Source organism: Rhodobacteraceae bacterium S2214, assembly GCA_025141675.1.
In the GTDB taxonomy this organism is placed as follows: domain Bacteria; phylum Pseudomonadota; class Alphaproteobacteria; order Rhodobacterales; family Rhodobacteraceae; genus Yoonia.
Genome location: CP081161.1, coordinates 2,845,001 through 2,902,671 on the forward strand (window position 1 = coordinate 2,845,001; position 57,671 = coordinate 2,902,671).

The window sequence follows — 57,671 nt, forward strand, 5'->3', positions numbered from 1 at the left end:
CAGACAAGACAGTCAGCGGATCTTCTTTGGCATATGCGTTCAGGTCACCCAAGATAAGGGAGTTTGATGCCCCCTGCCCTGTCGGATCACTTGCCAACCAGTCAGCCAGAATATCTGCGGCCTCTGCGCGTGTCGCATTGTTGTTGCCCTGACCGTCGCCTTGATCCTCGTCCGCAGCCAAACCCGACAACGACCCTTTTGATTTCAGGTGATTCACAGACACCGTGATCGTTTCACCTGTGTCCAGATCTTCAAACGTTTGCGCGATGGCCGCACGGTTCAAATCACGCCCTGCGTTCAGGGGATCAAGGAAATTGCGTCCGTCGAAGGTTTCCAAAATCGCCATGTCACCATTCAGGCCAACACTATCGACTTTATAGATCAGTCCGTTGGCAATCGCATCGCCCCCAACAAATTCCTGCCCCGGATCAACGAATGCATAGACCTCGTCGCCCAGTTCAGCATTCACACGATTAACAAGATCCTGAATTGCGAAGGTATCGCCTGCGAAATCATTTTCGATCTCGATCAGACCCAGTACATCGGCGTCCATTGCAACGATCGCATTGACCAACTTTTCGGCCTGACGTTCGAATTCTTCGGGCGTGTCAGCACCGCGCGGATCAAGACCGATATCTGTCGTCACGCCAGATTCGTCGATCGTCGTGAAGTAGTTCAGCACGTTCAAGCTCGCGACCTTAAAGTTTCCGCCCAGTTCTGCTGGGGTGTCGGGCCGTGTGTTGACCTCTGTGTAGTCGCCTTCGGCAGCATTGATGCGGAATTCGCTGAACGAATAGTTCACAACGCCGGTAATCGACGACACCGTATCACCCATGCGGAAGTTGTCGGACGAATCCAGAATGCCGTCGTTGCCATCAATGACCTTGATCTGATCAGGGTTCTGGCCCGATTGGCCATCATCCAACACCAATGTCCGAGCGGCGACGTCTTTCAGATGCTGCGCGTAGCCTGCTGCATCCGGATCGTTCGCTTGGGAATACTGAACAAGCCGACCATCTGAGGTGACGTTGTACTGACCAAAGCGATCAAGATTGAACATTTCCGAAATCGTCATGTCCTGCTGGATATTCACCAGCATGCCTTCGTAAGCCTCTAGGTTGGCGACAAGGTTGCCGTTTCCGTCATCCATGACGCTCGCGGTTGGGAATGTGACCTCTACGGCGTCTGGGACCACTTGATCGACAGCAACGACAGAAATGTCAGTCGCTGAAATCTGGGTTTGACCGAAGAATTCGCTGACCGTACCGGTGATTTCGACAAGATCACCAATGTTCACATCAACATCCGGGTTCGATCCGTCGAAGATAAAGATACCTTCGGATGTCAGATCATTGAAGTCGTAGTCAACTTCTTCCTCTTGGATATAGAACCCGTTCATATCGCCCTGAGTGCCCAGCAACCCGTCTTGGAAATCGGCGGTCACAATGGCGGATACAGTGACAGTTTGACCGACCAGCGCACTTTGATCATCCACACCAGCAACGGCCATGTCTTGCGTGCCGCCGCTGCCTTGAATCTCAGAAATCAAGGTAATGACTGCAGGTGGTGCAATGAAGTTAGACGCACCCGGCGTTGCAGCCTGTGCTGTGAAAACGCCACTGCCATCTGGATCACGCGCTAGAACTTCGGTATCTTTTGCGCCGTTCGCGTTTTCATCATATTGCACAGTCTGGCCAAGCGCCGTCAAAAGGCCCGTGTCATCAGCATCAGACGTGCCATAGACAATCGCATCAACCAGATTTTCAGTCGTCGCGGTTGCAGGTGGTGTGCCTGTGTAAAGCGCTGCCGCATCGGCCCCGTTCTGAATGCCGTTCGATGTGAAGGCGACCAAATCAACGTTCGGCACATCTTCAGAACCAATGACAAAGTATCCCTCAGCGTTCGTCGCCAAACCATCGAGTGAAATCGTATTGTAAGCAGCGTCGCCGTTCCCGTTAAACAGCACCAGCGACAGACCATCCAATGACGCGTTTCCAACGCCACCATCATAAATTTCGACAAACTCCGCGCTGTCGGTGCTTGTCTGATCGGAATCAATTTCATTGATGACAAATGTCGCAGTTGGTGTTGGCGGCGTCACCGTATCGTACGACCCCGTGGCAAACCCAGTGGCGGCACTCGCGTTCGTCGTTTCTCCATCCCACGCATTGGGCCCTGAGAATGACCAGTTATTGATATCAAACGTTGGATTGGCAGCAGTGCCTGGATTGCGCGCGGCCCAGCCGTCAAGGTATTCCCAAGGGGTGCCATTTCCGTCGACATCCAATTCACCAAAGGTGTCGATGACCGTTCCGTTTTCAAACAACTCAATCGCATCATCGCCGTTGATTGCGGCAAAAAACGTTGTGTAGTCGGGCGCGAACCCCATGAAGCTTTCGAAACCTGGCACTTCGCTTGCGATATACAGATACGTGCCCGCAGCGGCCGCAACGGCGGGGAATGTGAATTCTTCGCCATCTGTTCCGCCACCATTGTTGGCAAAACCGATGCTATAGGCAGACAGATCAGCAATGTCGGCCGTTACATAAACCTCGACACCCTTCGGGAGTCCCCCACTGAGCGGGCCATCAAAAACACCTGTTAATACCATAGACATGTCGTTTCTCCCCAAAGATGTAGCGGTTAGAATTCAAACCGCTTTTCAATATGCAAAGTGGGAGATGTTCGTGACAACTGAATGACAAAAACCATTCGAAGCAGCAAAAGCAGAACTGTCGCGTAGGTTTTTGATTTCGCGTTGCGCCCTCCCACAACACAGACATGCAACTGGAAGTGGTTAACAAAAGCAACGTATTTTCATGGAAACGCCTAGAACCTAACGTCAACCTAGACCCAACTGCCCTACTTCGGTCAGTTCGTGCAAATTTTTGCCTCGGGATCAAGTCGCACGTATTCCTCGGCGGTAATCCGATGGATTTCGGTAAAGGGAATGTGCTGCCATTCGTCGACAAATTTGCGCTGCACACCGTTGCGCAAGTATTTGGTAATTTGCGGGTTTCCGACAAATCCAACGTTCACGTTCGCCCCGTGAAAGCCCAGCTTCAACCCCGGGGCAAGGCACGCATTCGATAGCGTCGTAAACATGAGGCAGGCCGAATTGCAGTACCCTTCTATCCGCACCGGACCACCCCAAAGTTTGAGGACAGCACGATCGGTTTCGGCACTGATCAATTGGCCGCCGCCATCATTGCGAATGGTATAGGTTCCCGTTGTCGGCAAAGGACGGCGATCATTGCACGCCGACAGCAACACAACGCTGAGCAATATCATTTTCTTGAGCATCAAAAACCTATCGTAGCCGTTTGAACACCAACATGATCGGCCGCAGACAATTTGTCAGGGGGAAGTTTCGCGCACGCGCGGCGTCTCGCCAAACGCAAAACGCGGCCCTCGTTTGGGGCCGCGTTCCTTTTTCCTTAGTCGACGTTTATTCAGCCCAGGCCCAAGGGTTCGTAAATGATCCCAGCGCCTTAAGAACATCTTCGTCTGTGACCGTACCAGTCTTCGCAAGCTGTGCTACCAAACCACGCTTCTTGTCTTCAACGACGCTATCAACTTTCGCTGCGACATCCGCTTTGGCCAACGCTTGGTTCAAGATACGTGTGATCGCCCGCTTCCGTAGGTCCGGTTTGAAGATTTTGCCAACGGCCGTTTTCGGCAGCTCATCCATGATTTCCAAATGTTTTGGGTGCGCCGCACGTTCGTGGATGTGTTCGTTCGCGTAAGCCATCAGTTCTTCGGTTGTGATGGTTGCGCCATCGACCAGCTCAACAAAGGCACATGGCACTTCACCGGCGTGGGCATCTGGTTGACCAATTGCGCCAGCAAATGCGACCGCTTCGTGACCTGCCAATGCTTCTTCGATTTCGGCCGGATCAATGTTGTGACCGCCACGAATGATCAGATCCTTTGCGCGACCCGTGATCCACAGATAACCATCTTCATCAATACGCCCCAAATCGCCTGTGCGCAGGTATTGCACATTCTCATGGGCCGGATTTTCAGAACCCGGATAGAACAAGTCTTTGTTCTTGTCCGCCTCTGTGTAGGTTTTGCCATCGTAAACCCCCGGCGACGCAACACAGATTTCGCCAATCTCATCAACACCACAGTCAAGCTGGGTCGCAACAGATACGATACGCACATCGGTGTACGGGAACGGCAGACCAATAGACCCGACACGTTTTTCACCGTCAGGCGGGTTGATCGAAACCAGACATGTCGCTTCGGTCAGACCGTAACCTTCGCAAATCGATAATTCGCCGGGTTTGTCTTTGGTCGCGTCATTCACGACTTTTTCGAACCGCTTGTAAAGTTCGAGCGGCAACGGTGACGACCCGCAGAATGCAATCCGCAATGTCGAGATATCAGCGTCGCCAACAGGGCGTTGCATCAACGCGGACAATGCCGTTGGCACGGTGATCATAAACGTCACTTTGTGGCGCTCGATCAGCTTCCAGAAGTTATCAAATACCCCGTCACCGCGGTAGCCTTGCGGAGTTGGGAAGACGACATGCGCCCCTGATCCCAACGACGCACCGAGCGACACGATAGCCGCAAACACGTGGAACATAGGAAGCGGGCAAATCTGCACGTCTTTTTCAGTGAACAACAAACGCGCGCCCAGCCATGCGTTGTAGACAATGCCGGAATAGCGGTGTTGGGCAACTTTTGGCATGCCCGTAGTACCGCCCGTATGAAAATAGGCCGCGACACGATCTTCGGTGCTATCGGCAAATGCCAATTCGCGCCCGTGCTTTGCCATTTCCTTACGGAAATCAACAACTTTGGCGGAATGTTTGACTTCGAACTTTGGACGGATCCAAGGCACGATGAACTTTTTCAATCCGGTCAGGTAGCGCAGCAGGTCGACTTCAACGACCGCTTTCACATTCGGCGCCATTGCGACAGCTTCTGCCGCTTTTTGGGCCACATCCGTTTTCGGGAATGCCTTGAGCGTCACAAGCACCTTCGCACCGGTTTCGCGCAAGATCGCCGCAATCTGTTCAGCCTCAAGCAGCGGGTTGATCGGGTTCACGATGCCCGCAACCTGCCCGCCAAGATATGTCAGAATTGTTTCGGATGTGTTTGGCAAAAGATATGCGACAACATCGGTTTCACCAACACCGAGATCACGGAACATGTTGGCGGATTGCGCGACTTGCGCCTGCAATTCGGACCAAGACAGCGTCTCAGCCGGCGCACCGGGGTCCGAAAACATCTGGAATGTGACAGCAGGTCTATTGGGAAAAGCCGCTGCGGTCTTCGACAATTGACCGAACGTTGTGACAGGTAAATCCCTGTCTTCCCACGGCATTTCATCCACAATTGCATTGCGGTCTGCCATGTTTGCATAAGGCATTCCAGGTTTCCTCCCGTTATTTTTTACCCATAGCTTATGACGCTGCGGGCCTCCCTGCCGTACAGGATGTGGTCTTTGTGGTTTTCGTGCAAGTCTAACGCGGCGTTGCGGGCAATTATTCCGCAACGGCACCCGCAGTAAATTGCAACCTTGCCAAGCGGGCATATAGCCCGTCTTGCGCAACCAATGCGTCATGTGTGCCTTCCGCGACGATCTTGCCTGCGTCGAACACAACAATACGATCCGCCTTTTTCACGGTGGCCAACCGATGCGCTACGATCAATGTCGTCCGTGTTCTGGCAAGATCATCAACAGCCGCCTGCACCGCCCGTTCGCTTTCCGCGTCCAAAGCCGACGTTGCTTCGTCCAACAACAAAATCGGCGCATCCCGCAGAATGGCGCGCGCAATTGCGATGCGTTGTTTTTGCCCACCTGACAACATGACACCACGTTCACCAACATAGCTGTCATAGCCATCCGGCAAATCAGTCAGGAAGTCATGCGCAGCGGCAGCTTTTGCTGCCATTTCGACTTCGTCGTCCGTCGCGGTCGGGCGGCCGAACCTGATATTCTCGCGGGCCGTATCCGCGAAGATCACCGGATCTTGCGGCACCAACGCCATATGTTGGCGGAACGCAGCACGATCCATATTACGCAAGTCGACACCATTAATAGAAATGGCCCCTTCGGACGGATCATAAAACCGCTGGATCAGTTGGATGATCGTTGTCTTCCCCGCACCTGATGGCCCAACCAAGGCAACAGTTTCACCCGGTTTCACTGTCAGATTGATTCCATCAAGCGCGGACACTGTCGGACGTCCTGGATAGCGGAAAATCACGTCGTCAAAGGTGATCGCGCCATTTTGTACATCAGGCACGGCAACCGCATTTTTGGGGTCCGCGACCGCGTCTTCAGCGCCAAGCAATTCAACCAAGCGTTCAGTCGCACCTGCTGCGCGCTGCAATTCGCTCCAGACTTCGGTCAGGGCGCCAACGGCCCCCGCGACCATGACGGCGTAGATCACAAACTGCACCAATTCGCCGACGGTCATCAGCCCTTCACGCACGTCGCGAGCCCCAATCCACAGGACACCAACAACGCCCGCAAAAATCAGGAAGATCACGATCATCGTCATCCACGCCCGCGTGCCGATGCGCTGCTTTGCAGACACAAAGCTTTTCTCGGTCATGTCATCGAAACGATTCCGACTGATCTTTTCGTGCGTGAACGCTTGGACAGCCTGCACCGACAAAAGCGCCTCTGACGCGTTACCGGAACTGGCGGCGATCCAATCTTGGTTTTCGCGGCTCAACTTGCGCAAGCGGCGGCCCAAAACAACAATCGGAATCACGATGGCAGGCACGATCAACAACACGAGGCCAGTCAATTTTGCTGACGTGATCATCAACAGCACCAAACCGCCAAGCAAGATCAGCACGTTACGCAGTGCAACGGACACGGACGAACCGATCACGGAAAGAATCAATGTCGTGTCGGTGGTAATGCGGCTGAGCACCTCGCCAGTCATGACTTTTTCGAAGAACGCAGGCGACATCCCGATCATACGGTCAAAGACGGCTTTGCGAATGTCAGCAACAACGCGTTCCCCTAAGCGGGTCACAAGATAGTACCGCATCGCAGTCCCGACAGCCAAAAGCGCTGCGATCAAAAGGGCCGCGCCGAAGTATTGGTCAAGAATGGAGGTCGCGGCACCTTCGAAATTATCGACCACGCGACGGACGGCCAAAGGTAGAATCAACGAAACCAAGGCCGTTGAGCTTAACGCGCCCAATGCGGCAAACATCATGGCCCGATACGGTCTCATGAAAGGCCACAATTGACGCAATGCGCCGATTTCCTTGGATGACTTTCGTTCTTCGTCGCTTGGTGGTGGTGCGTCAGCCATCAATCTGTCCCGGCGTTGTTTCACCCGACATAATAGGAGGCTGTCCAGATCACAAGATGATCCAAATGAACTGTTAAATAAGGGAATTTGGAGCGGGCGACGGGAATCGAACCCGTATCATCAGCTTGGAAGGCTGAGGTCTTACCATTACACAACGCCCGCGCGCTGTACCGCTCAGATAGGCCAAGGCAACGACAGCGTCAAGCCGTCTCAATGTTGCCTCATTCTTGCCTGATTTCACCGTCATATCTGGCCCGGATCGGGGGATTGTAATGCTTAAAGGGATTCGCGCCATGACACGTCTGTCAACATTGTTAAAAACCGCGGCACTTGCCAGCGTGACCGCGTTTGCGGGCACCGCAGCGCTTGCGCAGGACTTCACTGTCTATGTTTACGAAAAAGGGTATTTCCCGAACACCGTATACTCAGATGAAGCCACACGTATCAAATTCGTCAACAAAACAGGCTACACAGTAGGTGTCGACACCACTGGTGGTTCCATTCTGATCAACGACATTGCTGTTGGCAACCATGCGTACCTCGACGTTTCCACAATTAATGGTCGGACGATCAAAACACCGTACCTGTTCGGTTCAGGGTACAAATCCGGCAACTACTTCAACATCGCGTCAGGCTCTGCACCTGATTCCTAAGCGATCGGATCCAGCAACGTCGCACCTGCTGCGCGGTTGCTGTTGACCTCAGTTCCAACACGATGAAACAAAAGCGCGTCCTCGGGCGCGCTTTTCATGATTTGGGACGCCCCTTTTCCCGCCTCACCCAACCAAAGCGGCCAGTCCTTTGCTGTAAGAATCACCGGGATTCGGTGGTGAATACGGGCCATCGCTTCGTTGGCGCGCGTCGTGACAATCGCGCAGGTCGAAATCACGGCCCCGTCCTGTTCCCAATCCTGCCAGATACCAGCCATTACAAGCGGCTCTCCATCCTGACGCTGGATAAACCACGGCAATGGTTTGGCATCGCCGTCGCGATACCATTCATAGAAACCGGTTACAGGAAGCAGACACCGCCTTTCGCGACATGCAGCCCGAAATGCAGGTTTTTCCGCAATCGTTTCTGCCCGTGCGTTGATCAATAGCGGGCCACCGTTCGGCTTTTTGTACCAATGTGGGATGAAGCCCCACCGCATCGGGCGCAGGCGGCGCACCCCATCGTCCGACGTAACGACAGGCACGTTGACGGTTGGACAAACGTTGTAATTGGGTGTGTCCGGCAGGTCGTTTGCAGGCACCGCCCCAAACATTTCGACGACCGCCTCATGCGGCAAAGTAATCGCCATTCGCCCGCACATGTAGCACCGCCCCCTTGTTTCGTTGGTCTTACTGTAACGTTCCCACAAGGGCCCGCCAAAAGAAAAGCGCGCCACAGTTGCCCGCGACGCGCTAAGATTACCAGAAAACTGGATTTATTTTACTGTGATACGACCGTCTGTGTACGGCGTGTATGCGCCACCCTCAGCCATGAAGGACGCCATGACTTCTGCCAAGTCCGGACCAAAGTCATATGCGTTTGCCGCATCTTTGAACATCGCGTAACCGTCACCACCGTTACGAACATAGTTGTTCGAAACGACACCATAAGTCGCGGTAAGATCGATTGCTTCGCCACCGATCATCACGTCAGAAACGCGTGCACCTGCTTCTGCGCTTGCGTCAAACGCAAAGGACATGCCCGCAACCTGTGGGAACCGGCCTGCGCCCTCTTCAACTTGGCTCACGCCGTTTTCGAGGGCCGCAACCAGCACGTCACCAGTTACTTCGAATGTGGACAGCGTGTTCTGGAAAGGCAGCACTGTGTAAACTTCGCCCATTGTGACAGGACCCGCGTCGATCGATGCACGTACGCCGCCACCGTTCTGAATTGCGACCTGAATGCCTTGGTCCTTCACACGGGCCAACATAGCGTCAGCCACAAGGTTACCCATAGGGCATTCACGCGCACGGCAATCTTCACGAACGCCGACGATTTCTTCAGCAGTCTCTGCCACAACTTGTGTGCGAATCTCTTCGAGAGGCTCTGCCAACTCTGCGATACGCGCAACAACGCTTTCGTCTTCCACAACTTGACCGTCGATCAGGATCGGCTCACCGGCAGCTTCTGTGATCACACCGTCATCGTCGAATGTGACGTTCAGCTCGCCCAAGTATTTGCCATATGCATATGCCTGAACAACGGCAGTATCACCAACCATTGTCGGGTAAGGACCTTCGGCACGGTCGTTTGTATTGGACAGCAGTGTGTTAGAGTGACCACCAACGATCACATCAACGCCCGTTGTATTCGCAGCAACCTCCAAATCAACGGCATAGCTAGAGTGGGACAGAACGATGATCTTGTTCACGCCTTCAGCAGTCAGCTTGTCGACTTCGCCTTGAACCGCTGCTATCGGATCAGAAAACGTAATGTTATCGCCAGGTGACGCCAGCTCATCTGTATCTTCTGGTGTCAGACCGATCAGCCCGATCATTTCGCCACCACGTTCGATCACAGTGGACTTCGCCAGCTTTTCCGCAAGCAGCGGCTCAGCTGAGACATCAGCATTCGACATCAACACTGGGAATTCCACGGCATCCATGAAGCCCGCCAGAACTTCTGGGCCATCGTCAAATTCGTGGTTGCCCACAGTCATGCCGTCATAGCCCAAAAGGTTCATGAACTCGGCCGTCATTGTGCCTTTGTAGTACGTGTAGAACAGCGTGCCATTAAACTGGTCGCCGCCATCTACGAGAATCGAGTTGTTTGACCGTGAACGCGCGTCAGTCACAGCATTTACCAAACGTGCGGTACCACCGAAGCATTCGCCAGCTGCGTTATCTTCGGATGAACATGGACCGTCATATTTGCTGATCGGCTCGTGGCGGTCATGATAGTCGTTCGTGTGAAGAATTGTCAGGCTGTAGTCAGCCGCAGCTGCGCCGGCGGTCAAAGCCAAGGCACAAGTTGATGTCAGGATACGTGAAAGCATTTTGGGTCCCCCAAGTTGAATTAACAGCATCGTGACCCCGCCTTTAACCAGAGTCAAACACCGCCTCACCCTCCCCTAGGGTCAAGTTATGACGGATGCGTAACATTTGATCACCTTGACCATTTGTGTGCAAAGCGCCAAACGACCTTTATGCTGATTTACAAAATATTTCGGGGCCCCGAGTGGGCGGACCTTGTGAAGAATGGCGAAACGTCCGGCGCACCAATTGATGTTGCTGATGGATTTGTCCACTTTTCGGGAGCGGACACGGTCGCTAAAACCGCCGCGCTTTATTTTGCGGACGCGACTGATCTGGTCCTTGTCGCGGTGGAAGCCGACGGTATGCGCGATCTCAAGTGGGAAGCATCACGTGGCGGCGCATTGTTCCCACATCTTTTCCGCAAACTGACGTTGGATGACGTGGTGTGGCACAGGCCCCTTCCCATCATCGAAGGCGTCCATCAATTTCCGGCAGAGCTATGAAATTACTCGAAGAATACGGCCTCAAGGCGCTCCATAAACTTGATCCTGAAGTGGCACATGGCGCTGCCATTGCCGCATTGAACATAGGACTTGGGCCACGGTCAGGTCCGTTTTCATCAGACCGTTTAAAGACCTCTTTGGCTGGCTTGGAATTACCCAATCCGGTCGGGCTTGCAGCGGGATTCGACAAAAATGCGACCGCCTTGCACGCGCTATCCCGCACCGGTTTTGGTTTTCTGGAAGTAGGTGCCGCCACGCCGCGCGCCCAACCGGGCAATCCCAAGCCGCGTCTGTTCCGGCTGACCGAAGATCAGGCTGCGATCAACCGCTTTGGATTCAATAACGAAGGCATGTACGCGATTGAGCCGCGTTTGGCCGCTCGCCCTGATGGTATTATCGGTCTCAACCTTGGCGCGAATAAAGACAGCGACGACCGCGCCGCGGATTTCGCGCGTGTTCTGACGCATTGCGGTCCACATCTGGATTTTGCGACTGTGAACGTATCGTCCCCGAACACCGAAAAGCTACGCGACCTGCAAGGTAAAGCAGCCCTTTCCGCGCTGCTGAATGGTGTCATGGAAGCGAACGATAAACTCGAACGACGTGTACCGATTTTCCTAAAGATCGCGCCCGATTTGACGCCCGATGATATCGCGGACGTAGCCGATGTCGCGACTGATGCGCAGCTTTCCGCAATCATCGCTACGAACACCACTTTGGATCGTGAAGGTCTGAAAAGTGCAAGCAAAGACGAAAAAGGCGGGCTTTCCGGTCAGCCCTTGTTCGAAAAGTCCACGCGCGTTCTTGCTCAGTTAAGCGGTCTGACCCCTCTGCCCATCATCGGTGTCGGCGGTATTGGTTCGGCTGAACAAGCCTATCAGAAGATCAGGGCCGGTGCTTGTGCCGTGCAGCTATACACTGCTTTAGTCTATGGCGGGATTTCCCTAGTCGACGACATTACTCGTGGTCTTGACGCGCTTTTGGAACGTGACGGATTTGCGCATGTGATCGATGCCGTGGGTGCCGGGCGCGCAGACTGGACCTAATTAGGATTTAGGCAGCTTATCCAACCAATTCGGTAGGTCCGCGATAGAATCGAGCACGATATCCGCAAACGGCGACAGCTCCGCGTGCAGCGCAGGCCCCGTCAAAACACCAACGGTTCGCATGCCTGCAGCGCGACCAGCGTGCAGATCGTGCAAACTGTCACCGACCATCACACATTCGGCGGGCTTTAGATTTTCATGTTCGCAAAACGCCAATAGCTGCCCAGGTGCGGGTTTTTCCCCAAAGCCGCTATCATACCCCGCAATGAACCCGAAAAAGTCAGTTACATTTGCCTGAGCAAGATTTGCCCGCGCCGGTGCTGCACCGTCGTTAGTCGCGATTCCCAGCTTCAAGTCGCGGCGACGCAGATCAGAGAATAGATATTGCAGATCAGTCACTTGCACCTGTGGCGTGTCCGACGTTGCCTGTGTCATCCGGTCGATCAAAGCGTCTTTGTCCTGATCCAACGTGAACGGAAGGATTGCTTCGGCTACGGTTTCTGCCGTCGATGCAATTACGATGCTTCCGGGGCGGAAAACAGCATTTGCGTGATCGAACCCTAGTACACCAGCCAATACAGGCGTCTGCGAAAGATCATGGGCACATTCATTTTCGATTATTGTCTTCGTGATTGCGCCCCACGTTTTATTGAAGTCAAAAAGGGTGCCGTCCTTGTCAAAAATGATGCCAGCTACATTCAGGTCCAATGGACGGCCTCCGCGCCTGGTAAAGCATATCGTGCCATAAGGGGTTGATCATAAGGCAAATTGATCGTGTCACAGAACGCCATGACCCAAGAATCATCCATTGTTATGAATTCAAGAACCGAAGCTTGAAAGGCAGGATCCGTTGCCCGCGCCTTTAGGTCTTCGACAGAGCTTCCTGTCGCACCCAGAAACGTGGGGCACAGGTCTTCGTTCCCGACAAGCCACCCAAGCGCCTGTAAAGCAATCGTTTCTGCGGTGTCTGGGCTCATTTTCGGTGCTCACTTTTGTTGGCAACAATATTTTAACTATTCCGCATCAAATTGACCGCAGGGGCCGGGTGGAACAAGCCCTTGATAAAGGAAATACGATGTCAGGTAGAATACTGATTATCGATACGGTCGCGACTAATCGTATCGTGATGAAAGTGAAACTTCTTTCGGCGCAATACGATGTTGTCGCTTGCGCAACCCAAGATGAAGCCAAAGCATCATTTATCGAACAACGCCCAGATCTGATTGTCATCAATCTTGCTGATCATGTTGAAGATCACCACGCTTTTTGCCGGGCGCTGAAAAATTGCCCTGATACTTCTGATATTTCCATCGTCGGGACGGGCATTGCCGACACCGCACGTGCCAGATTTGCGGCACTGGACGCAGGCGCAGATGATATTCTGCCCAGCCCAATCAACGACACATTGCTGCACGCACGTATTCGCAGCTTACTACGAAAGCGGCACACGCCTGCGGAACTTTGGATGCGCGAAGGGACACAACGCGCATTGGGCTTTGAAGAAGTTGTTGCAGGTTTCGAACGCCCACCACGTATCACATTGCTTACCGCAAACCCCGTGCTCAGCACAGGTTTGACAGCGCGCCTTAACCGCATCAATTCGTTGGGCGTGACGGTCCTTGGCATTGATGAAGTTCTCAGAACGACCGCAATCTCTCAGAACCCAGACTTGTTCGTTATTGACAGTACGACCATGCGCAACCCGCGCGAGGATCTGTTCCGTCTTGTCGCGGATCTGCGATCACGTGATCAAACACGCCATATTTCCCAACTTGTTAGCTTATCATCCGATGCCGTCGAAACAGCCGCGATGGCGCTCGATCTTGGCGCTGATGATGTCATCACAACAACTGTTGCGTCGGATGAATTGGGCATTCGGTGTGTCGCGCTGGCTCGGCGCAAGCGGCAACAGGAACAATTGCGCACGACCGTACGGGATGGGCTTAAAGCGGCGGTCACTGATCCGCTGACTGGGCTGTACAATCGCAGGTATGCGACCCCCTACCTAACTGAAATTGCCAAGCAGTCGAAAAAGACAGGACAGGAATTTGCGGTGATGATGATCGATATCGATCATTTCAAAGCCATCAATGACACACACGGGCACGCGGCGGGTGACGCCGTACTAGTCGAACTTGCCGATCGATTGCGCAACAATCTGCGCGCAATTGATCTAATTGCACGCGTCGGCGGTGAAGAATTTCTGGTCGCACTTCCCCATAGCACACCAGAACAAGCGCAGACTGCAGCAAACCGCCTGTGTCGCTTGGTCAATCAGAAACACTTCAGCGTCGGGGCGAATAGGCAGCCATTGCGCGTTACCATCTCAGTCGGCGTCGCCGTTGGATGCGTCGAGAGCACAGACATCATCGGAGCGGACGACATGTGCCACCAAGCGGACGGTGCATTGTATATCGCTAAATCATCCGGCCGGGACCGCGTTTCCCTTGCACACTCAGCCGCCTGAGTTGGGTCGCGGCGGTCGTTGATCGTCGCGATTTCCACGACGTTCACTGTTTTCTCGTAGGCGACCAGCAAAGGCAGTGCGTTCTTCCAAAGTCATTTCAGTTACCCGCACGACGAACGCGGCCAAGGCCCTTCCCTGAAGCTCAAATTGACGTTCCTGCTGAATTTGAAAAATGCGCGACAACGCCTCTGGATCAAATGGTTGACTTTCAAGCACCAAGATCAAGTCCTCAAACGCTTGGCGGCGTTCCAGACGAGAAAGCCCAGGCTTGCCTGGACCACGCCGCAATTGATCACCAATCTCGCGTCGATCCTTCGGAGGCAGCGCTGCAGTCAACGGCCCTAGTCGCACGTCAAACGCACCCGGAGGCGTCCCACCGCTCCGCAAGTACGCGCCGCCGACCAGACCTAGTATCAGTAGGTTTATCGCCAGCGACGTCACAAGAACAATACGCCAAACGCGACGTGGTTTCGTCTGTTTCTGCATATTACCCATCCACTCCATCACTGAAGTTGCCAAGCATATCACCGCCGAACAAATCGACAGTTTGCGTTGAACCAAGCACAGTCGTCGCCATATTTTCCAGCCCAACAGGTGGCGCAACACCGATCCACAGCCCAGCTACACCCGCCATGGCGATCCCACCGATTGCTGGCCAGCCGCCGATCATATCAAGGACCGCGCCCCAAAGCGTTTGCTGCGAGGGGGCAATGTTGCGCGGTTGTACTTGCACAGCATCGATCAGAACCCTTGCCATCAAATCTGAGGGAACGGTCGGTTTGATCTGCGCCGTTTGTCCCAGCAAATCATCAAGTTCGGTCTGATTCTGATCAGTCATCGTCGTACCCCAGTGTTGCGCGGCGTCCTGCCAAAAGACTAGCAAGAGCCCGCTTTCCACGTGCTGTTAGACTTTCCACGGACCGCACGCTAATGTCCATGATCTGCGCGATTTCAGGGTTCGCGAGCCCTTCGAGATGCCGCAATGACACGGCTTGCGCTTGTCGTTCCGGCAATTGTGCCATCGCGTCGGATAAGGCAGCCATCCGCGCGCGGGTTTGTAGTTGATCGGCCACCCCCGGTGTTGGATCAGCCGGTTCTGCGATCTGATCCATCCCAACGGACGCGCCTCTGTTCCTTTTACGCAGGCGATCCGTACAAAGATTGGCCACCACACGGTACAACCAAGTCGAAATTTGCGCTTCGCCATCACGCCAGTCAGGCGCGATTTTCCAAAGTCGCATCATCGCCTCTTGAGCAACGTCTTCGGCTTCCATCCGATCAGACAACATGCGCGTGGCCTGCCCTAAAACCCCCGGCAACAGCCGGGACGCTAGGGCCTGCGCCGCACAGGAATCACCTGCCGCATAAGCCGCAAGCAATGCCGCATCTGGCATCGAGGGATCGATCGTGTCTGTCATCAGGTGTGAGGCCACATCATTTTATCGGCACAAACAACCCCTCTTTGCGATCAGATCAGCCGCGACCACCGCCGTGACCGTGACGCCCGCCATTCTTGCCACCGCGTTCGCCACGACCACCACGACCACCACGTTCAGAGGCGGCTTCGAATTCATCTTCGCTGATCACGCCGTCATCATCAGAATCGGCACGTTCAAATGCCCGCTCGGCACGATTACCGTCACGTTCTGGCAATTCGGATTGCTGGATTTCGCCGTCGCCGTTTTCGTCAAGGCGTTCCAACATACGTTCGACCATCTGTGCTGCGCGCCCTTCTGAACGTTCCGACGCACGCGCCAGAAGCTCTGCTTCGGACAGGGCACCATTGCCATTAGTGTCGGCTGTCGCAAAGCGTTGCTCGCCCTGTGCGGCAAGTTCTTCCACTGTGATTGAGCCATCACCGTTCGTGTCCAATGTCGCAAAATCGGGGCGTTCCTGTGCCTGCGCACCCGTTGCAACCAAACCAAAGCCTGCAACGATTGCTGCCATCAATACTGGAGTTTTCATAACTTTTCCTTTTCAGTCATTGCCGGATTACCGCCGGATCTGTCTTTCAAACGACTGCACAAAAAACTTCCGTCGCAACTTTTTCACTTTTTTTCACTGACCCGAGGCATCCTGCCGCATAAGGGCTTCCCTCCCTTTTCAAACGTCGAACAAAGGCGCATGTAGTGTGTGAAAAGGAAATCAGATGACTGACATTGCTCAAACGACCGACATGGCCGATCGCCCGATGAAGCCTGCGATGTGGCGCGGACTGCAGCGCAAATGCCCGAATTGCGGCGAAGGACATATGTTTGACGGCTATCTTAAGGTTGCAGATCAATGTCCGGTCTGCTCTGAAACACTGTCGCACCACCGTGCTGACGACGGCCCTGCATATCTGACCATTCTGATCGTCGCGCATATTTTGGGTTTTGGCATTCACTTTGTTTGGTCGTGGTTTCGTCCCGAACCATTGGTGATGGCCACGATTTTTACGGTCGGTAGCGTTGCACTGTCGCTCTATCTGCTGCCGCGCCTGAAAGGCATGATTGTCGGCATTCAATGGGCCAAACGGATGCATGGATTCGGTCAGGCGGAGTAAATGATGGATAAATCGGCGCTCCGTGATGCGGCTACGGTCATCGTTTTGCGGGATCGGACGTCCGTTCTAATGGGACAGCGCGGCAGTTCAGCGGCGTTTATGCCCGGTAAGTTTGTCTTTCCGGGAGGCGCTGTTGATCCAGGTGACGCGCACCTCAATTTGCCGCCACTAAATCCAACGTGTGAAAACCGCCTTGAATCCGAATCTGACTTACCCGCGACGGCCTTAACGGCGGCGGCCATTCGTGAGCTTTGGGAAGAAACCGGTCAGATTTTGGGGACATCGGAACCTTGGGATGATGCGCCAGCGGACTGGGCAGACTTTGCCAAGACAGGCTTTCGACCTGATCCATCTCCGCTGTCATTCTTTTTCCGTGCGGTCACGCCGCATGGTCGGCCGCGTCGTTTTGACGCCCGCTTTTTCCTTGCCGATGCGGCCGCACTCGCATCTGATCCGGATGATTTTTCGACCGCTGAAGATGAATTGTCCCATCTGCAATGGGTCCCACTAAAAGATGCGCGCCGGTTTGACCTACCCTTCATCACGAAAGTTGTTCTGGCTGAATTGATTGATCACATTGACCGTGACGGCCCCATCGCATCAGTTCCTTTCTTTCGCAACGATGACGAAGCACACCTGATTTCCAGATTAGGCAACGCTGACCCGCTTTAGGCCACCAAGACCAACATCACGATACTGCCCGTCAGCAAGATCAGACCTTGCCACTCACGACGCGAAATTCTTTCGCCAAAGACGAGCGCCCCGATCGCGATTGAAAACAGCAATTCGATTTGCCCGACCGCGTTCACGTATCCGGCGGATTGCAACGTAAAAGCTGAAAACCAACACATCGTGCCGATCATGCTGGTGAGGCCAACAAGACTGACGACACGCCACGCACGTAGCACCGCCCTGATTTGTCCCGTTTCGCGCAACTTGAGCCACAAAGTCATGGCAAGAAATTGAAAAACAACGACGAAGGCCATCGCGACAATCGCGCGGTAAAAGGTGTCACCTTCCGCAATGGACAATGACGCCCCTCTGTAGCTGACGCCGGACAGTCCAAAAAACAGACCCGACGTCAGCCCCAATAGGACTGCTCTATTCAGGATGCGTTTGCGCCATGGACCGGTTGCCTCTGGCGGGTCAGCCAATAGCAATACGCCGCCAAGCCCGATGAGAACCGCGATCAGCGCAGGCAATGTAACCACGTCGCCAAGAATGATGAACCCGATGAGAACGCTTAGCAGGACTTCGGTCTTCTTAAACGTAATCCCGACTGCGAAATTCCGATGCGAAAATAATGCGACGACACACATCGTTGCAAGAATTTGCGACGCCCCGCCGACCATGACGTGCAACCAGAAAACGCCCGGCACCTCCGGCAAACCTTGTCCGGTCGCCGACGCATATGCAACGGCAATGGCGACCACAAAGGGTGCTGCAAAGAAGAACCTCGCAAAGGTAGCACCCGCCGTCGAAAGCCCCGCGACCTTCAATTTCTTTTGGAACATGAACCGCAGCGCCTGCGAAAACGCGGCGAGGCACGTGATCCATACCCAAGTTGCGATCACGCTATCACACCAAAGCGGGCAAGGTCAGTGCTTGTCATCAGCGCACACCAACTGCTGCCCCTGCACCTTTAGGCAAAGGCAGATCAGCATGCGCTGCCGCAAGTTTTGCCAATGGGATTGAAACCCGCGCGTCAGGCAAGCTCGCTTTGCGTGTCTCAAGACTGACGTGAATGAGCATATGTTCACCTGTGGCGATCAGTCGATCACCTTCCATCATACGGTGGAACAAATGAAGCTTTTTCCCTTCTCCAGAAAGGACTTGCGTCTCGACCTTAATCTTCGTGCCTGCATGCACTTCATCAATATGACGAATGTGCGTTTCCGCAGTAAAATAGCTACCACCGGATGCGATATAATCAGCGTCGCAACCAATGATGTGCATCAACTGATCTGTGGCGTCCCCGAAGGCTTGCAGGTATCGCGCTTCGTTCATGTGACCGTTGTAGTCTGTCCAATCAAGCGGAACAGCGCGTTGCACCGTGATGACAAGTTCAGCCAATTTAACAATATCATCAATACCTTTCGCCAAAGTACTCATGTTGGCATCTTGCGCTTTCAACAGCGTTCCAGCGCCATAGTCCTGCGCCTTGAGGCCCCGCAAGATCGTCACCAGATTGTTGTCACGAATGCGTTCAAGATCGCGGATGGTGTGATGGCCTGACTGATCGTCAGATTGCGATGCGATCTGATCAATCAGGTCGTCTGTAAGGTCAGGCACATCCATCAGCTTCGTCCAAGGCCATGACAAACACGGACCGAACTGTTCAATGAAATGACGCATGCCTGCTTCGCCACCGGCAATGCGATAGGTTTCGAACAGGCCCATTTGCGCCCAACGCAGACCAAAACCGTAACGGATCGCGTTATCGATTTCTTCCGTCGTTGCCACGCCGTCCTTGATCAGCCAAAGCGCCTCGCGCCAGACAGCCTCTAGAAAGCGGTCCGCGATATGCGCGTCGATTTCCGCGCGTACATGTAACGGGTACATTCCAATGTCCGTCAGAATTTCTTTCGCCTGATCAATCAGTTCAGGCGAGTTCTGATCCGATGGAACCAATTCAATCAACGGCAGCAAATAGACCGGATTAAAAGGGTGCGTGACCACGATCTGGGCTGGCCGCGTTGCCCCTTCTTGCAATTCAGAAGGTTTGAATCCGCTCGTCGAGGACCCGATGATTGCGTCGCCTTCACAGTGTTCTTGAAGGGACTGGTAGACCTTATGTTTTAACGGCAACCGCTCTGGCACGCTTTCCTGAATCCAGCATGCGCCCCGTACCGCGTCTTGGACATTATCATGGTAGCTAAGCTGCCCTTCGTCGGGCAGTGCCACATCAGACAAGCCCGGCAATGAACGCCGCGCGTTCGCGAGAACTTCGTCGATTTTGCGCTTGGCTTCGGGATCGGGATCAAAGACCTGTACGTCCCATCCCATCAGCAGGAATCGCGCAGCCCACCCGCCGCCAATAACCCCGCCACCAATGATTGCTGCTATGCGTGTCATTCCACGTTTCCTTGCGGTACCATGACAAGTCGCGACAAGTCATATCCATTAAAATCAAGCACTTCTCGCGCGGCATTCAAGCGGTCCGCGGGGATGTCCGGATCCCTATTCAGGATCCACCCGGACCTGCCGTCGGGCGCGCCTACGACAGCAGTGCGGTATCCATCGTCGGTCCACAAAACCCAATAATCGGACGCGCCGAATGGCAATGTCGGGAACGTCACAGCAAGCCGCCCCGGCCCGACAATGTCCGCAAAACCTGAAATCGTTGACTGGACAGTGCCGTCAAGATTGCGGCAGGTGTTCAATACCGTGATCTGACCATTATCGCCCTGTCCGTATTCCGCTGTCACGCCCGCGCAACCGCGTTCGAATGGCACGGGGAACCGTGCAACTTCGTACCAAGTACCGAGGTACTTTTCAGGTTCGAACAGCGCCTTTGATGCGATTTGCACGTCTGTATCGCGATAGACTTCGAACAGTCCACCAACGGGTTCGTCGGGTAGCGGGGCGGAGCATCCGGCCAAAGCGATTGCGAATAGAAGCCGCTTCATGATCGTGGGGACTGTTTTGTCAGCCCCAACTTTTTGCGTACCTCATCAGGGCCGATGATCCGTGCGCCAAGGTTCTCGACGATGCCCACAGCCTTTTCAACCAATTGCGCATTGGTCGCGAGAACGCCGCGGTCGAGCATCAGGTTATCTTCCAAACCGACACGGACGTTCCCACCTGCAAGAACAGAGGCCGCGACATACGGCATCTGTGATCGTCCCAACCCAAAGGCTGAAAATGTCCACGTATCAGGTACGTTATTGACCATCGCCATGAACGTATTCAGATCATCGGGCGCGCCCCAAGGCACCCCCATGCAAAGCTGTACCAAGGCGTCAGGTGCCAGCACACCGTCTTTGACCAGTTGTTTGGCGTACCAAAGGTGTCCGGTGTCGAAAGCTTCGATTTCGGGTTTGACGCCCAGTTCCGTCATCATCCGCCCCATGGCAGTCAACATGCCGGGCGTATTGGTCATGACATAGTCGGCTTCTGCGAAGTTCATTGTGCCGCAATCAAGCGTGCAGATTTCTGGCAAGCACTCGGCCACGTGCGCGACACGCTCGGCGGCACCCACCATGTCGGTGCCAGCAACGGGCGGCAATGGCGCGTCCGTTCCACCAAATACGATGTCGCCGCCCATACCCGCAGTCAGGTTCAGGACAACGTCGACCTCTGCATCGCGAATGCGATCAGTCACCTCGCGATACAGCGCCAAATCGCGGGACGGCACACCGGTTTCCGGATCACGCACGTGACAATGAACCACTGCGGCACCCGCCTTGGCGGCATCAATGGCGCTTACCGCAATTTGTTCAGGCGACCGCGGCACATGAGGGCTGCGATCCTGCGTGCCGCCCGACCCTGTCACGGCACAGGTGATAAACACCTCACGGTTCATCTCTAACGGCATGCAATGTCTCCCACTTTTATTGGGATGACCGTCCGCGATTTCAACGCGCGTGACAAGCGGGAAACGTGCCCTGATCTGCGGTTATCGCTTGGAGAAAAACATACGCCGTTGACGTGTGATTAGTAGGGCATCGGATGCGCGCGATGCGTCGCATCAATTTCTTGGCAAATCTCATCCGACAAGTTCAATGAAAGCCCTTTTAGCAGATGGCTCAATTGTGCCGTCGTCGTTGCACCAAAAATCGCAGAAACGGGGAACGGTCGTGTGCGTTGCCACGCCATTGCCATGTGCATTGGATCCAAGTCATGTTTCGCGGCAAGATCAAGATAGACCTGTGTGACAGGCAAAGTGCGATCCGTCATGCGCCCGCCCAGATCGCCATTCAAGGACAAGCGGCTGGCATCAGGCACAGCGCCGCCTTGATATTTGCCAGACAAGAGCCCGCAAGCCAGCGGTGAAAACGACAACAATGTCACATCTTCGTTCACGGCCATTTCCGCCATGTCGGTATCGTAAAGGCGGCACATCAAGGAATATTCGTTTTGCACAGACGCCATGCGCGGCAAGTTGTTTTCTTCCGCAAGACGGGTCCATTGCGTCATGCCCCACGCGGATTCATTGGACATGCCAATGCTGCGAATTTTGCCTGCCTTCACCATGTCATCAAGTGCAGTTAGCACGTCCATCATATGATCCATGGTCTGCGCGCGATCCTGACCCGACGGATCATACGTCCAGTTTTGGCGGAACATATAAGACCCGCGGACCGGCCAATGCATCTGATACAAGTCGATGACGTCCGTTTGGAGACGCTTCAGCGACGCATCAACCGCCTCTCTGATCACCTCACCATCGTAGCCACGGCCGTCGCGCACCCATCCCGGATTTGGTCCAGACACCTTCGTGGCGATTACAACGTCGTCGCGCCGCCTGCTTGATTTGATCCAATTGCCAACGATGCTTTCTGACATCCCCGCAGTTTCCGCAGAAATGGGGTTCACCGGATACGCCTCGGCAGTGTCAAAGAAATTGATACCAGCGTCCAAAGCCATATCCATTTGCTGATGCGCGTCGGTTTCAGGCGTTTGGTTGCCGTAGGTCATCGTGCCGAGACACCAATCGCTAACTTCAATGTCGGTGCGGCCAAGCTTAAGCATTTTCATAAGAGGGGAGCGTCCTTTTCCGAGGTCCAATTAGAACTTGTACAACATCGACAACCGCGTTGTTGTCACATCGGTTCCAAAATCACCGCCGACAAAATCGCGGATCATCTCAAAACGTCCGTCAAAACGATCCGTCACGGGCATCTGCGCGCCCAAGCCGTAAGTTTCACCGTCCGTGACGCTGTTACCGATCTTGTATTGGACGGCGCCCGCACTTGCGATCCCCGTAAACCGTCCAAAGTCATAGGTCACAAGGCCACGGACCCGCGAAGTTTCGCGCCCGTCGCCGTCGCCAAACTGGTGGCCCGTGTCCCCTTCGATGCCGATCCCCACTGGACCCACATCAAATACAACCCCCGCCATCAAAGACCCGAAGAATTCTTTATCGCCTGAATGTGGGTAGCCGTAATCAAGCCCTGCCCCAACATAGAGGTCTTGGGCAGCGACCGGTGCTGCCATGGAAATTGCGACTGCGGCCAAAACTGCTTGAATTTTCATTGATGATCTCCTGCAATGGATTTGGGGCCATATAATCCCGCGAAGATCAAAATGAAAAGCGACACCGCCGACATTCGCGAAACTGCACGACAGTTTGGCATCCGACTGGCATCTGCGCGCCGACGCGGTTAGAAGTCCTTCAAGACCTTAAAGGACACGAATTATGGCCCGTCATCTGATCACTTCAGCTATTCCTTACATCAACGGGATCAAGCATCTTGGTAACCTTGTGGGCAGTCAATTGCCTGCAGATTTGTTCGCCCGCTACTTGCGCGGACGCGGCCATGAGGTGTTGTTTTTGTGTGCAACCGACGAACATGGCACGCCGGCAGAACTAGCCGCCGCAAAAGCCGGCAAGCCCGTCGCGGAATATTGTGCTGAAATGCATGATGTACAGGCCAAGATTGCAGACGGTTTTGGTCTGTCGTTCGATCATTTTGGCCGGTCTTCATCACCGCAAAACCACGCGCTCACACAAGCTTTTGCCGGTCGCTTGGCTGAACAAGGGTTGATCCGCGAAGTCACCGAAGAACAGGTCTATTCCATCGCTGACGGTCGTTTCCTGCCGGATCGCTATATCGAAGGCACCTGCCCAAATTGTGGTTTTGACAGTGCGCGTGGCGATCAATGTGACAATTGCACGAAGCAATTGGACCCAACCGATCTGATTGATGCACATTCTACAATTTCCGGATCGACTGATCTGGAAGTCCGAACGACCAAACACCTGTACCTGCGCCAGTCAGAACTGAAAGGCGCATTGGCCGATTGGATCGAAAGCAAGAAAGACTGGCCTGTCCTGACAACGTCTATTGCGAAGAAGTGGCTCAATGACGGCGACGGGTTGCAGGACCGCGGGATCACACGCGATCTTGATTGGGGCGTTCCCGTCAAAAACGGGACAGAGGATTGGCCGGGCATGGAAGGCAAAGTCTTCTACGTGTGGTTCGATGCGCCGATCGAATACATCGCCTGCGCCCAAGAATGGGTTGATGCGGGCAAAGGGACCGATTGGGAAAGCTGGTGGCGCACTGACAAAGGTGCAGACGACGTGACCTACACCCAGTTCATGGGCAAAGATAACGTGCCATTCCACACGCTGTCGTTTCCGGCCACGATCATGGGCATGGATCAGGACTGGAAGCTGGTCGACTACATCAAATCTTTCAACTACTTGAACTATGATGGCGGCCAATTCTCAACCTCGCGCGGGCGTGGTGTGTTTATGGATCAGGCGCTCGAATTGCTGCCGTCCGACTACTGGCGCTGGTGGCTTTTGTCGCACGCACCGGAATCGTCTGACGCAGAATTCACGTGGGACCAGTTCCAAACCGATACCAACAAAGACCTCGCAGATGTGCTTGGAAACTTTGTCAGCCGGATCACCAAATTCTGCCGCTCGAAATTCTCTGAAGCCGTGCCAGATGGCGTCGCTTTTGGGCCAGCAGAGGAACAATTGATCGCTGATCTGACTGCACGCGTGCAAGCCTATGAAGGGTTCATGGACACCGTTGAAGTCCGCAAAGCCGCGGCTGAATTGCGTGCGATCTGGGTGTTGGGCAATGAATACCTACAAGCCAACGCGCCTTGGACCACGTTCAAAACCGAACCAGAAACGGCTGCGATGCAGGTCCGTGTGGGCCTGAACCTGATCCGCATCTATGCGATCCTGTCGAAACCGTTCATTCCGGACGCAAGTGCTGCGATGTTGACGGCCATGAAGACGGAAAATGGCGCTTGGCCAACGGACATGACAGTCGCGCTTAATGCCCTGCCTATCGGGCACGCGTTTGAAGTGCCTGAAAACCTGTTCCGCAAAATCACGGACGATGAACGCGCAGAATGGGCTGAACGCTTTGCTGGCACACGCGATTAACGGGGAATGATAGGGAAAGCCTGACCTTGGCACCCTGCCCCTACGTGATAGAGTTCGCCCAACTTTACTGAGTTGGGGAACGATATTCATGTTTAAGACACTTTCGACTGCCGTTGGCATTGCGCTCATGGCAAGCACAGCTATGGCAGCAACTTGCGGGAACGACGCTAGCGGTTTTGCGGCTTGGAAACAGGCCTTTGCCGCCGAAGCCGCTGCCAACGGCGTTGGTCAGGCTGGTCTGCAAGCCCTTGCAAACGCGTCCTATTCTACGTCTACAATTGCCGCAGACCGGAACCAGCGCGGTGTGAAATATGCGCTCGATGATTTCATTCGCATCCGTCTAGGATCGCTTGATAGCTTTGCAGGGCAAGCCCGCCGCGTGAAATCGCAAAATCCGGCGTTCTATACGTCCCTCGAACAAGTTTACGGCGTTCCTGCGGGCATTTTACTTGCGATTCACGGCATGGAAACTGGTTTTGGTCGCAACCTTGGCAACACCCCTGTTGTCGATTCTATCACAACGGTCGCCTACGACTGCCGCCGCTCGGCGTTCTTTGTGCCGCATGCGATTGCAGCGCTCAAGCTCGTTGATCGCGGAGGCCTTGCGCCTAATCAGCGCGGTGCTGCTCACGGCGAAATGGGACATACACAGTTCCTGCCCGGCAACGCATTGACCTACGGTGTCGACGCAGACCGCAACGGCCGCGTTGATCTTTATTCTGTTTCGGATTCGCTTGCATCGACCGCCAATTTCTTGCGCCAAAAGGGATGGCAGCCAGGTCAGCCGTATCAGGAAGGTACGCAAAACTTCCGCGTTCTGAATGAATGGAATGCTGCGACGGTTTACCAGAAAGCGATTGCATTGTCGGCTGTGCGCATCGACGGATAGATTGAAGAAATTCAATGCAAAACGGCGGCGCATCATCTGCGCCGCCGTTTTCGCTTTCACTTTTCGAACCTTAGCCGAAGACTTGCTTCGAGTTCTTCATGTATTGCGTCACAACGTTGTTCATACGTCCTTCCATGCCAAGGAAAGCAAGGAAGACCTCTGCACGCATCTCGTCAGTCAATTCTGCACCGCCGAGAGTTGCCTCGAGAACAGGACGGATCGTCGCCCATTCGTCAGCAACAACCTGAAGACCAGCAGCAATGGCATCGTTTGGCGGTGGACGAACGCCCACGCTTTCCATGCCGTTTTGCAATGCACCAAGCGAGATTTCAAACAATGTGATCGTCTCGCTCAATTCAGCCATGGCTTCTTCGTCGTGCACGTCTGATGCGATCAGACATACGTTCTTCGACATCCGGTTGGACAGCATACGCTGGCGGCCTGCGATTTCCAAAAGCAAGGCATCAGCATGTAGCAAGGCGACCGGATCAGCGTATTGGCCCGTAATCTCTGACACGAGAATTTGGGCTTCGCGCTGCAATGGATCACTTTGCTCAGCAAGGCTTTCCACGGCACCGATATCATTCGATGCGGCTTCTAGGCCATTGGCAAGCTCTTGCAATGGTTCCCATTTCGCGTTGAGATCTTCGATCGCACGCAAGGTCCGCGGACGCGTTTCTTCGCCCAAGATACCAAAGCCACGGTTGCCCGCCAAAAGCGCTTGATTGATGCGGCTGAAGTGATGCGTCGAGATATGCAGTACTGCAGCAGCTTCGGTTGTGGCAACGCCAGCGCTCAGATTGCAAGCCGCGGCCGTGATGCGTTCAGACAACGTGCCCAGTTGACCGGAAAGGTTGACCCTTTCACTTGAACCGACGTCTTTTGTGATGTCCGCAGACATGGCCGGAGATGCGGCCCATAGGCTAATCGCTGCTACGGCACCTTTAAAGACATGAGCCAACTTGACGTGTGACGTCGCACCTTCTGATGTGGTTTTTTCAAACATATTGTTTCCTTTGTCTAAGACTGTTCACAGCCAAATTGCGGCTCTGGAACAGTCTGGAATTGGGGGAATAGCGTGGCTTAGCCAGCTGTTTTCACCCAAACTTCCACACGACGGTTGATGCGACGGCCTTCGCTGGACACGTTACAACCCGATGGCGCAATTTCGCCGTAGCCAGCTGAATCGAGCGTATATCCGGCAATGTCATCACCAAGGAATTGTTCAAATTGTGCCAACGCTTGGTTTGCACGATCCTCAGACAATTTGCGGTTGCTATCAAATGCACCAACATCGTCTGTAAAGCCAACGAACAGAACTTCTGCGTCAGGTTCGGCTTTCAAGTAATCAGCCAAGCGCTGCATATCGACCAAACCACGTTCATCCAATGCGGATGATCCAGTCCGGAAACGGAAAGTTGTGGATAGACGGTCATATTCGACCATTTTCGCCAACATATCCCGCATGAATGCGCCTTCGTAAGCATCGACATTCGTGTTCAGCAGGGCCCGTCCACGATCACTGTCCAAAGATTGGATCCGGCGATCAATGCTCAGGCCGATGAAACCCGACTTCGAGATGACAGCATCGGCCGCAGGCGAAGTCGCGTATGTCAGGAAGTCAGACATCTGCTCTGAATCCGCATCTGCGCGGTTATATAGGTATAGGCGACGCTGCAGCGCATATTCTTCTGTCCGTGCAGAGAACGCGTCGGCGCGGATCGAGAGGCCACATTCGTTGATCAACGTCAGCGGCTTGGCACCACGTTGGAAGGCGTATCCAACAAAACCAATCGCATTTTCGTACTCATTGACCACCTCAGACACTTTGCTGTTGTCGTTGGCGATACGTACTTCGAGCGGGGCCAATTCAAGCTCTGGCTTGTCACCGAAAATGGCGTTGGAGAACACAGCCCGTGTACCAGACCCTTCTGGACGATCAACAACCAGGATTTTGCCTGGATTACCGCCGACTTCGGACCAATCTTTGATCTCACCGGAATAGATTTTACCGAGCTCTTCGGTTGTCAGTGTATCAATTGGGTTGCTCGGGTGTGTAATCACAACAAGGCTATCGACCGCAACGATATGCTCTTGCGATGGGCTCACCATGTTGCCTGCACCAGCGTCGCGCAATGCACGGGCTTCATCTGGGCGAATACGGCGGGATGACATCCCGATGTGTGCCTCGTTTTCAAGCAGTGTGCTAAAAGCGTCGTTGGAACCAGCCGATTTGACCAGGTAAGATCCCAGATTATCGCCGTAGCCGTCATCGCCGATCAATTCAGCGACGATGTTGTTGTCCGCGCCAGCACTAATCGTGGCTGCGGCTTGGATATTACCAGCGTAGCCTTCCAAAAGCAGTGGGACAAGGCCGCTACCCAGCGTATCGGAACCTGCGATTTGGACATCCGCGCTATCGATTTCGAAAACGGGGCAAGATTCGCCTTCACACGTCACCCGGGTCGCTGCGATCCGCAGGTCACCCAGTGGTGTGCGTACCATGTAGCTGTTGTCTTCAAATGCCAGAAATTCGCCGGTCAAGTTCACAGTACCATCGGCGGACTTCAGTGTAACGTCGCCAGCCATGACGTTGGTCGGTAGAACCGCTGCGCCTACGATAGATAGAATGCAGAATGCACCTGCCTTGATAGAAAAACCTGAGTTCTTCATTGTTTGTCTCCTCACAAGATTTACCCACCAGACAACGTTGTGATGAATTCACATATTGTGTCGTCTTGGTTTCGACCGGTAGCCCGGCAATGAGACATAGTGTTGGGTACCAATTGCGTACAAAATGAGACCAGTTCTCGTCGATTTCACAGATTGTTCACCAGTTTGCGTCTGACCGGGCGTCAGAGGCTTACAACCCTTGAGTTTATTGAGTTAATTTATGCATTAAATTTTTGGTGGCATTCCAAAATACCCCAATTATGGCAAATTTGTATTATACTTGCCGCAATTGGACGTAGTTTTGTACCATCCCACTCGGGAATTCGCACGATCTAGGGGCATTGTCAGCCCCAAGTGTAAGCTATGCGACATACCGTTAGGTCAACTTCGCACATGCTTTGGTTGAATACAGAGTTGCTGTTTTCCAAATCAATCAACGTTGGAAGCACTTAGATGAAACACATACCGTCAGCACGGTCATCCCACATCAGCCGCAGGCGTTTCTTACAAACATCGGCAGGTATCGTTGTCGCGTCTTTCTTGCCCCCGCCCAGTTCAGCCGGACAGGCAAGTCAGGCCCAAGTTGGGAATACTGCATCACCTTCACCCGGTGTTGCGACACAACGGATTGATGGTGTCGCGAAGGTGACGGGCCAAAAAGTCTACGCGCGTGATTTCAGCGCCGCCGATATGGGCACGCCCTGGCCGACGAAACAATGCTATGCGATGTTCTTGCGTGCGCTTACGACTGAACAGGTCTTTCTGGGGATCAAGTCCTACGCACTGCCGCCCGCTGCCAAAAAGGGCAAGCTGATCCTAGGTGACCAACTCAGCGACGCCCAGCGATCTCCGCAAATCAGTTCTGCGCGTGATTTACATATCGACGAACAGATCGAAGCGCTGGCCAGCATCGCACCCGACCCCGAAGGTTTTGATCGTCCCAGCGCAGTTGTTTACGATCTGATCGTTCAGCCCGGCAATGTGCCGGACTTCCTTGGGCAAGCCGTGGCTTTGCTGATCTTCGATGACTTTCCAAGTTATCATGCCGCCCGCACAGCGATGCAATTCCAAGACAACCAATTCCAGTCCTACGGCGATCCCGAGGGGCCTTTGCCCCCAAAAGGTGTCGCATTCGACCCCAAGACGACCTACGTCAAATACGCCTTGGACGGCGAGACGTTCGATTCCGCAACGGCCAACGCCTACACATATCCTTACGAAGTCGAGGGATACCGCCAAAAGATTGACGATCGCCTTTCTCAAATTGATGGCCTGATCCAACAAGACTTAGCCTGCGACATGCGGGCCATGGATCCGATGTTCATGGAACCTGAGGCAGGACTTGCTTGGCTGGACGAAACCACGCCTGAAAAAACGTTGCGATTGGTTCTCGGCACGCAATCTCCTGACGGCGACGTCAAAGACATTTTGTCGATTTATAATGATGAAGATGACGCCCCGCATAAATTAAGCGCAGTCGAACTGACCAGTTGCTATCCGGGCGGAGGATTTGGCGGTCGCGATAAATCTCCGTTTTCGTTGATGCTGGCATTAACTGCCGCCTTCACGGACGGACGCCCCGTAAAACTGATGTATGATCGGTTCGAACAGTTCCGCGTTGGCCTGAAACGACACGCCGCAACGCTGCAGGGACAGGTGTCGGTCGGACCGGACATGATGCTGCAGAATATCGCAATGACGATGCAGTTTGATGGGGGTGGACGCAAAAACCTAAGCCCTTATGTCGCCAGCCTTGCCGCCCTTTGCGCTGGTGGCGCCTACAAGACGCCGATGGCGAATATCTATGCGGATGCGATCCATTCCGAAAATATCTCGGGTGGGTCGCAGCGCGGGTTCGGTGGCCCACAGGCGTTCTTTGCGATTGAAACGGCGCTCGACGATATCGCACGTAATCAAGAATGGGATCCGATTGCGTTGCGTCGCAAGAACATCATCAAAAAAGGTGAAACAACGGTCGTTGGTGGACCGATTGATCAGGAACTGCAGCTCAGTCAGATGCTGGATGTCGCGGAGCAACATCCTCTTTGGCGTGATCGCGCGGACTTAAAACTCAAGAACGAAACGGTTGGCAAATCCTATGGGACGGGAATGGCAATGTCGTTGCAGGCCTACGGCACGTCGGGCGATGGCACAGTAGCTGCTGTAATACTGCAAGACGACGGTACGTTCTGCGTGCAATCCGATGCAGTTGACATGGGCAACGGGTCGGCAACGACCCTTGGCGTCGTCATTGGCGATATCCTAGGGTCAAATGCCACGCAGGTTGATATGGGGGGGTATACATTGTTTGGGCAAACCGGCCTTACGACCGATGACCCTGACGGCCTGCGTTGGGACAATCCAAGTTGGACGGCAAAGGGCGTGGGATCGTCATCCGCCTGCCTAACCGCACTGCATCAAGTGCACGTGGTCCAGCAAACGGCGAAAGCCTTCTTTATTGCGACTGTGTTGCCAGTTGCCCGACAGGTCTGGGGCCTGCCTGACCTAACAGCGGCAGACGTCACTTGGATCGACGGCGCGCTTACGCTCGTAAATGGCGCAACCGACCCGATCACGTTGACAGATATCGCGGCAATCGCGGGGGAGATGAACCTGCCGCGCGGTACGCTCGGCCACGCCTATTTCCAGAATACATGGGCCGAAGGTGACTATGAAATTGGCGGTGGTACCGAACATCTGATCTTGGACGGTCTTGCGATCTATCTGGATGGTGACACCCAAGCCCAACCTGTCAAACGGCAAAACGGGTTCGGGCCACAAGACCATACCAAAGCGTTCTCCCGTTTTGTTTGGGCTCCTTGCGTCAACATTGTCGCCGTGACCGTGGATACCGACACAGGTCGGGTCCAAGTCAAAAACGTAGTCAGCGTTTTGAATGCAGGCCGCGTGCATGTGCGCGAATTGGTATCAGGCCAAAGCCAAGGCGGCGTGGCAATGGCGATAAGCTACACACTACACGAAGACCTACCGCCCGGCATGGCGGGTCCCGCAAATGGCACATGGAACCTGAACCGATATCATGTCGCCCGTTTTCAGGATGTGCCAATCAAAACATCTTACGTTGAAGGCGAACGATCCCAAGAACTGCACATTATGCCTGAAACGCCCGGCGATAATGGACAGGGTCGCGGCATCGCCGAGGCTGTCATGTGTTCGATCCCGCCTGCGATTTCAAACGCGATCAAGGACGCAATAGGCGTGCGCCTTACGTCTTTGCCCATCACATCCGAAAAAGTCTTGGAAGGATTACAGTCATGACCATTTCCTTCACGATCAATGGACAGCCGCAGTCTGTTCAGGATGACGCAGGTGACATCAAGCTGCTCGACTACATGCACGAGATGATGACGCCCAGCTTGACCGGCACCAAATTTTGCTGCGGTATGGGAATTTGTCGCGCCTGCACGGTGTCGATGACCAAGGCCCCGAACCCAAACGCGGAACCCATCGTCAGTTGCTCCACCGCCCTTGCCACGGTGAACGGTGCCGATATCACAACAATCGAAGGCGTGTCGGACGGCGGTGCCTTGCTGCCCATTCAAACAGCGTTTCTCAAACATTTCTCTTTTCAATGTGGATACTGCACACCCGGGTTCGTGATGGCGTCTCAAATTTTCCTCGACTGGCTTACGACCGCACCAGTGACCGAGGCCGAATTAGACGCAGCAATCGAAGACGCGATCGGCGATCATATCTGCCGCTGCACCGGTTATGTCCGCTACCAAGAAGCCTTGCGTGAAACAGCTTTGGCCGTGATCAACAGCGAGGCCGCGCAATGAAGTCTGTGATCCTTGCTGCGCTTGCGGCTCTTTTACTGACGGTCACCGCCATTTGGGCCTTCGAAAGTGAAGAGCACGAAGTCTATGTTTTGCAATGCGTTGAACAGATCGCGGATATTCCGGATTTTTCTTGTGGCGATGGCGAAGTGGTGCCCGTGACGGTTAACGGTCAACCTGTCACCTACGATACATTTCAGGCGGGCATGGACTGCGACCGGCCAGCCCTGCTCAGCAACGGACATGAGTCGGACGGGCAGTGTGTGCCGGGGTCACGCATTCTGAACCTTTCCACTGATGCCGCACAAATTTCGGCTATGTGCAGACAGAAACACAACCGCCCTGCCAATGAATTCGCCTTCGATGAAATCGACATTATCGCCCATAATCCCGGCACAGGGGCGACCTGCTGGTTCCAAGCAAAAGCAGATGATCCTGACGCGCCGATTGACGGGACGCAGGTTGTGTCGCCAACCAATCCCGCAGCACCTGCGATCTGGGCTGATCCCGACGCATTGGTCACCGACGGCTGCGGAAATTGCCATGACAACGATCCGTTCATGTATTCACCGTTCGTCGGTCAGGTCTGGGACGAAATCCCAGCCAATCCGCTAGGGCCCTATTACCATGTCGGTGCTGAATTCGGTTTTGATCAATGGCCGACCAAGACGTTTGATTTGCGGGACAATACCTGTCTTGGCTGCCACCGGATCGGGCGGCAGACAACCTGCGACACACTGACCGACTGGATGACAGGAGCCACCGTGCCCGAAGGGGCTGATCCGTTGGCGCAACAATACCCGCTGTCACATGCGATGCCTCCCGAACACGGCCTCACGCGCGCCGCGTGGAGCACATTTCACAGCACCTCTGTTGCTGACATCAAGTCGTGCTGCGAAAATCCGGATCAACAGATGTGTGCACTGACCGAACTGCCAAAATACTGAGATTGGTAAGGTGGTACCCGCGGCCGGACTCGAACCGGCACGGCCTTTCGGCCAAGAGATTTTAAGTCTCCGATGTCTACCATTCCACCACGCGGGCACGTGCTTGAATGGCTTTTGTCTATGCGGTCATTTGCGCAGGGGCAAGGGTCGTGCGCTAGATTTCCTCGCCATCTGGTTCAACAATAAGACTGCGTTCGGCAAGCCACGGATTCAGCGCCAGTGCCTCTCGCAAAATCACCTGTGCTTCTTCTGCGCGGCCCATGCCCATCAGCGTCAGCGCTTTGCCCGACAAAGCCGCTATGTGGGTCGGCATGATCGCTAAAGCTGCGTCCAGATCGTACAAAGCCGCGTCAAAATCTTGCCGTAAGAAGCTTGAAAATGCACGTTGGTTATAGCCTTCGGCGTAATCCGGGCAGTATTCAATCAACTGGTCCAAAGTGTCGCGCGATCCTAGGAAATCGTATCCTTCGCGTTGACGCATCCCACGATCCAGCAGCTCTTGGGCCCGCGCATCAGGTGCGTCGGTCCACAGTTTCCAAAGCTCCTGTGTTAATGGTCGCGCGCCGGTTCCATCCGAAAGCCCCTGTAACGAAGCAATAATCTCAGCTTGCCGCACTGAATGATCTGCCGCGGCAGGGCAGGTTTCAGCAAACGCGGGCGTGGCCAAGAGGCTGCAAAAGATGATCCATTTCATGCTGTATGATCTGTTACGCGGACCAAATCCGTCAAGTCACAATGCCGCGCTTGACCTCGCTGCCCCATTCGCCGAACGTCGGCACATGTTTCCAATCCGCGATCACAACCCGTCTGAATCCACGCCTTACGTGACCTACGCGCTTATCGCGATCAACGTGATCGTCTATTTGTATGGCCTTGTGGCGTTGACGGACGATGCGACCTTGAATCGTTTCTACTATGACTACGCGATGATCCCTGCACGGATTAACGCAGGCGAAAACTATCCATCTTTAGTGACATCGATCTTTATGCATGCGGGCTTAATGCACCTGGCTGGGAACATGCTGTTTCTCTGGATATTTGGGGACAACATGGAAGAAGAAATGGGACCGATCCCATTCCTTGCCTTCTATCTATTGTCTGGCGTCGGTGCTGATCTGGCGCAATACGCATCGGGGCCAACGTCACAGGTCGCCACTGTTGGCGCATCTGGCGCGATTGCAGGCGTGATGGGCGGCTATCTGTTGATGTTCCCGAAAGCCAAAGTCGATATTTTGCTGATCCTGATTGTGTTCTTCAAGATATTCCCGGTGCCGTCATGGATCATGCTTGGGCTTTGGTTCCTGCTACAACTGGTCGGCGGCGTTGGGGCCGATCCAAATGGCGGCGGCGTCGCCTACTGGGCACATGCAGGCGGGTTTATCATCGGTTTCGTGCTGACCCTACCGATGTGGCTGAAACGCGGCGCTGCGGGATATTGGGATGCCACAGACGGCCATCCGCCACATCCCGACGCACAGTATCGTTTTCAGAAATCGTCAATTCCGGTCGTCAAACGACGCTGATTAACCGTTGCGAACGACTTTTGCGAAAGTCGAGAAAACAGCTTCGTTTGCTGCGATCAACGCGCCGTCGTTCAGTTCGTCGCCTTCAGGGTCCATTGGTTCCAGCAAACCGCCAGCTTCTTTGACGATGATAATACCAGCGGCAATATCCCAAACCTTTAGGCGCCGTTCCCAGAACCCATCGTAACGACCAGCCGCAACATAAGCGAGATCAAGGGACGCCGCGCCAAACCGGCGCACACCAGCCGTTGCCGGCAAAATACGCGCGAGGTCTTGCAACGTTTCTGGCAAATCGGCGCGTCCGGCGAATGGCAGACCCGTAGAGAAAAGGCATTCGTTCATCCGGTGACGTGCGGATACCCGCATCCGGCTTTCATTCATGAATGCACCCTGCCCTTTTTCGGCATAGAACATTTCGTCCTTCACGGGATCATAGATGACGCCAGCAACGATTTGACCTTTGTGTTCCAACGCAATGGAAACGGCCCAATGTGGCAAACCGTGAAGGAAATTCGTTGTCCCATCCAGCGGGTCAACGATCCAACGGCGCGTTGGATCTTCGCCTTCGATGCTGGACCCTTCTTCACCCAGAAAGCCGTAACTTGGACGGGCTTCCATCAGGTCTTCACGAATAGTCTCTTCAGCCTGCTTGTCCGCGCGCGTGACAAAGTCACCCGGCCCCTTGGTGCTGACCTGAAGCTGTTCGACTTCGGTAAAGTCTTTCAACAACGTCCGGCCCACCTTGCGCGCCGTTTTCATCATCACGTTGAGATTCGCACTGCCTGACATGGGGGCCTCCGATTGCAGGATGAAACGGGGCTATAGGCTGCAACGCTTTTCGGAACAAGAGCAGAGGTCGATTTTGTTGGGGGTCGCTTAACGCAAAATTGAGAGCTGCGTGGTGTATTCGGCAGAAATAGCGCGGGACACCAATGTCTTTATCACTTGTTGACCATTTTTCGTACCAAACCCGTGTCGCTGTGCATGTAAACAATCGTGACGCGCTGAAACGACTTTTCGCGGCGATGATGATCATGACCGTCTGCTGGCTATTTGGTGATCAAAGGGCTGCAGTATTCTGGTCAGCCGTTATCGTCTGTTCTGAACTATTGGGACGAATCGTAAATCGCCGCGTTTCGTTAAACGGACCGCCGCTGCCCTTTGGCCTTTGTCTTGCAATCTGGGCGGTCAATTGGCTGACGCTTTGGCCGATGCTTGTTCCTGCGGTCGTTCTCGCTGGGCATGGATCCGACGCATTGTTGGTCGCGAGTTTACTGTGGCTGTTTGGAATTCATGTTCATATTTCGAATTCCTATGCGGCGCTGCCATTCTTCAATTGGAGCTTAATGATCCCCGCATTTGCCATGACAGCGATCATGTTTTGGCAAGCCTATATGGCCCCACCTATCGCATCGACATTGCTAGAATGGTGCGCGGCGACCGCAATGCTTTTGGTCTATGCGGGCAACACGCTTCAAACGATGTCCGCGCAAAAAGACACGCTGGTGAAGTTGGCAGAAGCGCGCAAAGACGCTGACAAACGCCTGTCAGAGTTGGAATTTCTGACACGGCATGACCACCTGACGGGTCTCATGAACAGACGCGCGTTCGAAGAAGCCGCGACAGCGTTATTGCCTAGGCGAAGCAATAGGGATCGCAACCAGCTCGGTTATTTTCTGATCGATTTGGATGGCTTCAAACCGATCAACGATAGCTACAGCCACAAAGCAGGTGACGCTGTTTTGGTGACGGTTGCAGAACGGTTAACCAAGTTTGTCGGTAACAGCGGGGTCGTCGCGAGATTGGGCGGAGACGAATTTGCGACCGCCATTTCAGGGGTCCGCAACGCGGCCCAGGCGATGCGGCTCGCCAACGAAATTGCAACGCTCATTAAGCAACCGATCATGGTGGATCACAAACGTCTGGAAGTCGGCGCGAGCGTCGGCGTTGCGCTTACCACGTCGACGCAAGACAGTTTGGCAGGCATTGCTTCTGGCGCCGATCAAGCGATGTACAAGGCAAAAGGCGATCCCGGACAGGTGGCTTTTGTCTATGATAGGGACAGTTTTCCTGTGCGTGCATCGTTGGATGACCGCATCACCATCCTGCGTGCAATGCAAAAACAAAACATTGCCCCGTATTACCAGCCCAAGATCAATCTGGATACCGGCTTCATTGAAGGTTTCGAAGCGTTGTCCCGTTGGCGTCATCCAACACGCGGCATTCTTCTCCCCGGAAAATTTTTACCATATATCAATGAACTAGGGCTTCAAACTGATTTTCTAATGCGGACGACCGGTCTGGTCTTGCAGCAAATCGAAGACTGGCTAGAGCTGGGTTTCGACCCCGGTGAAGTATCTGTCAATTTACCAGAAGTCACGCTTGCAACGCTGTCAGGTCGGGCGGCGGTCATGGACCTTATCGAAAAATTTCCACGTGCGCGTGCAAAATTAACTTTTGAGGTCACCGAGGACGTTTTCATTGCGAGGTCCGGGAACCTCATCCAAGAATCCATCGCAGCGTTTCGACAGGCAGGAATCCGCATTTCGCTCGACGATTTTGGAACAGGATTCGCGTCGTTCAAACATTTACGCGAACTCGAATTTGACGAACTGAAGCTTGATACCGGTTTTGTGCGCGGGCTGGGTCATGACAAAGCCGCAGAAGTACTTGTCGCAGGGTTTCTTGGAATTGGTAAGGGGTTGGGTGTCAAGGTTATTGCCGAAGGCGTTGAAACCGAAACGCAACGAACGCTTCTACGCAAAATGGGGTGTTCTGTGTGCCAAGGGTTTTACTACAGTCCAGCGATGCCCAGCAAGGAGGCGCGCAATGCGCTATGGCGGCAGCACACCCTTGGCGTTCCTTTCACAAACACCCAAAAATCTGCGGAAGGGTCGGGTGACGCAGCTTAATTGCGCTGCAATTTAACCGCTTCTTGTCGTGCTAGACGGATCAAATGCGACATGAACGGCAGACTTGTTTCTTCCGTCCGCGTCGCCGCATACAGGCGCCGCGTCACACCATTCTTTGTCAGAGGCAATGTGACATAATCGGAATTGTAACGCACCTGCCGCACGACCCAGTCAGGCAGAACTGCAACCCCCCTATTCGAAGCAACCAACAGCAAAATGACGGCCGTCAATTCAACCTGTCTGATCGCCTTTGGCTCAACACCATTGGGAATAAGCAGTTGACTGAAAACATCTAAACGTTCGCGATCGACGGGATAGGTAATCAACGTTTCCCCTGCGAAATCAGACGCTTCTACAAACTTCTTTTGTGCCAAGGGATGATTGGACGCAGCCACGAAGACCGGTTCGTAGTCGAAAAGCGGCGTAAAATCTGTGCCTGGCAAATCTTCGGGATCGGAGGAAACAACCAAATCCACTTCTTCTTTTCGCAAAGCAGGCAATGCGTCAAACGCAAGCCCCGGCCTAATATCGACATCAACGTCAGGCCACGCCTTGCGGAACTCTTCCAAAACAGGAAACAGCCATTCAAAGCAGGCATGACATTCAATCGCTATATGAAGACGTCCAGATTTACCCGCGATCAACCCTTCGAATTCTAACTCCAACGCGGCGACTTGAGGCAATATGTTTTCAGCCGCAACGAGCAAACGCATCCCTGCCGCAGACAGCTTCAATGGCTTTGACCGCCGGACGAACAGCTCCACCCCAGCTTGATCCTCGATTCCCTTGATCTGATGGGATAAGGCCGACTGCGTTATGTTGAGCTGATCGGCTGCCCGCGCGAGACCGCCGGCATCGTGGATAGCTTTGATCGTGCGCAGGTGGCGGAACTCGATATGCATTGTGAGTACAACTCATCATCTTGGTGAAAGTTATGAAATTGTCTCATGTACCGCAAAATGAGACAAGCGATTAACCCAAAAGGATCCGTCTCATGACTTTGCCAAATGTATCTTTCGAGTTCTTTCCGCCTAAATCACTTGCCGGTTCTTTCCGGCTTTGGGACTGCGTCAACACGCTGGCCCCACTTGACCCTACATTTGTTTCAGTCACTTACGGGGCAGGCGGCACGACACGTCAACTGACCCACGATGCTGTCACCACGATCCACAAAACGAGCGGCATGAATGTTGCCGCCCATTTGACATGCGTCGATGCAACGAAGGCAGAGACGCTGGAAATCGCGCAATCCTATGCCGACAACGGTGTGACCGATATTGTGGCCCTGCGGGGCGACGCGCCTCAAGGGGCTGAAAAATTTACGCCGCATCCGGAAGGATATGGCTCATCCATTGACCTAATCGTCGGGCTTGCGGAAACGGGTCTGTTCAACATCCGTGTCGGCGCCTACCCTGAAAAACATCCCGAAGCACGTGATCAAGCTGCTGATATTGCGTTCTTAAAAAGCAAATTCGACGCTGGTGCGACGTCAGCGATTACTCAGTTCTTTTTCGAAGCCGAAACATTTTTCCGGTTCCGCGATGCTTGTGTAAAAGCGGGCATAGATGGGCCAATCATTCCGGGGATCTTGCCAATTGAAAACTGGTCAGGTGCCGAGAAATTCGCGCGGCGCTGCGGTACATCCATTCCGCAGGTCGTCAGCGATGCATTCGCAAACGCGACACGCGACGGCACCGCAGATTTGCTTGCCACGGCCTTAGCGACCGAACTTTGTGATGATTTGCTGACGGGTGGCGTCGAAGATTTGCATTTTTACACGTTGAACCGCCCTGAATTGACGCGTGACGTCTGCCATGCTCTTGGCGTCACCCCGAAAGCGCAATTGCAAAACGTGGCCTGACCCGACAAGTTGCGGCAGAACCACCAAAGAGGATGCCGCATGTTCACAGCTACGACACCAAATGATTTGCCGACACGTGATGAAACGTTGGCAATGTCAGGTTTAGAATTCATGCAAGGTGTCATCGCAGGGACCGTCGCCCGACCGCCAATTTCTGCGGTCCTGAACTATTCCTTGGATAGTGTCGAAGAGGGCAAAGTTGCGTTTCGTGGCACCCCCGAATTTGATCACACGAACCCGATGGGCACTGTCCATGGCGGGTGGTACGGAACCCTGCTGGACAGCTGTATGGCCTGCGCCGTGATGACCAAGGTTCCGAAAGGGTCGATCTATACGACCCTAGAATACAAGGTAAATTTGACGCGCAATATTCCTCTCGGCACAGAAATCATTGCTATTGGCACGATTGATCATGCAGGTCGGACGACCGGCGTGGCGAGCGGTGAAATTCGCGGCGTGCTCGACGGAAAGCTTTACGCAACCGGATCGACCACGTGCCTGATCATGAAGATTGCGGACTAGCCCGTTCCGGTTGCGTTTGCTGAAAATCCCGAACGAACACTTTGCGGTACCGTGCAGGATCAACAGTGACGTGTAGGCGTTCGGATGGGTCCATGCCGACCAATCGCCGCCTACGCCCCCAAAACACCTTCCCCCAACCGCGCCAAGATCCAAAGGACGGCGCATTCACATCTGTTTCAAACCGCGCTCCCCAATCAGAAGGCAACGGCACACCGCACATTTCCAGTCGTTTCAACATCCAGACCAATGGAATGTTCGCCAGTGGTCGTGCTGGTGGGAAGATCCCAATCTGACCACCGATGTCGCTATGTGCACCACGAAACCAAACCTGTTCCATGTTGCCTGTCCAGCCTGTCGGTGACGTCCAAAGCACCGGTGCGTAAGCTTCGCGCGTTTCATCAAGCGCAAGTGCATGGAACCCGTTGCGAACCTGTGGCCCAAGCGTGTGATTGTGAAACGGTTGAGCCGGATTCATCCAGCGCCAGATAATCGGAACCCGCATGCCCAGCGCTTTGACCGTATCCCAAACGGCGACCGCTTCGATGCTGGTCTCTGTACGGGGATGGCAATGCTCTGCCCGGAACCGTTCCGCAAATTTACTGCGTCCGCCGGTTCGATAGTGGCGATAGGCGGTCCGGATGGTCCGGACCGTTGCGAAGTCGTTTTTCACGAGGCCTACAATTTCGATTACGCCAGCAAGGGACCGCACCGCATATGCACCACGTGAATATCCAATCAGGACGATTTTGTCGCCAAGTCGATATCGGGACGCAAGCACGCCATAGGCCCGCTCGATTTGCTTATTGATGCCTTTGCCTGTCATGACATCCCATGTGCCGCGCCAATCGCGCCACTGGATACCAGCCTCGTAATGGACCGTCAGGTTTGCCTGATGCCCCACTTCGTTCAGCAACTTGTAAGTCATCCCAGCGTGGGTTTCGCAGCCGTCTTTCAGCGATGAAGCGGTCCCATCTAGAATGATCACATGGGTCGCTTGCCCGCGATGACGCGGCTGTCCCTCAGCCGTCTGCGCCCGCGCACCAAATAACCCAAATATCCAATCACGCAGCTGCACTATTTTCCTTCGCCTTCTGCAACATCGTCCAAATCCGGTGTGGTGTGAACGGCATCGTTGCGTCCCGCACACCTTGATCCCACAACGCATCGACAACCGCGTTAGTCACTGCGGCCAACGCACCGACTGTGCCCGCTTCCCCACAGCCTTTCATGCCCATGGGGTTATATTTTGACGGTGTGCCTTGGGTCGCAAATTTAATCATGGGAACATCATCGGCCCGTGGCATGCCATAATCCATAAAACTTGCCGTGAGCAGTTGACCATAGTCATCAAAGACGACCCGTTCGGTAACGGCCTGTCCGATACCCTGCGCAACACCGCCGTGCACCTGCCCCGCCACCAGCATAGGGTTGATAAGGTTACCAAAGTCATCAACGACGCTGTAGTTTGTCACCTCGAGCACGCCAGTTTCCGGATCAATTTCCACTTCCGCCACATGTGCCCCGTTCGGAAAGCTTCGATTTTCCAAGGTAATTGTCGCCGTGTGGGACAAAAGATCATCACGTCCCGCGTCACGGGCCATGTCCGCCACTTCAAGCATTGTAGGGGTCAGGTTCGACCCGGGAATGCGGAACCGTTCGTCATCAAAACTGATCTCAGTCGCGGGAACGCCTTCGATATCTGAAAGAAACGCAGCAAAAGCCGTCGTGATTTTCTCGACAGTCGCTAGCGTCGCCGTGTTTTGGACAGTCACAGACCGCGACCCGCCGGTCCCGCCACCCGTTGGAATAAGATCACTATCACCTTGGATCACGCGCACTTGATCCGCAGGAATGCCCGTTTGATCCGCAAGGAACTGCGCAAAGACTGTTTCGTGCCCCTGCCCGTTTGACTGCGTGCCAACGAAGATCAGCGCACCATCTTCCGCGAAGTCAACACGCGCCGTTTCGGTTGGCGCCCCAAGGATGCTCTCGATGTAATAACAAAGGCCGTGACCACGCAGTTTGCCCTGCGCGGCAGACTTGGCCTTGCGCCCAGCGAAACCGGCAATATCTGCCTCGTCCCCAGCCCGCGTGAGCAGGTTCGCAAATTCGCCTACGTCATAAGTCACGCCTGTCGCCGTCGTGTATGGAAATTGATCGGGCGCAATGAAGTTCTTGCGCCGCAAATCCCACGCATCAATACCCAGCTGCCGCGCTGCTTCGTCCATGACACGCTCCAGCACAAAAATCGCTTCGGGTCGCCCAGCGCCGCGATAGGCATCAACAGGCGTCGTGTTCGTATAAACCCCGATGGTGCGCATGTAGGCTGCTTGCACGTCATAGGTCCCCATCAGGACTTTCGAAAACAAATCCGTCTGGATGAACTGCGCATAGCCGGAATTATAGGCCCCCAGATTGCAAACGCTATCAAGGTGATAACCCGTAATCTTGTAATCCGCATCCAAGGCTAGCGTCGCCGTTGTTGTCAGATCGCGGCCCGCATTGTCGGTCAGCATGGCCTCTGTCCGCTCCGACATCCACCGCACCGGCTTACCCAGCAAGCGTGCCGCATGCGCCACCACAATCGTCTCGGGATACATCATGGCCTTCATCCCGAAACCACCGCCGGTGTCGGGGTTCGTGACGCGGATGTGCGATTTATCCATACCAAGGTGGTAGGCCAAATCAGACTTCGGCCCCCACACGCCTTGGCCGTTCACAGCAACATGCAACCGCTCGTCGGTTATCTCGGCAAAGCAGCCGCGTGGTTCCATCGACGCTGCAATGACGCGGTTGTCGGGGACATCGACGGTCACAACATGTGCCGCAGCATCTATCGCCGCTTTGGTTTCCGCCTCTGCGCCATTTCCATAGGTAAACGACAGGTTCTGCGGGGCTTCCGGATGAATTTCGGCCCCACCAGTCGCAAGGTCGAGATGAACATCAAGATCGTCCAGCATCAGACCGATCATCTCAGCCGCATCTTTCGCGGTCTCCACAGTGTCTGCAATCACCACTGCAATCGCTTCGCCCACATGACGCACGCGCCCTTTTGCCAACAACGGACGTGCGGGATCAGCAGCCTTGGTGCCATCAATGTTCTTGATGATCGAAGGCTTCATCGACAGTTTCACGCCAGCGGTTTCAAGGTCTTCAGCCGTCAGAACAAGTGCGACGCCATCAAGCGCACGTGCATCCGCAACATCAAGCTCGGAAATATCGGCATGGGCAGCATATGACCGTAGGAAAAACGCATGAAGCGCGCCCTCAGGTGCGATGTCTTCAATGTATCTGCCATGTCCCGTCAAGAACCGCAGATCCTCGACTCGTTTCACCGATTGGCTGCGACCGAATTTTTCCATGTTTGATCATCCTTCGAATGGCTTCCCGCATGATGACCTAGGCCGGACCAAGCCACAATGCCAGTGTGTTCAATCAATCCCGCGCAAGCCCGAAGGAACCGTTGATAACTTGGGCATTAGCCCTTTTCGCCCATCGCCCCTTTGGATAAGACGTGCCTAGGATAAAAGGACACCGATTATGGCGATGGACAAGACATTCGACGCGAAATCCGCAGAAGCCCGCATCTACGCGGCGTGGGAAGCATCTGACGCATTCAAAGCTGGGGCCAACAAGTCCCGCGATGAAACCTTTACCATCATGATCCCACCGCCCAACGTCACAGGTGTCCTGCACGTCGGTCACGCCTTCAACAACACGCTGCAAGATATTCTGATCCGTTGGAAACGCATGCAGGGTTACGATACGCTCTGGCAGCCCGGCCAAGACCACGCAGGCATCGCCACCCAGCTGATGGTCGAGAAAAAACTCGCTGCGGATGGCCTGCCAAAGCGCGCTGACATGGGGCGCGACGCATTCCTCGAAAAAGTCTGGGAATGGAAAGCGGAGTCTGGCGGCACGATTATTGAGCAGTTGAAGCGCCTCGGCGCGTCCTGCGATTGGTCCCGTAACGCTTTCACCATGTCCGGCGCCCCGAATGCGCCCGAAGGCGAAGACGGCAATTTCCACGACGCCGTGATCAAGGTTTTCGTCAAAATGTACGAAGACGGGCTGATCTATCGCGGCAAACGTCTGGTCAACTGGGACCCCCATTTTGAAACCGCGATTTCCGATCTTGAGGTCGAGAATATCGAAGTCGACGGCCACATGTGGCACTTCAAATACCCGCTCGCGGGCGGTACGACCTATACCTACGTCGAGAAAGACGAAGACGGGAACGTCACACTGGAAGAAGAGCGCGACTACATCTCTATCGCCACCACACGCCCCGAAACCATGCTCGGCGACGGCGCGGTAGCTGTGCACCCATCCGACGAACGCTACGCCCCCATCGTTGGGATGCTCTGTGAAATTCCGGTCGGCCCCAAGGCGCAGCGCCGCCTGATCCCGATCATCACGGATGAATACCCGGACAAAGACTTCGGCTCTGGTGCGGTGAAAATCACCGGCGCGCATGACTTCAACGACTACCAAGTCGCCAAACGCGGCGGCATCCCGATGTATTCCCTCATGGATACCAAAGGGGCGATGCGCGCAGACGGACGCTCTTACGCCGAAGAAGCTGCGACCGCGCAAGCCATCGCCAATGGTCAAGAAACCTTTGACGAAGCGAAAATCGCCGCGATGAACCTCGTGCCCGAAGAATACCGCGGCCTCGATCGGTTTGAGGCGCGCAAGAAGGTCGTGGCCGACATCACCGCCGAAGGACTTGCTATCATGACCGTCGCCAGTGATGCGCGGCTGGGCAAAGCTGCCGTCAAAGCCCCCCTTGCCCCCGAAGAAGGCGGCGAGGCGCGGACAGACGCAGACGAACTGGTCCCACTGGTCGAAGCCAAAAAGATCATGCAGCCGTTCGGCGACCGATCAAAGGTCGTGATTGAACCTGCCCTGACCGACCAATGGTTCGTGGACACCGACAAGATCGTCGGGCCTGCGCTGGATGCGGTGAAGAACGGCGACGTGACCATCATGCCTGAAAGCGGTGAGAAGGTGTTTTACCACTGGCTTGAAAACATCGAACCATGGTGCATCTCGCGGCAATTGTGGTGGGGACATCAGATCCCGGTTTGGTATGGGCCAGCAACTGCGACCGGTGCGATTGACGATGCTGGCGTAGTTCGGATCGACGCGTCCTACGAACCCGGCAACAACAAGGTTTTCTGTGCCGCAACTGAAGCCGAAATCGTCACAATGGCTGCTGCGCATTACGACCTACCGGTGCGCGTGTCGACGGACGAAGACGATATCTCCGATGGGGATGAAGTCGTATTATACCGCGACCCCGACGTCCTCGACACGTGGTTCTCCTCTGGCCTGTGGCCTTTCGGGACACTCGGCTGGCCCGAAAAGACTGACGAGCTGGCGAAATACTTCCCCGGCGATGTTCTTGTCACGGGCCAAGACATCCTGTTCTTCTGGGTTGCCCGCATGATGATGATGTCGCAAGCGATCGAAGGTGAAAACCCGTTCCACACTGTCTACCTGCACCAACTCGTCCGCGACGAGAAGGGCGAGAAGATGTCGAAGACCAAAGGCAACGTTGTGGACCCCCTGGTGGTCGTCGACGAATTCGGGGCCGACGCCCTGCGCTTTACCATGGCGCAGATGGCGGCGATTGGCGGCGTACTGAAACTGTCCGAGGACCGGATCAAAGGCTACCGCAACTTCGGTACCAAACTTTGGAACGCTTTCAGCTTTGCCGAACACTACGAGATCCCGAACCCCGGCGACGCACCGATGCCTGAGGTGTCCCAGACGCTCAACAAATGGATCATCGGCGAGACGGCGAAGGTGCGCGAAACCGTGGACCAAGCGTTGACCGACTACCGGTTCAACGACGCGGCCAATGCGCTGTACGCCTTCACATGGGGCAAGGTCTGCGACTGGTATCTGGAATTCTCTAAACCGATCCTACAGGGCGACGACGCAGCCGCGAAAGAGGAAACACAGAAAACCCTACGCTGGGTTCTCGACCAATGCTTGATCCTGCTGCACCCAATCAAACCGTTCATCACCGAAGAACTGTGGGGCCTCGCCGACAGCCGCGCCAAGATGTTGGTCCATGCGGATTGGCCGACCTACAACACCGCTGATCTGGTGGACGCTGACGCAGATCGTGAGATGAACTGGGTGATCAACCTGATTGAATCCGTGCGGTCCAACCGCGCTCAAGTTCACGTACCAGCAGGCGCAAAAGTACCGCTGTTGGTGCAAGGACTGGACGCCAAAGGCCAATCAGCTTGGGACAACAATCAGGTGTTGATCCAACGGCTCGCGCGCATCGAAAGCCTTGAAGCGGTCACGGATTTCCCGAAAGGTTGCGTCACGATCCCGATGGACGGCGGCACCTTCGGCATTCCGCTGGAAGGGTTGATCGACGTGCCATCGGAAATCGCGCGTTTGGAAAAATCGCTAGGAAAATTGGGGAAAGAACTGGGCGGCCTACGTGGGCGCCTCAAGAACCCGAAATTCGTAGAATCCGCACCAGAAGAGGTGATCGCGGAAACCCGCGAAAACCTACGCCTGCGCGAAGACGAAGAAGCACAGTTGAACGCGGCAATCGCGCGTCTCCAAGAACTAGGCTGATTTTCTGAGCCACAAAACTCCTGCCGGGGGCATCCTGAAAAGATGCCTCTGGCGACAAAGCCGTATTAATAGACGACCCGTTCCACGGCACGCATCATCCCGAGTGTTTTGTCATAGACCAGAGTCAAAATCCGGCGCCCACCTGTTTTTTGAACAACTGGCACCGCACGGATGACAGTCGCCGCACCGGCGCTTACCAAAAATCCACGTCTACTTAACTTCATCTGCGCACCTCTTAACTAGTTGCGAACCATTCTCATGTAGTCATAAAAAAGACGATTGCAAGGGGCGTCCCTGCACGCGTAACTATTGGTATGACACATGATCCTCGCCTTACCGCCCTCGCCGCTAGCCTGCCCGCAACCGTTCCGTTCGTCGGGCCCGAAGCACAGGAACGTGCACGTGGTGCAAAATTTGTCGCCCGTCTGGGGGCAAACGAAAGTGGCTTCGGCCCGTCACCCAAAGCGATTGAGGCAATGAAGCAAGCCGCGTCAGAGGCTTGGATGTACGCCGATCCTGAAAACCACGATCTGCGCGAAGCGATTGCAGCCCACCACGATGTGGATCCGAAACATATCATGGTGGGTGAAGGTATCGACACGCTGCTTGGCCTCGTCGTGCGGCTGTACGTCGACAAAGGTGATCCGGTTGTCACCTCTGCTGGCGCCTATCCGACGTTCAACTACCATGTCGCAGGCTTTGGCGGTGAATTGCATACAATTCCCTACACCGGTGATTTTGAAGACCCGGAACGCTTGATCGTCAAGGCGGCCGAAGTGAATGCAAAACTGGTCTATATCTCGAACCCTGACAACCCGATGGGCAGCTGCCACGACGCGAAGACCATCAAACGCATGGTCAGTTCCGTTCCAGACGGCACATTGCTGGTCTTGGATGAAGCATACATTGAACTAGCTCCTGAAACCGCTGTTGCCGAGATTGACCCAGATGATCCACGCGTCATTCGGATGCGCACATTTTCAAAGGCTTACGGCATGGCTGGTGCCCGGGTCGGTTATGCCATCGGGCATCCCGCCGTGATTGACGCCTTTAACAGGGTCCGTAATCATTTCGGAATGTCCCGTATCGCGCAAGCAGGTGCTTTGGCCGCGATACAGGATCAGGACTACATCGCTTCGGTACGTGAAATGGTCGCAGATTCGCGGGCAGCAATCGCCGCGGCCGCACTGGATAACGGTCTTATTCCGCTGGAATCAGCAACCAATTTTGTCACGATTGATTGTGGTCGGGACGGCGACTTCGCGAAAGCGTTACTTGAAGCGTTGTCCGCGCGCGATATCTTTGTTCGTATGCCCTTTGTTGCACCTCAAAACCGCTGCATCCGTGTCAGCTGCGGCCCGACGGCCGACATGCTGGCCTTCGCTCGGGCGTTGCCCGAGGCGCTACAAGCTGCGGAGACTGCATTCCCAGCATGAGCCAGCACCAGCCCCCTGGACGCGTTCAAGACTTCACGAGCGCTTTTCTCGTCAGTTTCGGGGTGCTCGTGTTTATCATGCTATGGACGATCAGCATTGTGTTTGGGTTTCTTTGGGCGATTGGGTCGGCCTATGTCTGTGACAAAGGCCTGTCCCGTTTCACACCCCGCCGTGAGTAGCTTTCGCAATCACGGTCGCGGCAGCTGATAAGGCGCCATCGCCATGTGGGATATCAAGCGCCTTTAGACCCGCATCGATAGTACCCAGTACGCCCATGATCATATGTGCATTCACGTGCCCCATGTGCCCAATCCGGAAATAGGCATCCGCAGGCGTACGCCCCAAACCGATGCCCAGCGTCAAACCCGCTTGGTGTTCGCACCAATTCCGTAAGCGGTCCCCGTCAGGAGTTTCTGCAAAGCACGACGTGACTGCATGGGATCGATGATCCGGATCGGCAATGTTCAGACCGATCCCCCCCGGCACAGACCACGCGTCGAACGCCGCCCAGACGGCTTGAGCCAATGTTGCATGGCGTGCCCAAACCGCCTCGATCCCTTCCGCAAGAATCATATCAAGCGCAGCCCGCAGCCCGTAAAGGTGATGCGTCGGCGCTGTCCCATAGAAGTTCATATAATAGACTTCCGGATTAATGCGCGGCCGCCAATCCCAATACCCCGTGACACAATCGCCCCGTGCCGCATTAGCCTTTTCGTTGAAATAGACAAACGAAATGCCTGCAGGCGTCATCAGCCCCTTTTGGCAAGCCGTTACCATCACGTCCACGCCCCAAGCATCCATCTCGAAACGATCGCATCCGAACGACGCAATGCAATCCACCATCAGAAGTGCAGGATGTTCGACTTCATTCAAAACCCGACGCATCCCCGACACATCGTTCTTCACACTGGTCGAGGTATCCACATGAACGGCCAGAACCGCCTTGATCTTGTGATCCGTGTCCGCCCGCAGCGTTTCCGCCAATTGGTCAAGATCGACGGGGTCTTTATCTCCATAGTCGATGGTTTGAACGTTGACGCCCAGACCGTTCGCCATTTCACCCCAGCCCACACAGAACCGCCCCGTCGCAAGGACCAGCACCGTGTCGCCGCGATTGAGAACGTTGGCGAGCGCCGCTTCCCAAGCGGCGTGACCGTTACCGATATAGATGGCAACGTTATGCGCTGTGCCCGCGATCGATTTCAGGTCAGGGAAAAGCGAATAAGTCAGATCGTGCAATTCACCTTCGTAAATATTCGGTGACGCCCGATGCATGGCCTGAAGCACAGCATCGGGCATGACAGAAGGACCAGGGATCGCCAGATAGGCGCGGCCATTTGCAAGAGACATGAGAACACTTTCGCGGTGAGACAGTAATGCGCGAACCCTACGCCCATCATCAAAGAGGTCAAGCGCTTGCCTTGCCCCGTCCCCACTTCCAGCTTAGATCAGTTGGGCAACTACAGGAATTCCCCAGTGTCCGAGACATCAGCATCCCGATTGTTCGCCTGGCTTTGGCGCGACTACCTCCGCCCGCACAAGGCCCTTTTTATTGGGGCGTTGGCCTTGATGGCAATCGAAGGATCAATGCTGGGGTTCCTGAGCTGGATGATCCAGCCCATGTTCGACGATGTGTTTGTTGAAGGCAAAGCGAGCACATTGTGGTGGGTCGGCATTGGCATCATGATCATCTTTTTTGTCCGCGCGATCAGCGGCACAGGGCAAAAAATTCTGATGACAAAACTAACCCAGCTATCTGCAGCAGAAATGCGCAACCACTTGCTGCGCCACGTGATGGACTTGGACAGCAGTTTCCACCAGTCAAACCCTCCCGGTCAGTTGATCGAACGTGTGCAGGGTGATGTGACTGCAGTGAACCAGATCTGGGCGGGCATCGCGACAGGATTGGGACGAGATCTGATTGCGCTTGTTGCGCTGTTCGGCGTCGCAATCTCTGTCGATTGGCGATGGACCTTGATCGCCTTGGTCGGCATTCCGTTCTTGGTTTTGCCGTCGTTCGCCGCCCAAGCGTACGTGCGTAAAAGAACAGGTGTCGCCCGCGAATTGGCGGGGCGTATGTCCACCCGTCTGGACGAAGTATTTCACGGGATTAATCCGATTAAGCTGAACGCGCTCGAGAGCTATCAGTCGAACCAATATGCTGCCCTGCAAAAAGAACGCGTGTCGGCGGAGGTCAAATCAGCCACTGGCAAAGCAGCGGTGCCCGCATTGATCGACATCATGACTGGCATCGGTTTTCTTGGTGTTCTTGTGTTCGGCGGCTCCGAGATCATCGCAGGCGAAAAAACGGTCGGCCAGTTCATGTCATTCTTCACGGCGATGTCGCTGACCTTTGAACCGCTGCGCCGTCTTGGCGCGATGAGCGGCCAGTGGCAGGCCGCCGCCGCATCTATTGACCGCATCCAAGCCATTCTGAACGTAACACCAACCCTGACGTCACCTGCGTCCCCGCGGCCCGTGCCGACGGGTGCGCCGGCGATTTCCTTTTCCGACGTTACCCTTGATTACGGCGATCTTCCGGTTCTGCGAGGCACCACGTTTACAGCCGAAGCAGGCAAAACAACCGCCCTCGTCGGGGCGTCGGGTGCGGGCAAAAGCACAATCTTCAACGTGCTCACGCGGCTCGTCGATCCCAAAGACGGCGCCGTCACCATAGGCGACACCCCAGCGGCAGAGCTATCCCTGCCCGATCTGCGCAGCCTGTTTTCGGTTGTGGCGCAGGACGCGGCGCTCTTTGATGAAAGTCTGCGCGACAACATTTTGCTAGGACGCACCGACCTATCAGATCAGGACCTGAAGCAGGTTTTAGATGCCGCCCATGTCAGCGATTTCCTTGCGAAGCTGCCTGATGGGCTAAACAGTGCAGCCGGACCGCGTGGGTCAAACCTGTCAGGTGGACAACGCCAACGCGTCGCAATTGCCCGTGCCCTATTGCGCGACACGCCAATTTTGTTGCTGGATGAAGCGACAAGCGCGCTCGACACGAAATCAGAGGCCGTCGTGCAAGCCGCTCTCGAAAAGCTATCAGTCGGCCGGACGACGCTTGTCATCGCTCACCGCCTATCAACCGTCCGCAACGCCGATAGCATTGTCGTCATGGATCAAGGGCGCGTTGTGGATCAAGGTACACACGACGCGCTTCTTGAACGTGGCGGACTTTATGCCGATCTATACAATCTTCAGTTTGCGCAATCACAGGCCACAAAATGACCCAGCCCCGCACAGTTTTCTCGGTGACCGGCACGGACCGCGTTTCATTCCTGCAAGGATTGATCACCAATGACGTCGATAAAGCGCAAAACGGGATCGTCTACGCCGCTCTTTTGACGCCGCAAGGCAAGTTCATCGCCGACTTCTTTGTCATTGGCCGCGCCGAGGAGCTATTGATTGATGTCGCGACCAGCCATGCGGCTGCACTTTCGCAACGATTAAACATGTATCGGCTGCGTGCGGATGTGCAATTGACCGAAACGCCATTGGTCGTTTCAACAGGGACGACAGCTACTCCCGACGGTGCCCTGCCCGATCCGCGTCACCCCGACCTAGGCTGGCGGGTCTACAGTGACACGGATGTCAGCGATGAAACGGACTGGACCACACTGCGGGTTGAAAACATGGTCCCAGAAACCGGCGTCGAACTGCTGCCCGATAGCTATATTCTTGAGGCGGGGTTTGAACGGCTGAACGGCATCGATTTCAAAAAAGGATGCTACGTCGGCCAAGAAATCGCGGCTCGCATGAAACATAAAACCGAATTGAAAAAGGGGCTGGCGCGAGTCGCAATTGACGGGTCCGCGCAGCCTGGCGATGAAATAACGAGCAACGGCAAACCTGCCGGGACGCTTCATAGCGTGGCGGGCGATACTGGCTTGGCTTATTTGCGGTTCGACCGCGCAAAGGGCATGGAAACGAAGAACGCTACGCTTACCCTACTGGATACCGCGCCAGTTTCGTCGGCTTAGAATACCTATCCGACGACCAGACACACAAAAGCCGGCCACAGTGGGCCGGCTTTTTTAATTCTAACGCTCGATTACGCGCGTTCGACGTATTCCATCGTTTCCGTGCTCACGACGATATCTTCGTCTTGCCCAACAAACGGTGGGATCATGACGCGAACGCCGTTGTCCAAAGTTGCGGGCTTAAAGCTGTTCGCGGCGGTTTGGCCCTTCACAACAGGCTCAGTCTCGGCGACTTTGCAAATAACGCGGGTCGGCAGCGTCACGTTCAGCGCTTCTTCCTCATAGTATTCGATCTTTACGATCATGCCGTCCTGCAAGAATGGGCGCAGATCGCCCAAGATGTCAGCCGGAAGTGCAATCTGATCGTAAGTTTCATTGTCCATGAAAGTGAGCATATCGTCTGCTTCGAACAGGAACTGTTGATCCTTCTGTTCCAAGCGCACGCGCTCTACTTTATCGGCAGACCGAAACCGTTCGTTCAGTTTGCGACCATCACGTAGGTTTTTTAGCTCAACCTGCGCAAATGCCCCACCTTTGCCCGGTTTGACGTGATCTACCTTCACAGCTGCCCAAAGACCGCCATCATGTTCCAATACGTTGCTTGGACGAATTTCGTTTCCGTTAATTTTTGGCATGATTCTCTTTGTGTCAGAATTGCGGCAAAAGGTTGATGAAACCTTGAAGGACCCTATATCTGGGTGAAGGAACCCTTGCAAGACGACTACATAAGCCCAATTGATTGTTTCAGCCATGCGCAAATTGCATGGCTGCCATTCCAAAAGAGACCACCCGAATCGGATTCAATCGGGCATAACCAGTCGAACGCGAGAACTACAAGACCAAAAACCAAAAGGATGCACGATGCGTGATTTTGTCGACGGAACAGCTTTTAACAACGAACAGGGCAACCGCGCCCGCAAGTTATTTGCTGCAGTCGTCCTCGCCGCTTTGGACGACGCTATCGCGGACGATAAGAAGTATGGTAACGGTCCTGAACAAATCGCACGCTGGGCACGTTCGCGCGATGGGCGCGAAGTGTTGTCATGCGCTGGCATCGACCCGAACGAACGTGTGGTCGAAGGCTTGATGGAATTTGTTGGCAAAGGTGTCCGCACCTCTGTCGCGCTCTCCCGCGAGGAAAGCGAACGTCGCAACGCAGCCGAGCAAGAAGCACGCGCCGCTTAAGCGACCAGACCAAAAGTTATGTTGGCCCTGCCAGGCCGACTTTTCAGAACGCCGCCCTCTGCTCGGGGCGGCGTTTTTTCATGGCGATCCGTTTGTGGCAAACATGACTGCAAAAACGATCCCCGGCAGTGCTTCCATTCCAGCCAAGGCGACAATAAAGATGCGCATCCATTTTCCAACGAACCGCCGCCACAGCAATATGCAGCATGCCAATGACGCCAATACTTCAATTGGGCCAACGAGATTACCGTAATGGCTTGGGTCCCAGTAGCTAAGCGGACTTTCAAATATCCAATTTGAGATAGGCCAAAAATGCGCACGCCCGTCATTGTGATGGAAGGCAAAATCGAGAACCAAGTGCAACAAGGCCGCCCCACACAAGGCGATAACCACCTGTGATCGCGCCATAATCCCAAGAACCAGCGCGATGCCCCATAAGATCATCGAATTATCGATCCGGAATATGCTTTGCCACGAGTCTGAATAATAAAGTTGACCAAAAACGATCTGAGGATCAGTTCCAAACACAATGAGATGTGCGCCAGCCATCAGATACAATGACAAATCAGGGATGATCGCACCTGCCAAGGCAGCACAGGTGACAGCCGGTCTATTCGCCCGTCCGAACGCGGTTAGGCCAAAAATCAAATGGGCTGGTGTGTTCATGCTCTTCCCCTGCACCACAAGTACTTCTAGACACGTAGCGCAGGAGGACGCGATGACCAAGGCGATCATGATCCAAGGGGCTGGCTCTAACGTTGGCAAATCCATTTTGGTGGCAGGTCTCGCGCGCGCCGCGACCCGTCGCGGCTTGTCCGTCGCTCCGTTTAAACCCCAGAACATGTCGAACAACGCAGCCGTTACACGCGACGGCGGTGAAATCGGACGTGCGCAGGCGCTACAAGCGCGGGCCTGCGGGCTTCAACCACACACCGATATGAATCCCGTTCTCCTCAAGCCGGAATCTGAAGTTGGCGCCCAAGTCGTCGTGCACGGCAAAAGGCTGACAACGATGAAAGCCCGCGACTATGGCAAAATGAAAGCCTCCTTGCTTCCCGCCGTTTTGGAGAGCTTTGATCGTCTAAAAATACATGCAGACCTAATCATTGTCGAAGGCGCGGGCAGCCCAGCTGAGGTGAATCTCCGTACTGGTGACATCGCGAACATGGGCTTTGCCGCTGCTGCTGGTGTCCCTGTCGCGCTGATCGGTGATATTGACCGCGGTGGCGTGATAGCACAATTGGTGGGTACGCATGCGGTCTTGCCCGACGACGACAATGCACTGATCAAAGCCTTTGCGATCAACAAATTTCGCGGTGATACGACCCTGTTCTCCGAAGGCATGGATATCATTGCTGATAAAACTGGATGGACACCCTGCGGCATAGTCCCATGGTTCGCAGATGCGTGGCGCTTACCGGCCGAAGATGTAATGGACATCGCATCCCGTAAAGGCGGCCCGATCAAGATCGCGGTGCCAAAACTCAATCGAATTGCTAATTTTGACGATTTGGACCCGCTATCTGCAACGCCGGAAGTGACGGTCGAAATCGTGCAAGCGGGCCGTCCTTTACCCGGTGACGCGGATTTGGTTCTGATCCCGGGATCCAAATCTACAATCGCGGACCTTGCGCATTTCAGGGCGCAGGGTTGGGATATTGACCTGCTGGCGCACATCAGACGCGGTGGACATGTATTGGGGATTTGTGGCGGTTATCAGATGCTTGGCACTGAAATCATCGACGCCGAAGGGATCGAAGGCCCGCCCAGCCGTGTCGCTGGTCTTGGCCTACTGAATGTCGTCACAACCATGCAAGATGACAAACGATTAACCGAAGTGACCGCAACGCATTTGGACACAGGATCGTCGCTGCAAGGTTACGAAATCCACATCGGTGTCACTGATGGTCCGGATACCGACAACGCATGGCTTGACGTTGCGGGCCGTCGCGAAGGTGCAGCAAGCGCCGACGGGCGCATTCAAGGGTGTTATTTGCACGGATTGTTCAGCGCAGATGCGTTTCGCACCGCATTCCTAACCACTTTGGGTGCAGCGCCTGCAGCGTATGGCTACGAAGACAGCGTTGAGCGCACGTTAGACGCGCTTGCCGATCATCTAGAGGCACACATGGATGTCGATTTGATCTTAGGCTGCGCCGCAGAGATCTGATCAGACGTCTTGTTCTGTAATCACGCGGTTGATTTCACGACGCACCAGTTTGCGCACATTGCGCGTGATGCGTTCGCCCATTTCGCCCTGCAGTTCTTCGCGGATCATTTCACCGACCAACGCGCGTAATGCGTCAGGATCAACCAACTGACCATTTGCAGGCGTCGCGACCGCACCAAAAGTTGGGTCAACGTCTGGGGCCAATTCATCCCCAAACACATCACCAGGTTCTTTTTCGGCAGCATCTGCTGTCGCTTCTGCGACCGGATCGTAGACTTCGTCAAAACGCGTATGACTAAAAGCCACATCGTCCGCCGCGACGGTCATATCTCCAACGGCATCAACATCGACATCGACAGTCGGCTCAATCGAGGCCTCTTGATCGGCTAGCCCCTGCGCCACTTCATCAGCGATCGTGTCTGCGATGTGATCGGTAACTGCATCCGTGACGGTGTCCTCTGGCGATTTGGACTGTCGCGCGTCGAGTTTGTGCAGAAACGCAGATGTCACGCTACTTTCCATCAGCGTTTCGCTTCCGTCGGGTTCCCATTCGTCTTCGGCTTCGGTGACGGCGGCTTCGAGTTCGGCAATTGTTGCTTCCAAACTTGCGCGGTCAACGGTGTCTTCAGCGTGCATGCTTGGCTGGGGCGCTGTTGGAAAATCTAGCGTGCTTAAACCCGGCACGGTTTTGTCGTTCTGTGTGTCGTCCTGCGGTGTGAAATCGGGCGGCATCTTCAAAACGTCGGATTCTGGCGAATCGGTAACCGTGTCAGGCACGCGGAATGCCGGGGTCAAAACCAACCGATCGATCGGTTCGGATTCAACTGAACGCAGCGGTTTTTCAACTATTTCCGGCTTAATCTCTTGATTGCCTTGCGCAACGAGCCTGCGGATGGAGGAAAGTACATCCTCGATATCGTGATTGCTGACCGGATCGGACATTGAAAGTTCCTGTTTTCGCCTCAGCCACAGTGTAACCACTCAGGCCCGATCAAACAACATGTTGGATCAACTCGGCGTTAATCGCCGATGGCCCGCAAAACACGATCCAACGCAGCGCCTTGATCAGATGTCGACGTCGGCGCATCCTTGACCAGATTGTAGTATGCGGCAGGGTCATACTGCTGCACAGGCAAGCGCAGGTGTTCGGCAGTCAAAAGGCCCGTCGCAGACAACAACGTGTAAGATGCAATCACTTCATCGGCTTGCGCAGAGATTTGGTTTGCACGCGCGTTCAGCAATTCCTGCTCAGCGTTTAGAACATCCAAAGTCGTCCGTGCGCCCAATGTCGCTTCTTCACGGACACCGCGGAATGCAACGGTCGATGCACGAATCTGTTCTTCGGATGCTTGACGTGACGCACGCGCGACTTCGAGGAAAGAATAAGCGTTACCAACCTGTTGCTCTAGCCCATGACGGGTCACATGCAGTCCAGCACGTGCAGCGTCGCGGCGCGCCATAAACTGACGGACCTGACTAGACAGGCGACCACCTTGGTAAATCGGACCAGAGACGGTCACGCCGACTTGGCGGCCAAAATTGATTTCATCATCGACGCCAACCTGCGCGCTTAGGCTGACAGTCGGGTTGTTCGCGGCTTCGGCGCGCCGGATATTTAATTCAGCGGCAGATACGCCATGCTGGGCTTCACGCATCGTCGGGTGGTTGCGGACGGCGTAGGCTTTTGCTTCTGCAACGCTGCGCGACGCAGGTGCGGGCGATACCGGTTGAAGTTGGCCCGGTGCGCGCCCTACGGCTGCGCGAAATTCTTCTTGCGACTGGGCAAGGCTGCCCTGCGCGGATGCCAGCAAGCTACGTGCCGCTGCCAATCGTGCCTCAGCGAGCGACACATCTGTGCGGGTCACTTCGCCGACTTCGAAACGGTCTTGGGCTGCACGGAATTCTTGCGTGATGACGCGCACGTTGTTTTGGCGCAATGCCAAGAATTCGCTGTCGCGACGCACATTCATGTAAGCTTCGACAGCGCGCAAAAGCACCTGTTGTTCGACACCAACCAACGACTGACGTGTCCCCAGAACGAGTTCCTTTTGCGCATCAATTGCAAATTGCGTCGCGCCGGAATCGTAGATCGTCAAACTTGCAGAAATACTTGCGTTTGCGGAAATCAGGTCAGCGCCGGGTGCCCGTGGAGCGGACGAAGATGCCGTCGCGGACCAGTTGATCACCGGCATAAGTGACGCAACAGCCTGTGCGACGTCTTCGTCCGCCGCACGCAAAAGCGCCCTGTTCTGTTCAAGCAGTCCGGAATGATCG

52 protein-coding genes and 2 tRNA genes (2 of these 54 running past the window's edge) are annotated in these 57,671 nt (G+C 54.7%); 21 read left to right on the forward strand and 33 right to left on the reverse strand.

What is annotated here, in order from left to right; genetic code table 11:
• From K3729_14160 to K3729_14180, 5 genes are all read right to left on the reverse strand, one after another.
• Positions 1–2,617 carry the 5' portion of an ExeM/NucH family extracellular endonuclease gene (locus K3729_14160; protein ID UWQ98571.1) on the reverse strand. Its footprint begins 791 nt before the window's first position, so only the first 2,617 of its 3,408 coding nucleotides appear in the window; its start codon is at positions 2,615–2,617; its stop codon lies beyond the left edge, outside the window.
• A 254-nt stretch (positions 2,618–2,871) separates the two neighbouring features.
• A complete protein-coding gene (locus tag K3729_14165; protein UWQ98572.1) occupies positions 2,872–3,303 on the reverse strand; it encodes a hypothetical protein in 432 nt (143 codons plus the stop codon).
• A gap of 145 nt (positions 3,304–3,448) precedes the next feature.
• Positions 3,449–5,383: an acyl-CoA synthetase gene (locus tag K3729_14170; GenBank protein UWQ98573.1), complete on the reverse strand. Its 1,935-nt coding sequence runs from the start codon at positions 5,381–5,383 to the stop codon at positions 3,449–3,451.
• Positions 5,384–5,498: 115 nt separating this feature from the next.
• Positions 5,499–7,292, reverse strand: a complete 1,794-nt coding sequence (locus K3729_14175) for an ATP-binding cassette domain-containing protein (GenBank protein UWQ98574.1) — start codon at positions 7,290–7,292, stop codon at positions 5,499–5,501.
• Positions 7,293–7,380: 88 nt separating this feature from the next.
• A tRNA-Gly gene (locus K3729_14180) sits at positions 7,381–7,454 on the reverse strand.
• Positions 7,455–7,585: 131 nt separating this feature from the next.
• On the opposite strand from K3729_14180, the gene K3729_14185 reads away from it, so the two are divergent.
• Positions 7,586–7,945 carry a hypothetical protein gene (locus tag K3729_14185; protein ID UWQ98575.1) on the forward strand — a complete coding sequence of 120 codons (360 nt, stop codon included), beginning with the start codon at positions 7,586–7,588 and terminating at the stop codon, positions 7,943–7,945.
• Here the strand turns inward: K3729_14185 and K3729_14190 are convergent.
• Together K3729_14190 and K3729_14195 are read right to left on the reverse strand one after the other, a co-directional pair.
• The gene (locus K3729_14190; protein ID UWQ98576.1) at positions 7,942–8,604 is read right to left on the reverse strand and encodes an SOS response-associated peptidase; all 663 of its coding nucleotides are present in this window, start codon (positions 8,602–8,604) and stop codon (positions 7,942–7,944) included. The genes K3729_14185 and K3729_14190 overlap by 4 nt on opposite strands.
• 114 nt (positions 8,605–8,718) lie before the next feature.
• Entirely contained in the window at positions 8,719–10,278 is a 1,560-nt protein-coding gene (locus K3729_14195; protein UWQ98577.1) for a 5'-nucleotidase/apyrase family protein, read from the reverse strand.
• Positions 10,279–10,428: 150 nt separating this feature from the next.
• Here K3729_14195 and K3729_14200 point away from each other — a divergent pair, with 150 nt between their 5' ends.
• Together K3729_14200 and K3729_14205 are read left to right on the forward strand one after the other, a co-directional pair.
• On the forward strand, positions 10,429–10,761 hold the full coding sequence (locus K3729_14200) for a DUF952 domain-containing protein (GenBank protein UWQ98578.1): 333 nt from the start codon (positions 10,429–10,431) through the stop codon (positions 10,759–10,761).
• Positions 10,758–11,807, forward strand: a complete 1,050-nt coding sequence (locus tag K3729_14205; GenBank protein UWQ98579.1) for a quinone-dependent dihydroorotate dehydrogenase — start codon at positions 10,758–10,760, stop codon at positions 11,805–11,807. The genes K3729_14200 and K3729_14205 overlap by 4 nt, the downstream gene beginning before the upstream one ends.
• Here K3729_14205 and K3729_14210 read toward each other — a convergent pair whose 3' ends face one another.
• Positions 11,808–12,509, reverse strand: coding sequence for an HAD family hydrolase (locus K3729_14210; protein UWR01068.1), 702 nt, complete (start codon positions 12,507–12,509; stop codon positions 11,808–11,810).
• On the reverse strand, positions 12,506–12,784 hold the full coding sequence (locus tag K3729_14215; GenBank protein ID UWQ98580.1) for a DUF3572 domain-containing protein: 279 nt from the start codon (positions 12,782–12,784) through the stop codon (positions 12,506–12,508). Before K3729_14215 ends, K3729_14210 begins: the two co-directional genes overlap by 4 nt.
• A gap of 98 nt (positions 12,785–12,882) precedes the next feature.
• Here K3729_14215 and K3729_14220 point away from each other — a divergent pair, with 98 nt between their 5' ends.
• Positions 12,883–14,274: a diguanylate cyclase gene (locus K3729_14220; protein UWQ98581.1), complete on the forward strand. Its 1,392-nt coding sequence runs from the start codon at positions 12,883–12,885 to the stop codon at positions 14,272–14,274.
• On the opposite strand, the gene K3729_14225 is transcribed toward K3729_14220, so the two are convergent.
• The 4 genes from K3729_14225 to K3729_14240 are packed head-to-tail and all read right to left on the reverse strand — an operon-like array spanning position 14,263 to position 16,239.
• Positions 14,263–14,760 (reverse strand): periplasmic heavy metal sensor, encoded by a 498-nt coding sequence (locus K3729_14225; GenBank protein ID UWQ98582.1) that lies wholly within the window; start codon positions 14,758–14,760, stop codon positions 14,263–14,265. The two genes, K3729_14220 and K3729_14225, sit on opposite strands and share 12 nt — an antisense overlap.
• Position 14,761: 1 nt before the next feature.
• The gene (locus K3729_14230; protein ID UWQ98583.1) at positions 14,762–15,112 is read right to left on the reverse strand and encodes a hypothetical protein; all 351 of its coding nucleotides are present in this window, start codon (positions 15,110–15,112) and stop codon (positions 14,762–14,764) included.
• Complete coding sequence (locus K3729_14235) at positions 15,105–15,692, reverse strand: RNA polymerase sigma factor (protein UWQ98584.1); 588 nt, start codon at positions 15,690–15,692, stop codon at positions 15,105–15,107. Before K3729_14235 ends, K3729_14230 begins: the two co-directional genes overlap by 8 nt.
• 55 nt (positions 15,693–15,747) lie before the next feature.
• Positions 15,748–16,239 (reverse strand): hypothetical protein, encoded by a 492-nt coding sequence (locus tag K3729_14240; GenBank protein UWQ98585.1) that lies wholly within the window; start codon positions 16,237–16,239, stop codon positions 15,748–15,750.
• 184 nt (positions 16,240–16,423) lie between these two features.
• Between K3729_14240 and K3729_14245 the strand changes: the two genes are divergently transcribed.
• Both K3729_14245 and K3729_14250 read left to right on the forward strand, forming a co-directional pair.
• A complete protein-coding gene (locus tag K3729_14245) occupies positions 16,424–16,819 on the forward strand; it encodes a DUF983 domain-containing protein (GenBank protein UWQ98586.1) in 396 nt (131 codons plus the stop codon).
• Positions 16,820–17,491, forward strand: coding sequence for an NUDIX hydrolase (locus tag K3729_14250; GenBank protein UWQ98587.1), 672 nt, complete (start codon positions 16,820–16,822; stop codon positions 17,489–17,491).
• On the opposite strand, the gene K3729_14255 is transcribed toward K3729_14250, so the two are convergent.
• The 6 genes from K3729_14255 to K3729_14280 all read right to left on the reverse strand — a co-directional run bounded on the left by K3729_14255 (position 17,488) and on the right by K3729_14280 (position 23,017).
• Entirely contained in the window at positions 17,488–18,390 is a 903-nt protein-coding gene (locus K3729_14255; protein ID UWR01069.1) for an EamA family transporter, read from the reverse strand. The genes K3729_14250 and K3729_14255 overlap by 4 nt on opposite strands.
• A 40-nt stretch (positions 18,391–18,430) precedes the next feature.
• Positions 18,431–19,894 (reverse strand): carnitine 3-dehydrogenase, encoded by a 1,464-nt coding sequence (locus K3729_14260; GenBank protein ID UWQ98588.1) that lies wholly within the window; start codon positions 19,892–19,894, stop codon positions 18,431–18,433.
• The gene (locus K3729_14265) at positions 19,891–20,448 is read right to left on the reverse strand and encodes a lipocalin family protein (GenBank protein UWQ98589.1); all 558 of its coding nucleotides are present in this window, start codon (positions 20,446–20,448) and stop codon (positions 19,891–19,893) included. Before K3729_14265 ends, K3729_14260 begins: the two co-directional genes overlap by 4 nt.
• A complete protein-coding gene (locus K3729_14270; GenBank protein UWQ98590.1) occupies positions 20,445–21,356 on the reverse strand; it encodes a 3-keto-5-aminohexanoate cleavage protein in 912 nt (303 codons plus the stop codon). The genes K3729_14265 and K3729_14270 overlap by 4 nt, the downstream gene beginning before the upstream one ends.
• A gap of 119 nt (positions 21,357–21,475) precedes the next feature.
• On the reverse strand, positions 21,476–22,519 hold the full coding sequence (locus tag K3729_14275) for an aldo/keto reductase (GenBank protein UWQ98591.1): 1,044 nt from the start codon (positions 22,517–22,519) through the stop codon (positions 21,476–21,478).
• Positions 22,520–22,549: 30 nt separating this feature from the next.
• Entirely contained in the window at positions 22,550–23,017 is a 468-nt protein-coding gene (locus tag K3729_14280; protein ID UWQ98592.1) for a hypothetical protein, read from the reverse strand.
• A gap of 163 nt (positions 23,018–23,180) precedes the next feature.
• Between K3729_14280 and metG the strand changes: the two genes are divergently transcribed.
• Both metG and K3729_14290 read left to right on the forward strand, forming a co-directional pair.
• Positions 23,181–24,893 carry a methionine--tRNA ligase gene (metG, locus tag K3729_14285; GenBank protein ID UWQ98593.1) on the forward strand — a complete coding sequence of 571 codons (1,713 nt, stop codon included), beginning with the start codon at positions 23,181–23,183 and terminating at the stop codon, positions 24,891–24,893.
• Positions 24,894–24,981: 88 nt separating this feature from the next.
• Positions 24,982–25,782, forward strand: a complete 801-nt coding sequence (locus K3729_14290) for a lytic murein transglycosylase (GenBank protein ID UWQ98594.1) — start codon at positions 24,982–24,984, stop codon at positions 25,780–25,782.
• A 70-nt stretch (positions 25,783–25,852) separates the two neighbouring features.
• Here the strand turns inward: K3729_14290 and K3729_14295 are convergent, their stop codons facing one another.
• Entirely contained in the window at positions 25,853–26,788 is a 936-nt protein-coding gene (locus tag K3729_14295) for a type IV pili methyl-accepting chemotaxis transducer N-terminal domain-containing protein (GenBank protein ID UWQ98595.1), read from the reverse strand.
• A 77-nt stretch (positions 26,789–26,865) separates the two neighbouring features.
• On the reverse strand, positions 26,866–28,455 hold the full coding sequence (locus K3729_14300) for a substrate-binding domain-containing protein (GenBank protein UWQ98596.1): 1,590 nt from the start codon (positions 28,453–28,455) through the stop codon (positions 26,866–26,868).
• Positions 28,456–28,908: 453 nt separating this feature from the next.
• Here K3729_14300 and K3729_14305 point away from each other — a divergent pair, with 453 nt between their 5' ends.
• Genes K3729_14305 through K3729_14315 form a run of 3 tightly spaced genes read left to right on the forward strand, consistent with a single transcriptional unit; the run spans position 28,909 to position 33,199 of the window.
• Positions 28,909–31,734 carry a molybdopterin-dependent oxidoreductase gene (locus K3729_14305; GenBank protein UWQ98597.1) on the forward strand — a complete coding sequence of 942 codons (2,826 nt, stop codon included), beginning with the start codon at positions 28,909–28,911 and terminating at the stop codon, positions 31,732–31,734.
• Positions 31,731–32,255 carry a 2Fe-2S iron-sulfur cluster binding domain-containing protein gene (locus tag K3729_14310; GenBank protein UWQ98598.1) on the forward strand — a complete coding sequence of 175 codons (525 nt, stop codon included), beginning with the start codon at positions 31,731–31,733 and terminating at the stop codon, positions 32,253–32,255. Before K3729_14305 ends, K3729_14310 begins: the two co-directional genes overlap by 4 nt.
• Positions 32,252–33,199: a hypothetical protein gene (locus tag K3729_14315; protein ID UWQ98599.1), complete on the forward strand. Its 948-nt coding sequence runs from the start codon at positions 32,252–32,254 to the stop codon at positions 33,197–33,199. Before K3729_14310 ends, K3729_14315 begins: the two co-directional genes overlap by 4 nt.
• A gap of 11 nt (positions 33,200–33,210) precedes the next feature.
• Here K3729_14315 and K3729_14320 read toward each other — a convergent pair.
• Together K3729_14320 and K3729_14325 are read right to left on the reverse strand one after the other, a co-directional pair.
• Positions 33,211–33,296 (reverse strand) — tRNA-Leu (locus K3729_14320).
• Between the two features lie 57 nt (positions 33,297–33,353).
• Positions 33,354–33,893, reverse strand: a complete 540-nt coding sequence (locus tag K3729_14325; protein ID UWQ98600.1) for a hypothetical protein — start codon at positions 33,891–33,893, stop codon at positions 33,354–33,356.
• A gap of 85 nt (positions 33,894–33,978) precedes the next feature.
• On the opposite strand from K3729_14325, the gene K3729_14330 reads away from it, so the two are divergent.
• A complete protein-coding gene (locus K3729_14330) occupies positions 33,979–34,722 on the forward strand; it encodes a rhomboid family intramembrane serine protease (protein UWR01070.1) in 744 nt (247 codons plus the stop codon).
• Here the strand turns inward: K3729_14330 and K3729_14335 are convergent, their stop codons facing one another.
• Positions 34,723–35,511 (reverse strand): inositol monophosphatase, encoded by a 789-nt coding sequence (locus tag K3729_14335; GenBank protein UWQ98601.1) that lies wholly within the window; start codon positions 35,509–35,511, stop codon positions 34,723–34,725.
• Positions 35,512–35,654: 143 nt separating this feature from the next.
• Between K3729_14335 and K3729_14340 the strand changes: the two genes are divergently transcribed.
• Positions 35,655–37,634 (forward strand): EAL domain-containing protein, encoded by a 1,980-nt coding sequence (locus tag K3729_14340; protein ID UWQ98602.1) that lies wholly within the window; start codon positions 35,655–35,657, stop codon positions 37,632–37,634.
• Here the strand turns inward: K3729_14340 and K3729_14345 are convergent.
• Positions 37,631–38,536 carry a LysR family transcriptional regulator gene (locus tag K3729_14345; protein UWQ98603.1) on the reverse strand — a complete coding sequence of 302 codons (906 nt, stop codon included), beginning with the start codon at positions 38,534–38,536 and terminating at the stop codon, positions 37,631–37,633. The genes K3729_14340 and K3729_14345 overlap by 4 nt on opposite strands.
• 92 nt (positions 38,537–38,628) lie before the next feature.
• Here K3729_14345 and metF point away from each other — a divergent pair, with 92 nt between their 5' ends.
• Both metF and K3729_14355 read left to right on the forward strand, forming a co-directional pair.
• Positions 38,629–39,495, forward strand: coding sequence for a methylenetetrahydrofolate reductase [NAD(P)H] (gene metF, locus K3729_14350; protein UWQ98604.1), 867 nt, complete (start codon positions 38,629–38,631; stop codon positions 39,493–39,495).
• A gap of 39 nt (positions 39,496–39,534) precedes the next feature.
• Complete coding sequence (locus K3729_14355) at positions 39,535–40,017, forward strand: PaaI family thioesterase (GenBank protein ID UWQ98605.1); 483 nt, start codon at positions 39,535–39,537, stop codon at positions 40,015–40,017.
• On the opposite strand, the gene K3729_14360 is transcribed toward K3729_14355, so the two are convergent.
• A complete protein-coding gene (locus K3729_14360; protein UWQ98606.1) occupies positions 39,998–41,092 on the reverse strand; it encodes a DUF2235 domain-containing protein in 1,095 nt (364 codons plus the stop codon). The genes K3729_14355 and K3729_14360 overlap by 20 nt on opposite strands.
• Positions 41,079–43,379: a xanthine dehydrogenase family protein molybdopterin-binding subunit gene (locus tag K3729_14365; protein UWQ98607.1), complete on the reverse strand. Its 2,301-nt coding sequence runs from the start codon at positions 43,377–43,379 to the stop codon at positions 41,079–41,081. Before K3729_14365 ends, K3729_14360 begins: the two co-directional genes overlap by 14 nt.
• A 178-nt stretch (positions 43,380–43,557) precedes the next feature.
• Between K3729_14365 and K3729_14370 the strand changes: the two genes are divergently transcribed.
• Positions 43,558–46,623 carry a valine--tRNA ligase gene (locus K3729_14370; GenBank protein ID UWQ98608.1) on the forward strand — a complete coding sequence of 1,022 codons (3,066 nt, stop codon included), beginning with the start codon at positions 43,558–43,560 and terminating at the stop codon, positions 46,621–46,623.
• A gap of 65 nt (positions 46,624–46,688) precedes the next feature.
• Here the strand turns inward: K3729_14370 and K3729_14375 are convergent, their stop codons facing one another.
• Entirely contained in the window at positions 46,689–46,847 is a 159-nt protein-coding gene (locus K3729_14375) for a Tat pathway signal protein (GenBank protein ID UWQ98609.1), read from the reverse strand.
• A 90-nt stretch (positions 46,848–46,937) separates the two neighbouring features.
• Here K3729_14375 and K3729_14380 point away from each other — a divergent pair, with 90 nt between their 5' ends.
• A complete protein-coding gene (locus K3729_14380; GenBank protein ID UWQ98610.1) occupies positions 46,938–48,059 on the forward strand; it encodes a pyridoxal phosphate-dependent aminotransferase in 1,122 nt (373 codons plus the stop codon).
• A 159-nt stretch (positions 48,060–48,218) separates the two neighbouring features.
• On the opposite strand, the gene K3729_14385 is transcribed toward K3729_14380, so the two are convergent.
• Positions 48,219–49,358: an aminotransferase class V-fold PLP-dependent enzyme gene (locus K3729_14385; GenBank protein UWR01071.1), complete on the reverse strand. Its 1,140-nt coding sequence runs from the start codon at positions 49,356–49,358 to the stop codon at positions 48,219–48,221.
• A 270-nt stretch (positions 49,359–49,628) separates the two neighbouring features.
• Here K3729_14385 and K3729_14390 point away from each other — a divergent pair, with 270 nt between their 5' ends.
• Both K3729_14390 and K3729_14395 read left to right on the forward strand, forming a co-directional pair.
• Positions 49,629–51,290: an ABC transporter ATP-binding protein/permease gene (locus tag K3729_14390; GenBank protein ID UWR01072.1), complete on the forward strand. Its 1,662-nt coding sequence runs from the start codon at positions 49,629–49,631 to the stop codon at positions 51,288–51,290.
• A complete protein-coding gene (locus tag K3729_14395; protein ID UWQ98611.1) occupies positions 51,287–52,042 on the forward strand; it encodes a folate-binding protein in 756 nt (251 codons plus the stop codon). Before K3729_14390 ends, K3729_14395 begins: the two co-directional genes overlap by 4 nt.
• A 71-nt stretch (positions 52,043–52,113) precedes the next feature.
• Here the strand turns inward: K3729_14395 and efp are convergent, their stop codons facing one another.
• Positions 52,114–52,677 carry an elongation factor P gene (gene efp, locus K3729_14400; protein ID UWQ98612.1) on the reverse strand — a complete coding sequence of 188 codons (564 nt, stop codon included), beginning with the start codon at positions 52,675–52,677 and terminating at the stop codon, positions 52,114–52,116.
• Positions 52,678–52,903: 226 nt separating this feature from the next.
• On the opposite strand from efp, the gene K3729_14405 reads away from it, so the two are divergent.
• Complete coding sequence (locus K3729_14405) at positions 52,904–53,227, forward strand: elongation factor P (GenBank protein ID UWQ98613.1); 324 nt, start codon at positions 52,904–52,906, stop codon at positions 53,225–53,227.
• A gap of 78 nt (positions 53,228–53,305) precedes the next feature.
• Here K3729_14405 and K3729_14410 read toward each other — a convergent pair whose 3' ends face one another.
• Positions 53,306–53,893: a cobalamin biosynthesis protein CobQ gene (locus tag K3729_14410; GenBank protein UWQ98614.1), complete on the reverse strand. Its 588-nt coding sequence runs from the start codon at positions 53,891–53,893 to the stop codon at positions 53,306–53,308.
• A gap of 52 nt (positions 53,894–53,945) precedes the next feature.
• Here K3729_14410 and K3729_14415 point away from each other — a divergent pair, with 52 nt between their 5' ends.
• A complete protein-coding gene (locus K3729_14415) occupies positions 53,946–55,397 on the forward strand; it encodes a cobyric acid synthase (protein UWQ98615.1) in 1,452 nt (483 codons plus the stop codon).
• On the opposite strand, the gene K3729_14420 is transcribed toward K3729_14415, so the two are convergent.
• Positions 55,398–56,339: a hypothetical protein gene (locus K3729_14420; protein UWQ98616.1), complete on the reverse strand. Its 942-nt coding sequence runs from the start codon at positions 56,337–56,339 to the stop codon at positions 55,398–55,400.
• Between the two features lie 77 nt (positions 56,340–56,416).
• Positions 56,417–57,671: the 3' portion of a TolC family outer membrane protein gene (locus K3729_14425; protein ID UWQ98617.1), read on the reverse strand. 107 nt of this gene lie beyond the right edge of the window; only the last 1,255 of its 1,362 coding nucleotides appear in the window; its start codon lies off the right edge, out of view; the stop codon is at positions 56,417–56,419.

Coding starts and splice junctions, on each gene's coding strand:
- metG (UWQ98593.1), top strand. CDS start 23,181: ATGGCCCGTCATCTGATCACTTCAGCTATTCCTTACATCAACGGGATC.
- K3729_14275 (UWQ98591.1), bottom strand. CDS start 22,519: ATGAAAATGCTTAAGCTTGGCCGCACCGACATTGAAGTTAGCGATTGG.
- K3729_14355 (UWQ98605.1), top strand. CDS start 39,535: ATGTTCACAGCTACGACACCAAATGATTTGCCGACACGTGATGAAACG.
- K3729_14200 (UWQ98578.1), top strand. CDS start 10,429: ATGCTGATTTACAAAATATTTCGGGGCCCCGAGTGGGCGGACCTTGTG.
- K3729_14235 (UWQ98584.1), bottom strand. CDS start 15,692: ATGACAGACACGATCGATCCCTCGATGCCAGATGCGGCATTGCTTGCG.
- K3729_14325 (UWQ98600.1), bottom strand. CDS start 33,893: ATGAAATGGATCATCTTTTGCAGCCTCTTGGCCACGCCCGCGTTTGCT.
- K3729_14395 (UWQ98611.1), top strand. CDS start 51,287: ATGACCCAGCCCCGCACAGTTTTCTCGGTGACCGGCACGGACCGCGTT.
- efp (UWQ98612.1), bottom strand. CDS start 52,677: ATGCCAAAAATTAACGGAAACGAAATTCGTCCAAGCAACGTATTGGAA.
- K3729_14165 (UWQ98572.1), bottom strand. CDS start 3,303: ATGCTCAAGAAAATGATATTGCTCAGCGTTGTGTTGCTGTCGGCGTGC.
- K3729_14345 (UWQ98603.1), bottom strand. CDS start 38,536: ATGCATATCGAGTTCCGCCACCTGCGCACGATCAAAGCTATCCACGAT.
- K3729_14195 (UWQ98577.1), bottom strand. CDS start 10,278: ATGCTTTCACGTATCCTGACATCAACTTGTGCCTTGGCTTTGACCGCC.
- K3729_14380 (UWQ98610.1), top strand. CDS start 46,938: ATGACACATGATCCTCGCCTTACCGCCCTCGCCGCTAGCCTGCCCGCA.
- K3729_14340 (UWQ98602.1), top strand. CDS start 35,655: ATGTCTTTATCACTTGTTGACCATTTTTCGTACCAAACCCGTGTCGCT.
- K3729_14175 (UWQ98574.1), bottom strand. CDS start 7,292: ATGGCTGACGCACCACCACCAAGCGACGAAGAACGAAAGTCATCCAAG.
- K3729_14375 (UWQ98609.1), bottom strand. CDS start 46,847: ATGAAGTTAAGTAGACGTGGATTTTTGGTAAGCGCCGGTGCGGCGACT.
- K3729_14225 (UWQ98582.1), bottom strand. CDS start 14,760: ATGCAGAAACAGACGAAACCACGTCGCGTTTGGCGTATTGTTCTTGTG.
- K3729_14240 (UWQ98585.1), bottom strand. CDS start 16,239: ATGAAAACTCCAGTATTGATGGCAGCAATCGTTGCAGGCTTTGGTTTG.
- K3729_14370 (UWQ98608.1), top strand. CDS start 43,558: ATGGCGATGGACAAGACATTCGACGCGAAATCCGCAGAAGCCCGCATC.
- K3729_14250 (UWQ98587.1), top strand. CDS start 16,820: ATGATGGATAAATCGGCGCTCCGTGATGCGGCTACGGTCATCGTTTTG.
- K3729_14315 (UWQ98599.1), top strand. CDS start 32,252: ATGAAGTCTGTGATCCTTGCTGCGCTTGCGGCTCTTTTACTGACGGTC.
- K3729_14415 (UWQ98615.1), top strand. CDS start 53,946: ATGACCAAGGCGATCATGATCCAAGGGGCTGGCTCTAACGTTGGCAAA.
- K3729_14215 (UWQ98580.1), bottom strand. CDS start 12,784: ATGAGCCCAGACACCGCAGAAACGATTGCTTTACAGGCGCTTGGGTGG.
- K3729_14265 (UWQ98589.1), bottom strand. CDS start 20,448: ATGAAGCGGCTTCTATTCGCAATCGCTTTGGCCGGATGCTCCGCCCCG.
- K3729_14260 (UWQ98588.1), bottom strand. CDS start 19,894: ATGACACGCATAGCAGCAATCATTGGTGGCGGGGTTATTGGCGGCGGG.
- K3729_14270 (UWQ98590.1), bottom strand. CDS start 21,356: ATGCCGTTAGAGATGAACCGTGAGGTGTTTATCACCTGTGCCGTGACA.
- K3729_14300 (UWQ98596.1), bottom strand. CDS start 28,455: ATGAAGAACTCAGGTTTTTCTATCAAGGCAGGTGCATTCTGCATTCTA.
- K3729_14170 (UWQ98573.1), bottom strand. CDS start 5,383: ATGCCTTATGCAAACATGGCAGACCGCAATGCAATTGTGGATGAAATG.
- K3729_14420 (UWQ98616.1), bottom strand. CDS start 56,339: ATGTCCGATCCGGTCAGCAATCACGATATCGAGGATGTACTTTCCTCC.
- K3729_14290 (UWQ98594.1), top strand. CDS start 24,982: ATGTTTAAGACACTTTCGACTGCCGTTGGCATTGCGCTCATGGCAAGC.
- K3729_14245 (UWQ98586.1), top strand. CDS start 16,424: ATGACTGACATTGCTCAAACGACCGACATGGCCGATCGCCCGATGAAG.
- K3729_14330 (UWR01070.1), top strand. CDS start 33,979: ATGTTTCCAATCCGCGATCACAACCCGTCTGAATCCACGCCTTACGTG.
- K3729_14295 (UWQ98595.1), bottom strand. CDS start 26,788: ATGTTTGAAAAAACCACATCAGAAGGTGCGACGTCACACGTCAAGTTG.
- K3729_14365 (UWQ98607.1), bottom strand. CDS start 43,379: ATGGAAAAATTCGGTCGCAGCCAATCGGTGAAACGAGTCGAGGATCTG.
- K3729_14310 (UWQ98598.1), top strand. CDS start 31,731: ATGACCATTTCCTTCACGATCAATGGACAGCCGCAGTCTGTTCAGGAT.
- K3729_14280 (UWQ98592.1), bottom strand. CDS start 23,017: ATGAAAATTCAAGCAGTTTTGGCCGCAGTCGCAATTTCCATGGCAGCA.
- K3729_14220 (UWQ98581.1), top strand. CDS start 12,883: ATGTCAGGTAGAATACTGATTATCGATACGGTCGCGACTAATCGTATC.
- K3729_14305 (UWQ98597.1), top strand. CDS start 28,909: ATGAAACACATACCGTCAGCACGGTCATCCCACATCAGCCGCAGGCGT.
- K3729_14390 (UWR01072.1), top strand. CDS start 49,629: ATGGCAATCGAAGGATCAATGCTGGGGTTCCTGAGCTGGATGATCCAG.
- K3729_14410 (UWQ98614.1), bottom strand. CDS start 53,893: ATGAACACACCAGCCCATTTGATTTTTGGCCTAACCGCGTTCGGACGG.
- metF (UWQ98604.1), top strand. CDS start 38,629: ATGACTTTGCCAAATGTATCTTTCGAGTTCTTTCCGCCTAAATCACTT.
- K3729_14205 (UWQ98579.1), top strand. CDS start 10,758: ATGAAATTACTCGAAGAATACGGCCTCAAGGCGCTCCATAAACTTGAT.
- K3729_14335 (UWQ98601.1), bottom strand. CDS start 35,511: ATGTCAGGCAGTGCGAATCTCAACGTGATGATGAAAACGGCGCGCAAG.
- K3729_14385 (UWR01071.1), bottom strand. CDS start 49,358: ATGCCCGATGCTGTGCTTCAGGCCATGCATCGGGCGTCACCGAATATT.
- K3729_14230 (UWQ98583.1), bottom strand. CDS start 15,112: ATGACTGATCAGAATCAGACCGAACTTGATGATTTGCTGGGACAAACG.
- K3729_14405 (UWQ98613.1), top strand. CDS start 52,904: ATGCGTGATTTTGTCGACGGAACAGCTTTTAACAACGAACAGGGCAAC.
- K3729_14185 (UWQ98575.1), top strand. CDS start 7,586: ATGACACGTCTGTCAACATTGTTAAAAACCGCGGCACTTGCCAGCGTG.
- K3729_14190 (UWQ98576.1), bottom strand. CDS start 8,604: ATGTGCGGGCGAATGGCGATTACTTTGCCGCATGAGGCGGTCGTCGAA.